Below are 57,671 nucleotides of genomic sequence, written 5' to 3'. Positions count from 1 at the left end.
CACCAGCAGCAGCGGCCAGACGAACAGCTTGCGGTTCTGGGTTTTGTCTGACGCCCAGGAGACCACCACCATCGCGATAGTCGCGGCCAGATAAGGCACCGCTGAGAGCCAGCCCGCTTCCACCATGCCCATCTGCGTACCATTACGCAGAATCGACGGCAGCCACAGTACAAAGCCATAGACGCCGATGCTCCAGGCAAAATATTGCACGCAGAGGATAATGACGTTGCGGTTACGGAACGCTTCGCCGTAGTTGCGCACCGCTTTAATATTTTCCTGCTCTTTCTGCAGTTCAGCCTGCAAGGCCGCTTTCTCAGCATCGCTCATCCAGCGCGCCTGTGCCGGTTTATCCTGGACCATGAACCACCAGGCAATGGCCCAGATCACCGCCGGAAAACCTTCGATGATGAACATCTCACGCCAGCCAAAAGATTCAATCAGATAGCCCGACACCACCGACATCCACAGCACCGTGACCGGATTTCCCAGAATCAGGAAGGTGTTGGCGCGAGAGCGTTCCGATTTGGTAAACCAGTTGCTGATGTAAATCAGCATCGCGGGCATTACCGCGGCTTCCACTACGCCCAGCACAAAACGAATGGCCGCCAGCATCGGAATGTTGCTGACAACACCGGTCAGCGAGGCGCAGCCGCCCCACAGAATCAGGCACACGAAAATCAGTTTTTTAACGCTGCGGCGTTCGGCGTAAATCGCTCCCGGGATCTGGAAGAAGAAATATCCCAGGAAGAACAGCGCCCCCAGCAGCGAGGACATCCCTTTGGTGATGCCGAGGTCGTCATTAATTCCGGCCGCCGAAGCGAAGCTAAAGTTTGCACGATCGAGATAGGCCAGGCTGTAGGTGATAAACACGATGGGCATGATGAACCACCAGCGTTTTGGCGCGATTGTCTGCTTTTTCATCGGAAACTCCTGTGTCTGTAGAGGGGCGCGGACTACACGTCGCCCAGTTGCTGACGCGTCGGCAGACCTTCGCTGTCACCAATAACCTGTATCGCCATCGAACCAATTTTGTTGCCGCGACGAATCGCCTGCGGCAGCGACTGACCTTCCAGCAGGGCACTGATCACCCCTACAGCAAAGCCATCACCCGCCCCGACGGTATCCACCACGTTCTCCACCCTGACCGCCGCCACCTGACCCTGTTCACCCTGGGCCGTTTTATACCAGGCGCCGTCACATCCGGTTTTTATCACGACGGCTTTCACGCCCTTGTCGAGATAGAAATCCGCGATCGCTTCCGGCTGACGATAGCCGGTCAGGATCAGTCCCTCTTTTTCGCCTGGCAGCACCCAGTCGGCGTACTCTGCCAGCAGATTGAGCTGCTTACGCATCTCCTCTTCGCTGCGCCACAGCACCGGCCGCAGGTTAGGATCAAACGAGATGGTTTTGCCACGCGCGCGCATCTCTTTCGCGGTGTGCTTCAGCAGCGCCAGCGAACTTTCTGACAGCGCCGCCGCGACGCCGCTCAGGTGCAGATGTCGCGCCGCGCCAAAATAATCGGCGTCGAAATCCTCAACCGACAGATGGCTGGCGGCCGAGCCTTTACGGAAATATTCCACCAGCGGATCAGAGCCATCATCAACTTTGGATTTGAGCTGGAAACCGGTGGGATAGCGCTGATCCACCGTCACCCGGCCATGATCAATCCCCTCTTTTTCCAGCTGCTGGCAGATAAACCGGCCAAAGGCGTCATCGCCGATGCGGCTGACCCAGCCCACTTTCAGGCCAAGACGGGCCAGGCCGGTTGCGACATTCAGCTCCGCGCCTGCGGCACGTTTCACAAAGGTCTCTGCTGCGGCCAGGTCGCCGGTTTCGCGGGCGACGAACATCGCCATCGCTTCACCGATCGTGACAACATCAAGCGGGCCGTTGTGATGCATAGTGTGATGCGTCGTCATCTTCACTCCTTACACGTTACGCAGCAGCGACACGTAGTGGCGTGTCACCGCAATCAGATCGTCGCCTTCAAGCGGAAACTCGATGCCGCGCGGTGCGGTCGCCGGTAACTGTTGCAACAGGGCACGCCAGTGATCGCCAGCCTCATCCAGCGCAATCGCCCGGAAGCTCTCCTGATGCGGCACCGCGGCTTTAACATGCACATAGCCCACCTGCGCGGCCAGCAATGCCGCTGCCTGGCCGGCATCCTCGCCGGTCCAGCACCAGTTCCCCATATCGAAGGTCATGTTAATGGCCAGCCCGGCCTCCCTGACCGCCGTAAAAAATGCCACCGTCGGGGCCAGCCGGCCCTGTTCGGTCTGATCGTTTTCTATCGTCAGCTGACACGGCAGCGAGGCCAGCAGTGCCTGCAGGGTGTCGCGCGGCAGCGCACCGGTGAAGTCGCCCAGCGCCAGTTTCAGGCGTTGCGCCTTTAACTGGCGTGCTTCTTCAACGTAGTGAGTTATGCGCGGATTGATCTCGCCGCCGTCACAAAACAGGGTATCGGGTACTGAATAGCTGGTGTGCAGCTGATGCTCAGCTATCGCGCCAGCCAGCGAGGGCAGTGTCGACAGTGCCGCGTCATCCAGCAGCTCGCGGCGAATTTCAACGCCATCAGCGCCCGCCTGGCGGATAATCGGCAGCAGCGCACGCTGGCCGCCGAGCGCAGCAATCTGCGCGTGGCCATAAGCGGCGGTGACCACGATGATGTCAGGTTTCATGTTCTGCTCCATGGCAGGTTTCTGCCCATAACGAATAGAAAAACCCTAAATGGAACCGGTTCCAAAGCAAAGGAGCAAAGGGTGAATTTATGATCGTGCTCACGAAGCGAGCATGTAAAAGGGGGATAAAGCACGATCATGCAAAATCCCAGGCTATATGCATTTTTCAGCGCTGTGCGGGCAGGTAAACAGGATGAGGATTCTGGTTATTTTTGTGTTTAAGGGAACAGGGCGCCGCGCTGCTGACCGGGTTGCGCCTGGCAGGCTTCCCGTTGTTGCAGCAGACGCCGGGCCGTTCGGCAGCTTTACGCTACCTGTCAGCCCAGCGGCTGGCTGGAACCGCGAACAACCAGCTCGCCAGAGAAAACCTGTTCGCCAACCGGTAAATCGCTGCCCTCTATGCGCGCAATCAGCCGTTCCAGTGCGCTGAAGCCAATCTGCCAGGTTGGCTGCTTCAGCGTGGTAATCCCGACACCTGCCAGTGCCGCCCACTCCAGTTCGTCAAACCCAAGCAGACCGATATCGTGGCCCCAGTGCAGATTGAGGCGTTGCAGCGAGCGCGCCACCTGCAGCGTCAGTGCGCCGTTAGCGACCATCACCGCACAGCGTTTGCCGGCATGACGCTGCCGGAATGTCAGCAGCGCATCGTCCAGCGCAGCGGGCTGATGCAGCGGAACTTCCGCATTTTCATGTGCAACCTGCGGATGCGATCCCAGCAGCTGGCGAAAAGCCTGCAGGCGCTCGCGGCGGGTGTTGACGCTGCCCAGCGGCTCACTGAGAAACAGCAGCGCCTCATAACCATTATCCACCAGATGCCGCGTGGCAGTTTCGGCAGCTTCGGCGTTATTCAGGCCCACCACATCGCAGGGAAAATCGGGGATTTTTCGGTCAATCAGGACCATCGGCAGCAGAGACTGTTGAAGATGGTTCAGCACCTCTTCGCGCATCCCGACCGCGTTAACCACAATGCCTTCAACCTGATAGCTGCTCAGCAGTTGCAGATAGTGCTGTTCCAGATCCACTTCATTGTTGGTGTTACACATCAGCAGCGTAAAGCCCTGCTCGCGGCAGGCGGCTTCAATGCCGCTCATCACATCCACCGAATAGGGGTTGGTGATATCGGCGATAATCAGTCCAATCAGCCGGGTGCGACCGCGCTTCAGACCGCGTGCCATCTGGCTCGGGCGATAGCTGAGATCGGCAATGGCCTGTTCGATTCGCGCTTTTAAATCCGCTGACAACAGATGCAGTTCACCATTGAGATAGCGTGAAACGCTGGTTTTTCCGGTTCGTGCCGCGTGAGCAACATCGCTGATGGTGGCGCGAGGCGGCCTGATTTTCATGAGATATCCTGCGAAAGAAGAAACCAGGCAGAGACTAGCACAAGCCAGGCGCGGCGCAAAAAGTGCTGCATCGGAAATAACAGTCAGGAACATTCTCCTTTTCGGCACTACGCAGGCCAACAGCCGGATAACATTTTCCGACAACTGTCCAGCCGGACAGCGGAACAGGAGAGAAGCTGGTATTGCCCCGGCCGGCGATTTCCGGAGAGTGGAAGTGGCGAAGAGCAGAAAAGCAGAGAAACAGGTGAGGTAGTTCAGAGCCCTTCAGACTCCTGTTTAAGCTGGCCCTGCTGACAGCGACGCGACGACCTGACGGCAGACTCAGCAGAACAGCGAGCGCCCCCGGCCGGGGGCGACCGCGATTAGCTCAGCGGGCTGAGGGTGATCTCAACGCGACGGTTTTGCGCTTTACCGGCTTCGGTGCTGTTGGTCGCAACCGGGTTATCCGGGCCTGCACCCTGAGTGCGCAGGCGATCGCTGGCCACGCCCTGCGTAATCAGTGCGCTGGCCACGCTTTCAGCACGCTGTTGAGACAGGCGCATGTTCAGTGCCCGGCTGCCCGTGCTGTCGGTATAACCCACAACGTTTACCGCCGTTTTTGAATACTCTTTCAGCACTAAGGCCACACCGGTCAGCGTGTTTGCGCCGGCCGGTTTCAGGTTGCTGCTGCTGGAGTCGAACGTCACATTATTTGGCATATTCAGAACGATGTTATCGCCGTTACGGGTCACGCTGACGCCCGTACCACGCATTTTGTCGCGCAGTTTGGCTTCCTGCACATCCATGTAGTAACCGACGCCACCGCCCAGCGCGGCGCCCCCTGCGGCACCAATCAGCGCTCCTTTTTTACGATCTTTCTTCGAGGAGGAGAGTACGCCGACACCCGCCCCCACTAACGCGCCCAGACCTGCGCCCATGCCTGACTTACCCGCCTGAGATTCGCCAGTATAAGGATTGGTGGTACAGCCTGGCAGGGCCAGACTGCCGCTTAATAACAAGGTGATGGCGATTAATTTCTTCTGCATTTTTGTTCCCTTACATTCGAGACACACAGGAAAACCTTTCCCATAAGTGGCACGATTATGCCGCCTGCAGACAGGCAATGTAGTGCGGAAAATTCCTGATTTATCCGAAATCAGCCCCTCTGGTTGTCCGGATGGCAGAAACAGTTGCTTTGATGATCGTTTACCAGGCCACAGGCCTGCATAAAGGCGTAGCAAATTGTCGGGCCGATGAATTTGAAACCACGCTGCTTCAGGGCCTTCGAAAGCGCAATCGCCTGCTCTGACATCGTGGGCGCCAGCTGGTAGTCCGGATGATGATGAACGATTTGCACGTTATCGACAAATTGCCATACGAAGTGGCTGAAATCCTCGCCTTTGGCTTCCATCTCAAGAAAAGCCCGGGCATTGGCAATAATGGCCGCAATTTTACCCGGATGACGGATAATGCCGCTGTTTTGCATCAGCGTATCGATCGCGGCCGCATCCATCTGCGCGATAGCCTGCGGATCGAACTGATGGAACGCCATCCGGTAGTTTTCGCGCTTTTTCAGCACGGTGATCCAGGATAATCCTGCCTGCTGACCTTCCAGACAGAGCATCTCAAACAGTGCACGTTTGTCTCTCTGCGCCACGCCCCACTCCCTGTCGTGATAAGCCAGATAGAGGGGATCCTGCGTTACCCAACCACATCGTTGCATCGCTTTGTTCCTTTATAACGAGAATATTTTAGCGGTCCGCTTGATCTTAAAATTAATCGGTTGATAGTTAAACGAACACCGGGTAAATAACAGAGATGGCTCGGATTTTAATCAGAACGTTGGGTAATCACTTCAGCTCTGCCTGGAGAAAAGAGGGTGCCAGTAAACGGTGGAAAAGGTCTGTGGACCTGCTGTGCTGTAGGGCTATTAATCTTATCGCAACCGACGTTTGGCCGCGAAGGCACGTCTGCGCCCCGGCATACCGATCCGCTGCCCGACTACGATACCATCCTGGCAGAGAAAATCGCCCTGACGCCCCCTGCTTTCAGCGATGACAGCCGCGCCCTGTTTGAGGCTGCGATCAACTCCCCCACCGCGTCCCCGATCGTGCTGCACAGTGAAACCGGCAGCGCAGGCAGCATGCCGCTGGGAAAACGCTATCGGGCTGGCATTGACCTGCCCCTTTCCGCCTCTGTCACCACCGGGCCGGTGGCGCAGTATGCAGTTGATCCGCAGCAGACGACCTGTCTGCAGTGTGACTACAGTGACCCGCAGAGCCGTGAGCAGAGCGCCAGTGTCGGCTGGCGCATCGATTCGCAGCAGGGGTGGATAGCGCCCTGGGCGCAGCTGAGTTATCACTATTTCCTGGCGGATGCGTCGCAGAGCGTGGCGCGTAATAACGCCCCCGGATCCGATCAGGCTAATGGTCTTGACCTGAGCCTCGGTGCGCAGCTGCCTTTAAATGATAATCTGGCGGCTTTTGCCGCCTTTTCACAGAGCGAAGCGCTGAATAATGAGGAGCAGCAACTTTACAGCGTTGGTTTCAGCGCCAGCTTCTGACCGGGGCATGAAAAGAGAAAGACGACTGGTCGTTTAAAATATAATGAGGCCGCTAATCATTATACCGGTAACATTATGCGCAACGATTTGACAATTATTGGCCGCGAAATCGTGGTCTTTCTGCTGGCCGCTCTGGTTCTCGCTCTCACCATCGTTCCTGTCTACATTGATGTAGCCTGGATGAACGACGCCCTGCACGAAACCTCTTTTACGGAAACCACTCAGGAACTGATGCTGGCAATCATCGCCGCGCTGTTTTTCATTGCGGCCCGTCGCCGCGCCGATCAGCGTGGCGCGCTGAACTTAGTCGCCGGCTTTTACAGCTGCATGCTGATCCGCGAGCTCGATTTTGTTTTTGACGCTATTCAGCACGGCAGCTGGGTCTGGTTTGCGCTGGCCGTGACGGCAGGCTCACTGGCTGTGGCGCTGCGCACGCCGGGACAGACCGTAAAGGGACTGGCGGCGCTGGTGCAGCATCGCAGCTGGCCGGTGATGGCCTCCGGCTTCTTAGTGGTGCTGATCTTCTCACGGCTGTTTGGTATTCATGCGCTGTGGCAGCATCTGATGCTGGGCGATTACAACCGCGTGGTGAAAAACATGGCCGAAGAGGGCACCGAATTGCTGGGATACAGCCTCTGCTGGCTCGCTTCGGTTCGCTATTTATGGCAAACCCGTCCGGCTGCCAACGCCGTCAGCCTGCGCGCCGCTGAATCCGCACCGGCCCGCCACGCCGCGTCTCCGCTCACCTCGCACTAATCGCGGTCCTTTTTAAGCGATCCCCCTCGTTAAAAAAGGTACAATAACGCCTTCTGCGCTGGCGACCGTTTCCCGGCGCAAGGTGTTTGTTAACCTCAGGTCTTTTCATGTCAGCTAAAATCTTAACTTCAACGCTCATTGGCTTGGATGCCTTCCGACAGGATCCGCTGACTGCCCTGCAGCAGGCGGAAAAGGGCACGCTGGCGGTGTTAGATAACTACGCGCCGGTGATGTATGCCATCACCCCGGCGCGTCTGGCCGAGCTGCTGGCGCTGGAAGCGGCGGCCCGGCAGCCGAATGATGTGGCGCTGGATGACAGCCTGTATGACGATACGCCCGCCCCGATTCACACACCGGCCGGGAAGTTCGCCATGTATCCGGGCTGGCAGCCGGATGCCGACTTTACGCGTCAGGCCGCCATCTGGGGTGTGGCGCTGAGTGAACCGGTAACGCCCGGCGAGCTGGCGGCCTTCGTTGCCTACTGGCAGGCGGAAGGCCGGATGTTCCACCATGTGCAGTGGCAGCAGAAACTGGCGCGCAGCATCCAGATGAATCGCGTCGCCAGCGGCGGGCAGCCGAAACGCGATATTACGCAGCTACCCGATCCTGACCGTACCATTCCCGATGGTTTCCGAGGTGAATAATGAAAACGCCCGACGATCTCTTTAACCGTCTGAAAAAAATGATGCCCGCCGGTACCCGGCCTAAATTCGCCAATGGTGAAGAGCTGCTGGCGTGGAACCAGGAGCAGGGTCGCCTGCGATCCGAGGCAATTGTGCGTGAGAACCGCGCAATGAAAATGCAGCGCGTAATGGGCCGTTCCGGCATTCGCGAACTGCATATCAACTGCTCGTTTGATAATTACCGGGTCGAAAACGAAGGGCAGCGTAAAGCACTGGAGCTGGCGCGTCAGTACGCCGCTGAATTCGATGGCAGCATCGCCAGCTTCGTCTTCTCAGGCCGTCCCGGCACCGGTAAAAATCATCTGGCCGCCGCGATCGGCAATGACCTGATCCTGCGCGGTAAAAGCGTCCTGATCGTGACCGTCGCCGATCTGATGTCGAGCATGAAGGGCACCTTCAGCGGCAGCAGCGGCATCACTGAAGAGCGGCTGATTCAGGACCTCAGCAGTGTTGACCTGCTGGTGATCGATGAAATTGGTATGCAGAGCGAATCGCGCTACGAGAAGGTGATTATCAACCAGATCGTCGACCGCCGCTCCTCGTCGAAACGCCCGACCGGCATGCTCTCCAACCTCGATCATGCGGGCATGAATGCCCTGCTGGGTGAACGCGTGATGGACCGTATGCGTCTGGGCAATAGCCTGTGGGTCCGCTTTGACTGGGAAAGCTATCGCAGCCGGGTGCGCGGCGACGAATATTAATTCCAGCCGGGGTTAGGGCGCGTATTGGCTGGGCATAGCGCGTTGCGGGCCAGGCCTTCCGCGCGCGCTTCGCTTCGCCGGATAACGCAGAGGGATCGCGGTGACCGCACGCCGGGTCTGCCGGAACAACAGGCTGACCGGCGATCCGATCGCGGTCACGGCCCCGGCCAGGGGTGATCCTGTTGTGTGAAACAGCCCGCAAAAGTGAGGGTGAAGAACGCGCAGGGGCTGATAAACTCAATGTTTACTCCTCTGTTGGGTGAATCCCTGATGAAAACGAACGGCAAAGGCCCTGCACTGCTGCGACTGAATAATCAGAAACGCGTGATGGCCCGATTGCGTAAACAGCGAGTCACGTCGCGTCAGGAGCTGGCGGAGGCGCTGGCGCTCAGTAAGAATACCGTTTCGTTAATCATCGATGATCTGCTGGAGCAGGCGCTGATAGAGGAGCTGGGGCCGGTCAGCGTGGCGGCTGCCGGACGGCCCAAGATCGGCATCAGGCTGCGGCCGGAAAAGCTGCAGAGCGCAGGTGTGATGGTGGAACGCAACGTCATCCACTGGCGGGTCTGTGACTACTTTTCTCAGGTGCTGGCTGAACAGACGCTGCGAACCGATACCAGCAATCCGACCCGACTGCTGGCCGAGCTGGCCACGCTCTGCCGCCAGCTTACCGAACGTTATCCCCACCTGCTCGGCATTGGCCTGGGCTTTCCCGGCATCGTCGATCCCCGGCGCGGCTGGATGCATATCTCTTTGCCGCTGGAATGGCAGGATGTTGACCTGCTGACCACGCTGCGCAGGCAGATTCAGCTACCCATTCGCATTATGAATAATGTCAAAGCGGCGGCGCTGCTGGCGGTGGAGCAGTGTGGCTTACCCACAGAGAACGGCCACTTTTATCTGCGCGTCTCTGAGGGGATTGGCGGCGCACTGATCCAGCAGGGTGACGTCTTTACCGGGCATAGCTGGACGGCGGGAGAGGCGGGGCATCTGATCGTCCAGCCCGGCGGGCCGCGTTGCAGCTGCGGCCGCCGCGGCTGTCTTGAAGCGCTGATCAGCAAGCCTGCCGTTAATCAGCAGCTGGCGCAGCGCCAGCCTGGCCTGAGCTGGCAGAGCCGCGACAGTGCGGCGCGCGTGGTGGATGAGGTAATGACGCAGGCAGGTGGCTTTCTGGGTGCCGCGCTGAGTCAGATCATGCTGCTGCTCAACCCGGCAACCATCATCATCGATTGCCCGTGGAACGTCAGTGAAACGTTCTGTAAGACAGTGCGTAAAACGGCCCAGAGCAATACGCTGGCTTTTACCGCAGCACACACACAGCTGCACTTTCCCGAGAACCGGATTGATCCGGCCAATGGCCTGGCGCTGGCGGTGATTGAGGCGAGCGAGCAGCGGCTGATCTGAGGCCACTCAGATTCATCCGGCCTCGCCTCACGCCCCGCTTCCCTACAGCACATTCTCCCCGTAATGCTGGCGATACTCTTTTGGCGTGGAGTCGTAGCTTTTGCGAAATACCGAGTAGAAGTACTGCAGCGAAGGATAGCCACACATCTGCGAGATCTCATTGATGTTGAGCGAGGAAGAAGCCAGCAGCTCACGCGCTTTTTCCAGTTTTTCGCGGTGGATCATCGCATGGATGGTGTCACCGGTTTCATCCCGGAAACGCTTCTCCAGATTGGAACGCGACAGTCCGACAGCATCCAGCACCTGCTCCACCTTGATCCCCTTGCAGGCGTTGAAGCGGATGTAGTGCATTGCCTGAATCACAGCCGGATCGCGCAGCGAGCGGAAATCGGTTGAGCGCCGGGCGATGACCTTCACCGGCGGCACCAGAATGCGCTGAAGCGGCAGCGGCTGCTTATCCAGCAACCGGTGCAGCAGTTTGGCCGCCTGATAGCCCATTTGCCGCGAGCCCTGGGCCACCGAAGAGAGCGCCACCCGCGACAGATAGCGGGTCAGCTCCTCATTATCAATCCCGATCACCGTAAGCTTCTCCGGCACCGGAATCTTCAGATGCTCGCACGCCTGCAGCAGGTGGCGCGCCCGCGCATCCGTGACGGCGATGATGCCGGTCTGTGGAGGCAGCGTCTGCAGCCAGTCCGCCAGCCGGTTCTGGGCGTGCTGCCAGTTATCCGGCGCGGTTTCCATCCCCTGATAAACCACGCCCTGATAACGCTCGCGTCCCACCAACTGACGGAACGCCTGTTCCCGCTCCTGCGCCCATCGCTTGCCGCTGGAGATCGGCAAGCCATAAAAGGCGAAGCGATTAATGCCCTTCTCTTTCAGATGCAGAAAGGCTTTCTCGACCAGCGCGGCATTGTCTGTGGCGATGTAGTGCACCGGCGGATAATCTTCCTGCCGATGGTAAGATCCGCCGACGCCAACAATGGGAACAGAGACGCTGGACAGCAGGGTTTCGATAGAGCGGTCGTCATAATCGGCAATCACTCCATCGCCCAGCCATTCCCGGATATTGTCGATGCGGCAGCGAAAATCTTCTTCGATGAAGATGTCCCAGTCAGTCTGGGACGCCTGCAGATACTCCCCGACGCCCTCGACAACCTGACGGTCATACACCTTGTTGGCATTAAACAGCAGCGTAATGCGGTAACGTTTATCATGCATGGTGGCGCGTTCCCTTAAATCCTCAGCGCATTGCATAACACGCCTGAAAGGGGCACAAAAATTGTTTGCGCCACAATGTGATCGCCCGCGCGATTACACCCGACGCCGCGTTGCGGTATCCATCCACACCGCCAGCAGCAGGATCGCCCCTTTGACGATGTACTGCCAGAAAGTCGGCACATCCATCATGCTCATGCCGTTGTCGAGCGAAGCCATGATAAAAGCGCCCATGACGGCGCCCGCCACCGATCCGACTCCGCCCGCCAGGCTGGTGCCGCCGATGACGCAGGCGGCGATAGCATCCAGTTCGGCAATGTTACCCGCAGACGGTGAGCCTGCGCCCAGACGTGAACTGAGGATCAGCCCGGCGATCGCCACCATCACCCCATTGATGGCAAATACCGCCAGTTTGGTGCGGGCGACATTAATGCCTGACAGCCGTGCGGCGTCGATGTTGCCGCCGATGGCGTAGATGCGACGGCCAAATGCGGTGCGGGTTGCCATAAACATGCCCGCCAGCAGCAGCACGGCCAGCAGCAACACCGGCGTAGGGACGCCGCGATAGTCATTGAGCAGCCAGATGGCACCCAGCACCAGAATAGCGGTGATCGCCTGACGCCCCACGGTGCCGCTGGCTGCGCCCTGTGGCAGCCCGAGCTGCTGACGACGCAGCCGCAGCCGCCACTGCCAGAGCATAAACAGCGCCAGTCCGGCGATGCCAAAGCCGAAACCGACACCGTCCGGCAGGTAACTCTGCCCAATCTGCGACATGCCTGGCGTGATGGGCGCAACGGTCGTGCCATTGGTGATGCCGACCAGCACGCCACGGAAGGCCAGCATCCCCGCCAGCGTCACGATAAACGAGGGCACCTTGCGGTAGGCTACCCACCAGCCATTCCAGGTACCCAGCAGCAGCCCCATTACCAGCGTCACCACAATGGTCAGTGGCAGCGGCCAGCCGAGCCAGACGTCAAAAATGGCGGCCGCCCCGCCCAGCAGCCCCATCATCGACCCCACGGAGAGGTCGATTTCGGCCGAAATAATCACAAAGACCATGCCAACCGCCAGAATGCCGGTAATGGCAGTCTGGCGCAGCAGGTTAGAGACGTTACGCGCACTGAGCCAGGCACCGTCGGTGGTCCAGGTAAAGAACAGCGCAATCAGCACAATCGCGCCCAGCATCACCAGAACCTGCAGATTGGGCAGCGTGACTCTGCCCGGTGACGGTTTGCCCGGCGTGCCGGAGAGGCGACCCGGGGTACTTTCACTTTTAAGCATAATGTTCACTCCGCAGGGCAGCTTCCATCACCTGCTCCTGAGTCAGATTGTCGTTAATCAGATCGGCTTTGATCTGCCCTTCATGCATGACCAGAATCCGGTCGCTCAGACCCAGCACTTCCGGCAGCTCAGAGGAAATCACGATCACCGCAATCCCCTGCTGAACCAGCGCATTGATCAGCAGATAGATCTCCTGGCGCGCGCCCACGTCAATGCCGCGTGTGGGTTCATCGAGGATCAGGATTTGCGGATTCAGCAGCAGGCACTTCGCCAGAATCGCTTTCTGCTGATTGCCTCCGCTTAACCGGCCTATCGGCAGTTCTGAGGAAGAGGTTTTTACCCGTAACCGGCTGATGGCATCATTAATCGCCTGCTGTTCCTGCGCTTCATCCAGGGTAGAGAGCCGGTGGCTGAACTGGTCCAGCGCCGCCAGGGTGATGTTTTTGCCCACCGCCATCAGCGGCACGATGCCATCTTTTTTGCGGTCTTCCGGCACCATTGCGATGCCGTGCGCAATGGCGGCGCGACAATCGGTGATGCGCACCTGACGGCCATTGATCCAGATATCGCCCTGCCAGCGCCCTGGCCAGACGCCCGACAGACACTGCACCGTTTCGGTCCTGCCTGCGCCCATCAGCCCTGCAATGCCAAGGATTTCACCGCGCCTGAGCGTGAACGAGACATTACTGACGCGTCGGATATGGCGATTGATCGGATGCCAGGCGGTGAGGTTTTCGACCTTCAGTATCTCTTCGCCAATCTGATGCGGCGCATGGGGATAGAGTGCGGTCAGCTCACGGCCGACCATCATGGTGATGATGTCATCTTCGCTCAGGCCCGCTGCCGGTCGGGTGGCAATATGCTGGCCGTCGCGGATGACGCAGATAACGTCGGAGATCGCCCGTACCTCATTCAGCTTGTGCGAGATGTAGATGCAGGCGATGCCGTGTTCACGCAGGTTACGGATAATGCCGAGCAGCACCCCGGTTTCCTGCTCCGTCAGGGACGAGGTCGGCTCATCCAGAATCAGCAGCCGGACCTGCTTGTTCAGCGCGCGGGCGATTTCCACCAACTGCTGCTGACCCAGGCCTAACTCACCGACCCGGGTAGCGGGCGAGACGTTCAGTCCGACCCGCGCCAGAAGCTGCTGGCAGCGCAGGGTCATGGTTTCATCATCCACCATGCCGAAACGACTGAGTTCGGCACCGAGAAAGATGTTCTCCATCACCGTCAGCTGCCGCACCAGCGCCAGCTCCTGATGAATAATCACGATGCCTTTACGCTCGGTATCGCGAATGGTCTGCGCCTGAATGTCGTCGCCAGAGAAGTGGATCTGCCCCTCAAAATCGCCGTGCGGATAGAGTCCGCACAGGATCTTCATCAGCGTCGATTTCCCGGAACCATTCTCTCCGCACAGCGACATCACTTCACCTGCGTCCAGCTGCAGGCTGACATCATTCAGTGCCTTCACGGCACCGAAACGCTTGGTGATGTTTTTCATTTCCAGCAGCATAGATGGTCCTCCCTCACGCTTTGCGCGGTCAGAGTTCGCTCTGTTTGTGGAAACCGTCTTTCACCACGGTGCTTTCAATGTTCTCTTTATTAACCGGAATCGGCTTCAGCAGCCGTGACGGCACCTCTTTGAGCCCATTATTCAGCTTGCTGTTGCTGGCGGGTGTTTTACCGTCGCCCAGCTCGACCGCGATTTTCGCTGCTTCCGTCGCCAGCTCGGTGATTGGTTTGTAAACCGTCATGGTCTGGGTGCCCGCTTTGATGCGCTTAATCGCAGCCAGATCCGCATCCTGGCCGGAAATCGCGACTTTTCCTGCCAGCCCCTGCGAACTCAGCGCCTGAATCGCACCGCCTGCGGTGGCATCATTAGAGGCCACGACCGCATCGATATGATTACTGTTCGCCGTCAGGGCGTTTTCCATAATTTTCAGGGCATTTTCCGGCAGCCAGGCATCGACCCACTGATCGCCAACAATTTTAATCGCACCGTTATCGATATAAGGTTTTAACACTTTCATCTGCCCGGCACGGAACAGATGGGCGTTATTATCCACTGGAGAGCCGCCCATTAAAAAATAGTTGCCCTTAGGCACCTGTTTCACAATGCTTTCGGCCTGCAGCTCGCCCACTTTTTCATTATCAAACGAGATATAGAAATCGATATCGGCGTTATTTATCATCCGATCATAGGCCAGCACTTTAATGCCTTCCCGTTTCGCTTCGGCGACAACATTACTCAACACCTGACCGTTATAGGGAATAATGACCAGCACATCGACACCGCGGTTGATCATATTTTCAATCTGCGACATCTGCGTTTCTTCATTGCCATTGGCTGACTGAACAAACACTTTAGCGCCCAGCGTTTCAGCCTGTTTCACGAAAATATCGCGGTCCTTCTGCCACCGCTCCAGTCGTAAATCATCAATCGCCATACCGATTTTTACTTCTTTTGCCACGCTGGTCTGGCTGAACAGCGCCAGCGCCGCACAGGCGGCGAACAGTGCATGTTTCATCTTCATTATGATTATCCTGTAGGTTGAGGCTATTGTGGTTTCAGGCCGATAAACCAGGCGGATGAATTGTTGCCCTTCTTTTCCGGTTCCAGCAATTACTGATTTTTATCCGGCTATTACGTTTTTTGGTTTATTTCTTTTTTTATGAGCGCGATCGAGGTTTCATCTTTTTCGGACAACAGAAAACCCCTGCCGTAATAAGTTTTATTTTGCGACTCAGCGCACAAATAATAATTATCTGAAGGCCGGAGTGAAATATCGTAATTGAGCCAGCGCAGCCGCCTCTGTCAAATAGGGCTTCAACGCAGACCATTCGGGTACTGATGCTAAGGAGCAAACCATGCACGCTTATTTCGATCAGATCGATCGGGTTCGTTATGAAGGCACCCAGTCGACGCATCCTCTTGCGTTCCGCCACTACAATCCCGACGAGATGATCCTCGGCAAAACCATGGCGGAGCACCTGCGCTTTGCCGCCTGTTACTGGCACACCTTCTGCTGGAACGGCGCGGATATGTTTGGTGTCGGCGCCTTTGACCGCCCCTGGCAGAAAAGCGGCGATGCACTGCAGCAGGCAAAACTCAAAGCCGATGTCGCCTTTGAGTTTTTTTATAAGCTGAATGTCCCCTGGTACTGCTTCCACGATGTCGACGTGTCGCCGGAAGGCGATTCGCTGCGCAGCTACAAAGAAAATTTTGCCGCCATGACGGATAAGCTGCTGGAAAAACAGCAGGAGACGGGGGTGAAACTGCTGTGGGGCACGGCGAACTGCTTTACCCATCCGCGCTACGGCGCCGGCGCCGCCACCAATCCCGATCCGGAAGTCTTTGCCTGGGCCGCGACGCAGGTCTGCAGCGCCATGCAGGCCACCAAAACGCTGGGCGGCGAAAACTATGTGTTGTGGGGCGGTCGTGAAGGGTATGAAACCCTGCTGAATACCGATCTGCGTCAGGAGCGTGAGCAGATTGGCCGCTTTATGCAGATGGTGGTGGAGCATAAACATAAAATCGGATTCCAGGGCACGCTGCTGATTGAGCCAAAACCGCAGGAGCCGACCAAACATCAGTATGACTATGATGTCGCCACCGTTTATGGCTTCCTGAAGCAGTTCGGGCTGGAGAAAGAGATCAAGGTTAACGTGGAGGCGAACCACGCTACCCTGGCCGGTCACTCGTTCCATCACGAAATTGCCACCGCGATTGCGCTGGGCATTTTTGGTTCGGTGGATGCAAACCGTGGCGATCCGCAGTGTGGCTGGGACACCGACCAGTTCCCGGTCAGCGTGGAAGAGAATGCGCTGGTGATGTATGAAATCCTGAAGGCAGGCGGCTTTACCACTGGCGGCTTAAACTTTGACGCCAAAGTGCGTCGTCAGAGCACCGACAAATATGACCTCTTCCACGGTCATATTGGCGCAATGGATACCATGGCGCTGGCGCTGAAGGTGGCGGCCCGCATGATCAGCGACGGCGAGCTGGACAAGCGTGTGGCACAGCGCTACAGCGGCTGGAATGGTGAGTTCGGCCAGCAAATTCTGAAAGGGGAGTTTTCCCTGGCGGCGCTGGCGGCGCATGCTCAGCAGCAGCAGCTTAATCCGCAGCATCAGAGTGGACGCCAGGAGCAGCTGGAAAATCTGGTGAATCACTACCTTTTTAATTTTTAACGCTTCAGGAGCAGAGCATGTTTATCGGGATCGATTTAGGCACCTCCGGCGTCAAAGTGGTGCTGATGGATGCACAGGGCAACGTGGTGGCCACGGAAACGGCGTCACTGCAGGTTTCGCGACCACAGCCCTTATGGAGCGAACAGGATCCCGAAAGCTGGTGGCAGGCGCTGGATGTGGCTATGCAGGCGCTGAGTGCGCAGCAGGATCTGCAGGCCGTGCAGGCCATCGGGCTGAGCGGGCAGATGCACGGGGCGACGCTGCTCGATGGCGCTGACCGGGTTTTGCGTCCCGCCATGCTCTGGAATGATGGACGCAGCGAGGCGCAGTGCCGTGAGCTGGAGCAGAAGGTGCCGGATTCGCGGGCGATTACCGGTAATCTGATGATGCCCGGCTTTACGGCGCCCAAGCTGCTGTGGGTACAGCAGAACGAACCGGCGATCTTCAGTCAGGTCGCGCATGTCCTGCTGCCTAAGGATTATCTGCGCTGGCGGATGAGCGGTGACTTCGCCACCGATATGTCTGATGCTGCAGGCACGATGTGGCTGGATGTGGCACAGCGGGACTGGAGCGACGTGATGCTGCGCGCCTGTGGCCTCAGCCGCGATCAGATGCCGACACTTTATGAAGGCAACGAACAGACCGGTACGCTGCACGCCGGACTGGCGACCCGCTGGAAGATGAAGGCGGTGCCGCTGGCGGCTGGCGGCGGCGACAATGCGGCGGGTGCAGTAGGTGTTGGCATGACGGAGCCGGGTCAGGCGATGCTGTCGCTGGGCACCTCGGGCGTCTATTTCGTAGTAAGTGACGGCTATCTGAGTAACCCGCAGCGCGCGGTCCACAGCTTCTGTCATGCCTTACCGCAGCGCTGGCATCTGATGTCGGTGATGCTCAGTGCGGCGTCCTGCCTCGACTGGGCAGCCACGCTGACCGGCTGCCGGGATGTGCCTGAGCTGCTGGCTGAAGCTGAGCGCGCACGCGATGACGTGCCCGCGCTGTGGTTTCTGCCCTATCTTTCCGGCGAACGCACGCCGCACAACAATCCTCATGCCAGGGGCGCTTTCTTCGGTTTCACCCACCAGCATAGGCGTCCGGAACTGGCGCGATCGGTACTGGAAGGGGTCGGGTTTGCGCTGGCGCAGGGGATTGACGTGGTGCACGAGTGCGGCATTAAGCCCGAGAGCATTATGCTGATCGGCGGCGGCGCGCGCAGTGCGCTGTGGCGTCAGATGCTGGCGGATATCAGCGGTCAGACGCTGGATTACTGCCACGGCGGGGATGTCGGCCCTGCACTGGGTGCGGCACGGCTGGCGCAGCAGGCGCTGGATCCTGGTGTGACTGTGCCGACACCGGCGCGGGTGCAGCGCCATCAGCCGGATCCGGCCAGGATGGCCGATTACGCATCGCGCCGGGCAACCTTTGCCACCCTCTATCAGCAGCTCCTGCCACTTATGCATTAACCTTACAGGGCGGCCAGATCCACCTATTGTGTGGCCTGGCGGCCTGCTCTCTCTGTAAACGTTCCGACTGAATCGACCGCGCCAGAATGCTGTTTTCCGGCGCGGTCTCATGACAGCATCAGCCAATGGCGCCCAGCGTATCGTCCTGCCCCTGCTTCTTCGGCAACAGGAACAGCGTCGCCACAATATCCAGCAGGTAGATCAGTGCCAGCAGGGTGATTGCCGCCGTGAATGAGAACTGACTCGCCAGCAGACCGATCACCACCGGGCCAAAACCGCCGACGCCACGTCCCAGATTAAACAGCACGTTCTGCGCGGTCGCACGCACCTGAGGCGGGAAAGTATCGGAAATCAGCGCACCGTAGCCGCCAATCATGCCGTTAACAAACATCCCCATGATGGCGCCCGTAAACAGCATCACGTTCGGGTCGCGGAGCTGTGCATAAATCACCACCATCGCCACCGCACCGAACTGATAGAGCAGAAAAATTTTCCAGCGTGCAAAGCGATCGGCAAGCACGCCAAACAGCCAGATGCCGAAGGTCATGCCGACAACGGTCACGGCGGTCCAGAGGCCCGACTTTGTCAGGCTGAAGCCAAAGCTGGAAGAGAGGTAGCTCGGCATCCAGATCATCAGCCCGTAGTAGCCAAAGTTCTGCACGGAACAGAGGATAAAAATGCCGAGGCTCGCTTTGGCGGTGGTGCGGTCGCGCACCAGCAGCCTCAGGCGCGCCGGAAACGAGAGCGACGGCACCTGCTTAACCTGCTTCTGATACGCCTCCGGTTCACCCATGCCACGGCGGATGGCAAACGACACCAGCGCAGGCAAAACGCCAACCAGGAACATGCCGCGCCAGCCGATCATCGCCAGCAGCGGCGGCGTGATAAAGGCGGCCATCAGTACTCCCAGCTGCCAGCCTATGCCGACCCAGGCGGAGGCGCGATTGCGTTTCTCCACAGGCCAGGCTTCGGCAATCAGCGCCATGCCGATACCAAACTCGCCGCCCAGACCGACACCCGCCAGCGTCCGCCAGGCAAGCAGATCCCAGTAGCCCTGTGCGAATGCGCACAGACCGGTAAAGATCGAGAAGACCAGGATGGTGACGGTAAGCATACGGATGCGACCAAAACGATCGCTGAGATGACCAAAGACGATGCCACCGATAACCGCGCCAATCAGCGTCCAGGTCATCAGCGATCCCGCCTGTGATGGATTGAGCGCCAGCGAAACGCTGATCGCCGGCAGCATAAAGCCGAGTATCAGCAGGTCAAATCCATCCATGGCATAACCACTGACCGCAGCCAGCATCGCTTTGCCGGGGGACACGCCCGGCGCAGATTGGGAAGAAGGGGAGTTCATTGCGCACCTCTGAAAGAAAAGTGCCGCAATTATAAAGAGAGTTCAGGATGTGACCAATTGAAAAGGCTTATCCCTGCGCCGTGCAGGCGCAGGGATCGCTGTTATCAGGACGGTCGGTTGCTGCCATCGTCACCTGAGAGCAACTCGTCGAGACGGTCGCCGCCGACATGCCGGAAATCCTGACCTTTAACAAAATAGAAGATGATTTCGCAGATGTTCTGACAGCGATCGCCGATACGCTCAATGGCGCGGGCACAGAACAGGGCCGTCAGCACGCTGGGAATGGTACGCGGATCTTCCATCATGTAGGTCATCAGCTGGCGCACAATGCCTTCATACTCTTTATCCACCTTCTTATCTTCGCGGTAGATGGTAATAGCTTCGTTGAGATCCATGCGCGCAAAAGCATCCAGCACATCGTGCAGCATCTGCACGGTGTGACGCCCCAGCGACTCCAGACTCACCAGCAGCGGCAGGTGCTGCTGACCAAATTTTTCCAGCGCCGTGCGGCTGATCTTTTCCGCCACATCACCGATGCGCTCCAGCTCGGAGATGGTTTTGATGATCGCCATCACCAGACGCAAATCAATTGCGGTAGGCTGACGCTTGGCGATGATGCGCACGCACGCCTCATCAATCTCGACCTCCATCATATTGACCTTCTGGTCGCCGTCGATCACCCGCTGCGCCAGTTCGCCGTCAAGGTTATGCATCGCGGTAATGGCATCCGTCAGCTGCTGCTCGACCATGCCGCCCATGATCATCACCTGGGTACGGATATGCTCCAGCTCGGCATTAAACTGACCGGAGATGTGTTTGTTCAGATTCAGATTATCCATGTCGATCTCCTGTCAGATCAGCCGTAGCGGCCGGTAATATAATCTTCGGTTTGCTTCTGTGCGGGCTTGGTAAACAGCGTGTCGGTGTCGCTGAACTCGATCAGTTCGCCCAGATACATGAAAGCGGTATGGTCGGAGCAGCGCGCCGCCTGCTGCATGTTGTGGGTCACGATTACCACGGTGTAATCCTGTTTCAGCTCGGTGATCAGCTCCTCGATACGGCCTGTGGAGATGGGATCCAGCGCAGAGCAGGGCTCATCCAGCAGCAACACTTCCGGACGAATCGCGATGCCGCGGGCAATACAGAGACGCTGCTGCTGACCGCCGGAAAGACTGTAACCGCTCTGATGCAGCTTGTCTTTGGTTTCATTCCACAGGGCTGCCTTGGTCAGCGCCCACTGCACGCGCTCATCCATATCGGCACGCGAGAGTTTTTCAAACAGGCGGACGCCAAAGGCGATGTTGTCATAGATCGACATCGGGAACGGCGTGGGTTTCTGGAAGACCATGCCGACGCGGGCGCGCAGCAGCGCGATATCCTGCTGGGTGGCCAGGATATTTTCGCCATCCAGCAGAATGTCCCCTTCCGCCCGCTGCTCCGGATAGAGTGAGTACATTTTATTGAAGGTACGCAGCAGGGTCGACTTACCGCAGCCCGATGGCCCGATAAAGGCGGTCACCTGATTCTTAGCGATATCCAGATTGATGTTTTTCAGCGCATGGAACTTGCCGTAATAGAAGTTCAGATTACGCACCTGGATCTTACCGGCTGATGCTGTCGCGATACTCATAATTCATCTCTCTTATACGGCGCCGCACAGGGCCGCGCCGGAAATTAACCGTGTTTACCTTTGGCGAAAATGACCCGCGCCAGAATATTCAGCAGCAGCACGCAGAAGGTAATAATCAGCACGCCCGCCCAGGCCAGGCTCTGCCATTCGGCAAAGGGGCTCATGGCGAACTTAAAGATGGTGACCGGCAGGTTCGCCAGCGGCTGCATCATGTCGGTGCTCCAGAACTGGTTCGACAGCGCCGTGAACAGCAGCGGGGCGGTTTCGCCCGCAATGCGGGCGATGGCCAGCAGCACGCCAGTGATAATGCCGGAGACCGACGCTTTCAGGGTGATGGCTGAAATCATCTTCCACTTCGGCGTACCGAGCGCATAGGCCGCTTCACGCATGCTGTCCGGCACCAGACGCAGCATGTTTTCGGTGGTGCGGATCACAATCGGCACCTGCAGCAGCGCCAGCGCAATGACCCCAGCCCAGCCGGAGAAGTGCTGCATCTGCGACACCACCAGGGTGTAGACGAACAGGCCGACCACAATGGAAGGCGCTGACAGCAGAATGTCGTTAATAAAGCGGATAACCTCTGACAGGGCGGATTTGCGCCCATACTCTGCCAGATAGATCCCGGCCATGATGCCCAGCGGCGTACCGAAAAAGGTCGACCAGAAAATCAGTAAGCCACTGCCCGCCAGGGCATTCGCCAGACCGCCGCCTGCCGTGTTCGGCGGTGGGGTCGATTCGGTGAACAGCGACCAGGAGAGGCCATCCACGCCGCGCGTCACGGTGGTAAACAGGATCCAGACCAGCCAGAACAGCCCGAATGCCATCGTCAGCATCGACAGCGTCAGAGCGATTTTATTTTTGGTGCTGCGCCAGGCCTGCATTTTGCGGCGCGACGCGTCCAGTTCGGCACGCGCCTGAATTTCAATGGTGGTCATGAGCGCGCTCCTTCACTTTTCGCCAGTCGCATAATCATCAGTTTTGAAATCGCCAGCACGATAAAGGTAATCACAAACAGGATCAGGCCCAGCTCCATCAGCGCCGCGACGTGGACGCCCGACTCCGCTTCCGCGAACTCGTTGGCCAGCGCCGAGGTGATGCTGTTGCCCGGCATAAACAGCGACGGGCTGTCGAGCTGGTAGGTGTTACCGATGATAAAGGTCACCGCCATCGTCTCACCCAGCGCACGCCCCAGGCCCAGCATCACCCCGCCAATGACGCCGTTTTTGGTAAACGGCAGAACGATACGCCAGATCACCTCCCAGGTGGTGCAGCCAATGCCGTAGGCGGACTCTTTCATCATTACCGGGGTCTGTTCGAAGACGTCGCGCATCACCGAGGCGATGTAAGGAATGATCATGATCGCCAGTATGACGCCTGCGGCGAGGATACCGATGCCGAACGCAGGGCCTGAGAAAAGCTCGCCGACAATCGGAATGCCCGACATCACGTCGTTGACCGGCGTCTGAAAATATTCGGCAAACAGCGGGGCAAAGACAAACAGGCCCCACATGCCATAAACAATACTCGGAATCGCCGCCAGCAGTTCAATGGCGGTGCCCAGCGGGCGACGCAGCCAGCCTGGCGCGAGTTCAGTCAGGAACAGCGCGATACCAAAACTCACCGGTACGGCGATGATCAGCGCGATAATGGAGGTCACAAGGGTGCCGTAAATCGGTACCAGTGCGCCGAACTGTTCGTTGGGCGCATCCCAGGTTTTGGTCCACAAAAAGGCGAAACCAAATTTCTGGATGCTGGGCCACGAGGAGATGATCAGGGAGACGATAATGCCGCCCATCAGTAACAGAACAATCAGCGCCGCCAGCCTGACCAGCGCGCCAAAAATTCTGTCACCCTGTTTGCCTGGGGCTTTGAATGCCGGCTTCGTTGCAGCCATAAAAGTCTCGGTCTTCAGAAGTTATCAGGGCGGCATTACGCCGCCCGCAGGATTGACCGATGCATTATCCGGTCAGGGTCGGTCCATTACTGATAAAGCGCTTTACCAGAACTGTCTTTGATGTTGGCTTTCCAGGCGGCACGAATCTGTTCGATCACGCTATCCGGCAGGGCAGCATAATCCAGCGCAGTGGCCGTTTTGCCGCCGCTTTTGTACGCCCAGTCAAAGAACTTCAGCACTTCTGCGCCCTTGGCCGCATTCGCCTGGTCTTTGTAGATCAGGATGAAGGTGGTTGAGGAGATCGGCCAGGCATCCGCACCCTTCTGGAAGGTCAGATCCTGGGCAAACGATTTGCTCCAGTCCGCGCCTTTCGCGGCATTGCTGAAGCTGGTTTCGCTTGGTGCGACCGCTTTACCATCAGCATCAACCAGTTTGGTGTAGGTCAGGTTGTTCTGTTTGGCGTAGGCGTATTCCACATAGCCGATTGAGCCCGGCAGACGCTGAACGAAAGCGGCGACGCCGTCATTGCCTTTACCGCCCAGACCTACCGGCCAGTTAACGGTGTTACCTTTACCAATTTTGCTGTTCCACTCTTCGTTCACTTTCGCCAGATAGCTGGTAAAGACGAAGGAGGTGCCTGAACCGTCAGCGCGGCGAACCACGTTGATATTGGTTTCCGGCAGTTTCACGCCCGGGTTGAGTTTCGCGATTGCCGGGTCGTTCCACTTTTTGATGGTGCCGAGGTAGATGTCACCCACGGTTTTGCCATCCAGCGTCAGCTGGCCTGACTTGATGCCTGGCAGATTAACCGCCAGCACCACGCCACCGATTACGGTCGGGAACTGGAACAGGCCGTTTTTCTGCAGGTCTTCCTCTTTCATCGGCGCATCTGACGCACCGAAATCCACGGTTTTGGCGATGATCTGTTTCACGCCGCCAGATGAACCGATACCCTGGTAGTTAATTTTGCTACCGGTGGCTTGCTGATATTCTGCTGCCCACTTGGCATAAACCGGCGCCGGGAACGTCCCGCCTGCGCCAGTGAGGTCGGTTGCCGCAAAAGCAGAGACCGCGCTTACAGCGAAAGTGGTGGCGAGGAGTCGGGCTACGGTGCTACGCATCAGTGTCATGTTCCCTCCAGGGGAGAAAAGTCAGGCTCGGGGCCGTTTTAGTAAGAGTCAGTGATTGCTGCAGGAGGGAAAATAGGACAGTTTGATGACAGTGAAATGTACGAAATATGACAGTTATATGACAGTGCGCTGAAATGAAGCGGGCCCGCGACGGGGCCCACTTTTTTATTCCACGGTAACCGATTTTGCCAGGTTACGTGGCTGGTCGACGTCGGTGCCTTTGATCAGGGCGACGTGATAGGAGAGTAACTGCAACGGCACGGTGTAGAAGATCGGGGCAATCACCTCTTCCACATGCGGCAGCGGGATAATCTTCATCCCGTCGCTGTCGCTGAAGCCCGCATCCTGGTCGGCAAAGACGTAGAGCAGGCCGCCACGCGCGCGCACCTCTTCGATGTTGGACTTGAGCTTCTCCAGCAGTTCGTTGTTAGGCGCCACCACGATGACCGGCATATCGGCATCGATCAGCGCCAGCGGGCCATGTTTCAGCTCGCCGGCCGCGTAGGCTTCCGCATGAATGTAGGAGATCTCCTTGAGCTTCAGCGCGCCTTCCATCGCGATCGGATATTGATCGCCACGGCCCAGGAACAGCGCATGATGCTTGTCGGAGAAGCCTTCGGCCAGATTCTCGATCAGCTTATCCTGCGCCAGCATCTGCTCGATGCGGCTCGGCAGCGCCTGCAGCGCATGCACGATCTCATGCTCGGTGTCGGCAGACATCCCTTTCAGACGGCCCAGTTTTGCCACCAGCATCAGCAGCACCGCGAGCTGCGTGGTAAAGGCTTTGGTGGAGGCGACGCCGATTTCGGTGCCCGCTTTGGTCATCAGCGCCAGGTCCGATTCCCGCACCAGTGATGAACCGGCCACGTTGCAGACCGCCAGCGACCCCAGGTAGCCCAGCTCTTTTGAGAGGCGCAGCGCCGCCAGCGTATCGGCCGTTTCGCCCGATTGCGACAGGGTAATCAGCAGGCTGTTTTTGCGCACCGCGGATTTCCGGTAGCGGAACTCCGAGGCGATCTCAACATCACAGGGGATGTTGGCCAGCGACTCAAACCAGTAGCGTGACACCATGCCGGAGTTATAGGAGGTGCCGCAGGCGATAATCTGGATATGCTCGACCTGGCTCAGCAGCGCCTCTGCGCCCGCGCCCAGTTCGCTCAGGTCAACCTGACCCTGGCTAAACCGGCCGCTCAGGGTGCTTTTCAGCGCCATTGGCTGTTCGTAGATCTCTTTCTGCATATAGTGGCGGTAAATGCCCTTGTCGCCAGCGTCATACTGCAGATTTGATTCGATCTCCGCGCGCGTCATGGTGTTGCCTTCACTATCAACGATCGTGACATCACGACGGCTGATCTCGGCAATATCACCCTCTTCCAGATAGATAAACCGGCGGGTGACCGGCAGCAGAGCGAGCTGATCCGAGGCAATGAAGTTTTCGCCGACGCCGCGACCGATAACCAGCGGACTGCCGGAGCGGGCAGCCACCAGCCGTGACGGATCGCGGCTGTCCATGATCACCATGCCATAGGCACCGCGCAGTTGCGGGATCACGCGCAGCACCACCTCACGCAGCGAACCGCCCTGCTTCTGCTCCCAGTGAACCAGATGTGCCACCACTTCGGTGTCGGTTTCAGAAGCAAAGACGTAGCCACGTTCGATGAGCTCCGCACGCAGCGGCTCATGGTTTTCAATGATGCCGTTGTGCACGATGATAATGTGTTCTGAAATGTGCGGATGCGCATTCGCTTCCGACGGCTCACCATGGGTTGCCCAGCGCGTATGCGCGATACCCGTGCCCCCAATCAGCGGCTGCTGTTCGGCCGCTTCTGCCAGTTTCTGCACTTTTCCCAAACGACGCAGGCGCGTAACGTGCCCCTGACGATCGACTACGGCCAGACCGGCCGAATCATATCCGCGATATTCAAGACGACGCAGACCTTCCAGCAGGATCTCTGCGATATCGCGCTGTGCTACTGCACCAACAATTCCACACATAATGATGTTTTCCTGACTACATGGCTTTTCGCCACTTCTGTTGTCATGCGACCTGATATCCGGCGTTGCCGGTTCCCCGAGCCTTGTAGAGAGTGGGGATTATAGTTATGACACTGCACTGCATCGGCCCGCATAAAGCGGGCCGCTAAAATTTTATTTTTTCTTTACCGGGCGCTGCCAGCCCGCTTTGTGATTCTGCTCTTTGCGGTTGTAGACCAGACCCGCCTCCGTCACATCCTTCATGATGGTGGTGCCTGCTGCAATGGTAGTGCCTGCCGCAACGCTGACCGGCGCCACCAGCTGGGTGTCCGATCCCACAAAGACATCATCGCCAATCACGGTTTTCGATTTATTGGCGCCATCATAGTTACAGGTAATGGTGCCCGCGCCGATGTTCACGTTATCGCCTATCTCAGCGTCACCGAGATAGGAGAGGTGACCGGCTTTTGATCCCCTGCCCAGGCGTGCTTTTTTCATTTCAACGAAGTTGCCTACATGGGCGGCGTCGGCCAGCTGGCTGCCTGGACGCAGACGGGCAAAAGGCCCGACGGTACAGGCGGTCGCGAGATTTGCATCCTCGATCACCGTATAGGGGCTGATTTCACAGTCATCACCGATTACGCTGTTTCTGATAACGCAGCCTGTGCCGATTTTCACGCGCGCGCCCAGCGTGACATCACCTTCAATAATGACGTTGGTGTCGATTTCCACATCCCGGCCATGCGTCAGCGTGCCGCGCAGGTCGAATCGCGCCGGATCGCGCAGCATCACACCCGCCAGCAGCAGTTTTTCTGCCTGTTCAGCCTGGAAGGTGCGCTCTAAGGTTGCCAGCTGCAGCCGGTTATTCACGCCATCGGTTTCACTGATGCGTGTCGGATGGACCGCATTAATCACCCGGTCCTCCTGATGCGCCAGCGCGATGATGTCGGTGATGTAATATTCACCCTGCGCGTTGTTATTGGTGAGCTGCGCCAGCCAGCGTTTCAGATCGCCGCCGTTGGCAATCAGGATGCCGGTATTGACCTCATTAATGCGGAGTTGCGCCGGGCTGGCATCTTTCTGCTCGATAATGCCGGTGATGGTGCCGTTTTCGCGCACAATGCGGCCGTAGCCGGTGGGATCGTCCAGCACGACGGTAAGTAAACCGATGCCGCCCTCGGGTTTTGCATCACGCAGACGCTGCAGCGTGGCCCCGGCGATCAGCGGTACGTCGCCGTAGAGCATCATAATATCTTCATCGTCAGCAAATGCCGGTGCCGCCTGCTGCATGGCATGGCCGGTGCCGAGCTGCTCCGCCTGCAGCACCCAGTTAAGTGTGCTGTCGGTCAGCGTCGCTTTGAGACGGTCGCCACCGTGGCCATAAACCAGATGCACCTGCTGCGCACCCAGCCCTTTAGCGGCATCAATCACATGCTGAACCATCGGTTTGCCTGCCAGCGTGTGCAGCACTTTAGGCAGATCGGAATACATACGGGTGCCCTTGCCAGCGGCCAGGATCACCACACTCATTGCACTGTTAGACATAACCATCCTGAGTGAATTTTTACGGGTGAAAGTAAAGCGGTTTGAGGTTGAGATTACTACATTTTTCTCAGGCCGAAATTAGGCGAACAGGCCGATCGGGCTCGTCAGACAAAAAAAATGCCAGCCCGAGGGCTGGCATTTCGTGACGCATAAAGCTGGATTACATCGCTTTTTTGGTCAGTTCGATCACGCGCAGTTTAGCAATGGCTTTCGCCAGCTCGGCAGAGGCCTGAGCATAGTCCACGTCGCCGTGGCTGCTGTTCATGTGCTCTTCTGCTTTGCGTTTTGCTTCCAGAGCGCGCGCTTCGTCCAGATCGGTACCGCGAATCGCGGTATCGGCCAGAACGGTGCTGCTGCCTGGTTGCACTTCCAGCACGCCGCCAGAGAGGTAAATATACTCCTCTTCGCCGTGCTGTTTCACGATACGGATCATTCCAGGCTTAATGGCAGTCAGCAGCGGCGCATGGCCAGGGAAAATCCCCAGTTCACCTTCGCTACCTGACACCTGAATTTTCTGTACCAGACCAGAGAACAGCTGTTCTTCTGCGCTGACCACATCCAGGTGATAAGTCATAGCCATAATCTTCCTCCCGGGAAACCGTTATTACAGTTTCTTCGCTTTTTCCACGGCTTCTTCGATGGCACCAACCATGTAGAAGGCCTGCTCTGGCAGGTGGTCAAACTCACCTTCCATGATGCCTTTAAAGCCACGGATAGTGTCTTTCAGCGTAACGTATTTGCCCGGTGAACCGGTGAATACTTCCGCAACGAAGAACGGCTGAGACAGGAAGCGCTGAATCTTACGCGCACGTGCCACCAGCAGTTTGTCTTCTTCAGACAGCTCATCCATACCGAGGATGGCGATGATGTCTTTCAGCTCCTGATAACGCTGCAGCAGTGACTGAACGCCACGCGCAACATCATAGTGCTCCTGACCCACAACCAGCGGATCCAGCTGACGGCTGGTGGAATCCAGCGGGTCAACGGCCGGGTAGATACCCAGAGAGGCGATCTGACGGCTCAGCGTTACTGTTGAGTCTAAGTGCGCAAAGGTGGTCGCTGGTGACGGGTCAGTCAGGTCATCCGCAGGGACGTAAACGGCCTGTACGGAGGTGATTGAACCGGTCTTGGTGGAGGTAATACGCTCCTGCAACACACCCATCTCTTCGGCCAGCGTTGGCTGGTAACCTACTGCAGATGGCATACGACCCAGCAGTGCAGAGACTTCTGTACCGGCCAGGGTGTAACGGTAGATGTTATCGATGAACAGCAGAACGTCGCGGCCTTCGTCACGGAATTTTTCCGCCATGGTCAGACCGGTCAGTGCCACGCGCAGACGGTTACCCGGCGGCTCGTTCATCTGGCCATAGACCAGGGCAACTTTATCGATAACGTTTGAGTCAGTCATTTCGTGGTAGAAGTCGTTACCCTCACGAGTACGCTCACCCACACCGGCAAACACAGAGTAACCTGAGTGCTCAGCCGCGATGTTACGGATCAGTTCCATCATGTTGACGGTTTTACCTACACCCGCACCACCGAACAGACCCACTTTACCGCCTTTGGCAAACGGACACATCAGGTCGATAACCTTGATGCCGGTTTCCAGCAGTTCCTGCGAGTTAGACTGTTCTTCATAAGAAGGCGCTGCGCGGTGAATAGAGGCGATCTCTACTGCGCTGCCATCTTCTTCTTTCAGGTCGCCTTTCATATCGATTGGCTCGCCGAGAACGTTCATGATACGACCCAGGGTCGCTTTACCGACCGGTACCTGAATCGGTTTCTGCAGGTCGTTGACGCTCAGACCACGCTTCAGGCCGTCAGACGTACCCATTGCAATGGTACGTACTACGCCGCCGCCCAGCTGCTGCTGGACTTCCAGCACCAGACGCGCATCACCATTCATCACCTCCAGGGCGCTGTACACTTGCGGTACCGCGTCCTGAGGGAATTCGACGTCAACAACGGCGCCGATAATCTGGACAATCTTTCCAGTTGCCATCTTGAATCCTCTACCTAATTCCAAACCTGGTTAAACCGCGGAGGCCCCCGAGACGATCTCGGTAAGTTCCTGGGTGATGCTGGCCTGACGAGCTTTGTTGTAAATCAACTGCAGCTCTTTGATCAGATTTCCGCCGTTGTCGGTTGCAGCTTTCATTGCCACCATACGTGCGGCCTGCTCACTGGCCAGATTTTCCACCACACCCTGATAAACCTGCGATTCGACATAACGACGCAGCAGGGTATCCAGCAGCGCTTTCGGATCGGGTTCGTACAGGTAATCCCAGGTCTTCGCCTTCATCTCTTCTTCACCTTCCGCTGGCGCTAACGGCAGCAGTTGGGTGATGGTCGGAGTCTGAGACATGGTGTTATTGAACTTGTTACTGACGATCATCAGCTTGTCGATGCGGCCTTCATCATAAGCCTGCAACATGACTTTTACCGGGCCGATCAGATCGGACAGGGCAGGTTTATCGCCCATGCCGCTAACCTGCGCCACAATGTTGCCACCCACAGCACTGAAGAATGACGCCCCTTTAGAACCGATAATCGACAGATCGCTCTGCACGCCTTTATCGGACCAGGACTTCATATCCGCCAGTAATTTTTTGAACAGGTTAATGTTCAAACCACCACAAAGCCCGCGGTCTGTTGAAACGACCAGGTAGCCGACGCGCTTCACGTCGCGCTCTTCCAGGTAAGGGTGCTTGTATTCCAGATTACCTAACGCAAGGTGACCAATCACTTTGCGCATGGTGTCTGCATACGGACGGCTGGCCGCCATGCGTTCCTGCGTTTTACGCATTTTGGAGGCGGCGACCATTTCCATCGCTTTGGTGATCTTCTGCGTGTTTTTCACGCTTCCGATCTTGCTTCGTATCTCTTTTGCGCCGGCCATTAGCTTCTCCTCAAAGCCTTGCGGCCTGCCTTTTCAGACAAGCCGCCAGACATTACCAGGACTGGGTTGCTTTAAACGTATCGATCAGGCCTTTCAGCTTCGCTTCGATATCGTTGTTAAAGTTGCCAGACTGGTTGATTTCAGCCATCAGCTCAGCGTGGTCGCGATCGGCGAAGGCCAGCAGCGCAGCTTCGAAGCTGCCAATTTTTGCCAGTTCAACGTCGTTCAGGTAGCCACGCTCTGCAGCAAACAGAACCAGACCCTGCTGCGCGACAGACATCGGCGCATACTGTTTCTGCTTCAGCAGCTCGGTCACTTTCTGACCGTGGCTCAGCTGTTTGCGGGTTGCATCATCCAGATCGGAAGCGAACTGCGAGAACGCCGCCAGTTCACGGTACTGTGCCAGTGCGGTACGAATACCACCGGACAGTTTTTTGATGATCTTGGTCTGAGCAGCACCACCTACACGGGATACCGAAATACCTGGGTTAACTGCCGGACGAATACCGGAGTTGAACAGGTTCGATTCCAGGAAGATCTGACCATCCGTAATCGAGATTACGTTGGTCGGAACGAACGCAGAAACGTCGCCCGCCTGGGTTTCGATGATCGGCAGCGCGGTCAGTGAACCGGTTTTACCTGTCACAGCGCCATTGGTGAAACGTTCAACATAATCAGCGCTTACGCGTGATGCACGTTCCAGCAGACGGGAGTGGAGATAGAACACGTCGCCAGGGAACGCTTCACGACCTGGTGGACGACGCAGCAGCAGCGAGATCTGACGGTAAGCGATAGCCTGCTTGGAGAGGTCATCATAAACAATCAGTGCATCTTCACCGCGGTCACGGAAGTATTCACCCATCGCACAGCCTGCGTATGGAGAGAGATACTGCAGCGCAGCAGATTCAGACGCAGACGCCACAACAACGATGGTGTTCTGCAGTGCGCCATGCTCTTCCAGCTTACGAACCACGTTAGAGATGGTTGAGGCTTTCTGACCAATCGCCACGTAGACACACTTGATGCCTGAGTCGCGCTGGTTGATGATCGCATCGATCGCCATCGCGGTTTTACCGGTCTGACGGTCACCGATGATCAGCTCACGCTGGCCACGGCCGATTGGAATCATCGCATCGACAGACTTATAACCGGTCTGAACCGGCTGGTCGACTGACTGACGATCGATAACACCAGGTGCAATCACTTCGACCGGTGAGAAACCGTCGTTGTCGATAGCACCTTTACCGTCGATAGGCGCACCCAGGGTGTTCACGACGCGGCCCAGCAGGCCACGGCCTACCGGTACTTCAAGAATACGGCCAGTACACTTAACCTTCATGCCTTCGGCGAGGTCAGCGTAAGGACCCATCACCACTGCACCAACCGAGTCACGCTCGAGGTTCAGGGCGATAGCGTAACGGTTACCCGGCAGGGCAATCATCTCACCCTGCATCACATCGGCCAGGCCGTGTACGCGGATGATACCGTCACTTACAGAAACAATCGTACCTTCGTTGTGAGCTTCACTCACGACATTGAACTGAGCAATGCGCTGCTTGATCAGTTCGCTGATTTCGGTGGAATTCAGTTGCATATGCTCCAGTCCCCTTAAGACTGCAAGACGTCAGCCAGACGGTCAAGACGGCCGCGTACGCTGCCATCAATAACCAGATCACCCGCACGGATGATCACGCCTGCCATCACAGACTTATCAATTTTGCAATTCAGCTTAACTTTGCGTGACAGACGTTTTTCCATCGCGGCGCTGATTTTATTCAGCTGGTCGTCACTCAGCGTACTGGCAGAGATAACATCGACTTCAGCGGTAGCTTCGTGAGCGTCACGCAGTTCGATGTAAAGTGCCAGTACAGCCGGAAGCGCTGTCAAACGTCCGTTTTCCGCCATCACCTTAATCAGGTTCTGCGCGGGTTCATCCAGTTGATCACCACAGACTGCGTTAAACGACGCTGCCAACGCTTCGGGTGCTAAGGCACCTGAAAGAAGATCAGCCATCTGTTCATTGCGAGCCACTTCTGCGGCAAACGCCAGCATCTGTTGCCAGCGTTCTATACTTTGATGCTCAACAGCAAAGTCAAAAGCTGCTTTGGCGTAGGGGCGAGCTACAGTAATCAGATCAGACATCAGCCCCTCCCTCCTTACAGTTCAGCGACCAGTTTATCAACGATGTCGCTGTTAGCAGCTTCATCCACGGAACGTTCGATGATCTTCTCGGCACCAGCCATAGCCAGCAACGCAACCTGCTTACGCAGCTCTTCACGCGCACGTTTGCGTTCGGCGTCAATTTCAGCCTGCGCTTGTGTCACGATGCGATTACGTTCGTTTTCAGCTTCGGTTTTGGCTTCGTCCAGAATCTGCGCGCGACGCTTGTTCGCTTGCTCGATAATGACCTGAGCGTCTTCTTTGGCTTTTTTCAGCTGGTCGGTCGCATTAGCCTGCGCGAGATCCAAATCTTTCTTTGCACGTTCAGCAGAAGCAAGGCCTTCAGCAATTTCTTTCTGGCGCTTTTCGATGGCAGCCATAATCGGCGGCCATACGTACTTCATGCAGAACGCGACAAACAGGATGAACGCGATAGCCTGGCCGAGGATTGTTGCATTAATGTTCACAGCACAATGCCTCTAGATTGAGTATTTAACTTTTCTGCCGTTATCGTTGAGATAAGCGGCAGAATCCGTTCACCCCTGCACATTGTGCGCTGAGTGAACACAAGGGCTTTAGGCGACAGCAAACATCACATACAGACCCAGACCAACAGCGATCATCGGGATTGCATCCACCAGACCCATTACAACAAAGAACTGCGTACGCAGCAGAGGAATCAGGTCAGGCTGACGAGCAGCGCCTTCCAGGAATTTTCCTCCGAGGATGCCGATACCGATCGCAGCACCGATTGCCGCCAGGCCCATCATCACAGCGGCAGCCATGTACAGCAGATCCATATTCAGGTTTTCCATGACAGTCTCCAGTTTGTTTCAGTTAAATGCTCCCTTCATCTTCCGGGCTTCAGCGACGTGCGCTGCCGCCCGAAATCAAGAGGGAAAGTAGTGTTGAGAAAAAAATCAATGTTCTTCAGATGCCATCGACAGATAGACAATCGTGAGGACCATGAAAATGAAAGCCTGTAGCGAAATGATCAGGATGTGGAAAATGGCCCACGGCACATTCAGCACCCACTGCGACCACCACGGCAACAGACCGGCAATAAGGATAAAGATCAGTTCACCCGCATACATGTTACCGAACAGTCGCAAACCCAGTGATACAGGCTTAGACAGCAGGCTGACCCCTTCCAGAATCAGGTTGATCGGGATGAAGATCGGGTGGTTAAAAGGCTGCAGCGTCAGCTCTTTCGTGAAGCCGCCAATGCCTTTCATTTTGATGCTGTAGAACAGAATCAAAATAAATACGCCCAACGCCATAGAGAGCGTGATGTTCACGTCTGCAGACGGTACGACGCGCAGCGCCGGTAACCCCAACAGATGCTCACCAATATAAGGCAGCAGGTCGATTGGCAGCAGATCCATGAAGTTCATCAGGAAGACCCAGACAAAAATTGTCAGAGCCAGCGGGGCGATAAGTTTGCTCTTACCGTGATACATGTCGCGCACGTTACTATCAACGAAACCGACAACCAGTTCGATAGCCGCCTGCATTTTCCCTGGCACACCGCTGGTGACAGACTTCGCCACGCTACGGAACAACACCAGGAAGATAACTCCCAGCACCAGAGAGAAAAACATGGAATCGATATTTAATACCCAGAACGTCGCGGGAGCGTCGTGCGGATTCACTAACTCGAAGGTACGCAGGTCCAACTGAAGATGTGTCAGGTGGTGACCAATGTACTCTTGCGGAGTAGAGATTTCTCCTGCAGCCATGATGCCTCTTACCCTTTGTTGTTAATTACCGCCGGTGCCAGCATTTGTACCACCAGCACCGATAACCAGGTTACTCCGACCGGCCAGAAAGCCGCTCCGAATAGACCCAACGCCACAATGAGCAAAATGATGGTCGCAAACACTTTGGCTATTTCACCCAAAGCGAAGCTCCACGCGACTCGCCCCGAAGCGGGGGGTTGCCCCTGCAGGCGCCAGGCTAAAAACAAAAACAATACGTTTGGCAGCCAGGCTGCCGCACCGCCAGCCAGAGCAGAGACACCCCAGATGACATCTTTCACAGCAAAGAGTGCACCGATGATGACTATCGTCACCAGCTGAATCATCAGCACCTTTCGGGCGAATTTTACACTGTAAAGAGACACTGACATGACGCTGATACTCTCCTGCCCCGTTAGGGGTATGTCGCGTGTCGTATAAGACTGCCTTTGCGCAGTTGAGTCAAGCAGCAAAAGCCGTGCAAATTATACGGGCCGCACCTGCGATTTCAATCGGTAAGTAGCGAAAAGGTGAACAATTATTTAAATTTCTTTCCGGAAGGCTATTTTTCCAAAGATCACCCTGCGGAGATTCACCCTAATCTGAGCAAAAAATCTCGAGCCTCGGGCTTTTAAAGCGTGCTTTAGATCACATAATAAGCACCCCTGCCAGCCTGATTTTTATCTTCGCGCTATTTAAGAACAATCCGTAACAACATTTAGCCATTTAAAATCATGAAGTTAAGATTTTATGATGACCTTTCCAAAACTATTTTTATCGAAAACACGCTATTGACAGCGAACAGTGTCCGATAAACGTGAAATTGATATTACGTACGCAAAGTTATTACCACGATATATTTTCAGCCGTAACTACTTCTATTCCTTTACTCCGCTATACAGGTGATATTTCTGATAACTAAATGTGAATTAATCGTTAAATGTAACAGAGCTTTTCGGATAATTTCCGTCACCCTTTTTAACCTTCACATCGTTAAGGCTTAATCAAAAACTTTTTTCGTTTCTGCATCGACTGCACGTTTTTCCGGCACGCCCATCGCCATGAGGTCTGAAAAATGTGCCGTTGCTGCCCGGTATGCACCTACTGGCGACGAAGGATCACCAGATGACGATCGCCTTCCAGCTGCGGAACCTGCAGCTTAATGACCGCCTCAGAGAGGTAGCCAGCCGGTAATTCAGCGATTTCATCATCCGGACGCACACCTTTAAGCGCAAAAAAGCGCCCTTCCCTGCCCGGCAGATGATGACACCAGTTCACCATGTCGGTGAGCGATGCAAAGGCCCGGCTGATGACGCCATCAAAAGGTGGCTCAGCCGGGAACGCTTCAACCCGGCTCTGGACCGGAGTGATGTTAGTGAGTCCTAACTCATGCTGAACCTGACGCAGGAAACGGACCCGTTTGCCCAGACTGTCGAGCAGCGTAAAGTGAGCATCCGGCATCACGATAGCCAGCGGAATCCCCGGCAGACCGGGACCGGTGCCAACATCGATAAAGCGTGAACCGCTGAGATGCGGCGCCACGACAATGCTGTCGAGGATATGACGAACCAGCATCTGCTGCGGGTCGCGCACCGAGGTCAGGTTGTAAGCTTTGTTCCACTTGTCCAGCAGGCCGACATAGGCAACCAGCTGCTGTTTTTGTTGATCGGAGAGGGAAATACCGGCTGCTTTCAGCAGCGATGTGAGTGTGTTGATCACAGCATAAGTCCATTCAGCGGGGGCGAGTCGCCTCGCCCCGTTTCAGATCAGGCGCTTTTGCGCAGCAGACCCTGTTTTTTCAGATAGATCAGCAGAATCGAGATGGCTGCCGGGGTAATGCCCGAAATGCGGGTCGCCTGACCAATCGACGTCGGCTTGTGATCGTTCAGCTTGGCGATCACCTCGTTAGAGAGACCACTGACCTGACGGTAATCGAGTTCCACCGGCAGCAGCGTATTCTCGTTCCGCAGCTGGCGATCGATCTCCTCCTGCTGCCGCGCGATATAGCCTTCATATTTGACCTGGATCTCAACCTGCTCTGCGGCCTGCTCGTCCGCCAGTGCCGGGCCATAGCTCTCCAGCGACATCAGCTTCAGATAGGTCATCTCAGGACGGCGCAGCAGATCTTCACCGCTGGCCTCTTTGGTCAGCGGCGCGCTGAGCACTGTGTTCACTTCCGTCACATGTCCGGACTTCGGATGCACCCAGATATCGCGCAGACGCTGACGCTCCTGTTCGATTGCTTCCAGCTTCTGATTGAAACGCGCCCAGCGCGCATCATCGACCAGGCCCAGCTCACGACCCGTTTCGGTCAGACGCAGGTCAGCATTATCTTCGCGCAGCATCAGACGATATTCAGCACGCGAGGTAAACATGCGGTACGGCTCTTTGGTACCGAGTGTGCACAGGTCATCAACCAGCACGCCCAGATAAGCCTGGTCACGCCGCGGTGCCCAGCCCTCTTTATCCGCAGACTGACGGGCCGCGTTCAGACCAGCCAGCATGCCCTGCGCAGCCGCTTCTTCATAACCGGTGGTGCCGTTAATCTGGCCGGCAAAGAACAGGCCGTGAATAAATTTGCTCTCAAGTGTCGGTTTCAGATCGCGCGGATCGAAGAAGTCATACTCGATGGCATAGCCAGGGCGTACGATCTTCGCGTTCGCCATGCCCTGCATCGAACGAACGATCTCAATCTGCACGTCAAACGGCAGACTGGTTGAGATACCGTTCGGGTAGATCTCGTTGCTGGTCAGCCCTTCCGGCTCCAGGAAGATCTGATGCGAGTTGCGATCGGCAAAGCGCATCACCTTGTCTTCGATCGATGGGCAATAGCGCGGGCCGATCCCTTCGATGATCCCGGCATACATCGGGCTGCGATCCAGGTTACTGCGGATCACGTCATGGGTTTTCTCGTTGGTATGGGTGATCCAGCACGGCACCTGTTGCGGATGCTCAGCAACATTGCCCATGAACGAGAAGACCGGCATCGGGTTGTCACCGTGCTGCGGCGTCAGTGCCGAAAAATTGATGGAGCGCGCATCAATGCGCGGCGGCGTGCCCGTCTTGAGGCGGTTCACCCGCAGCGGCAGTGCACGCAGACGTTTTGCCAGTGGAATAGACGGCGGATCACCCGCACGACCGCCACTGTAGTTGTCCAGACCGATATGAATTTTGCCGTCAAGGAAGGTGCCGACGGTCAGAACCACGGTTTTTGCACGGAACTTCAGGCCCATCTGGGTGACCGCGCCCACGACACGATCGTTTTCCACGATAAGATCGTCGACCGCCTGCTGGAAGATCATCAGGTTGGGCTGGTTTTCCAGTGCCGTTCGCACAGCCTGGCGATAGAGCACGCGATCGGCCTGGGCGCGGGTCGCCCGCACGGCTGGCCCTTTGCTCGCGTTTAGTATCCTGAACTGGATACCCGCCTGGTCGATTGCACGGGCCATCAGGCCCCCTAAGGCATCCACTTCCTTAACCAGATGTCCTTTGCCAATGCCACCGATCGCCGGGTTACAGGACATTTGTCCAAGCGTATCAATGTTATGGGTGAGTAACAGGGTTTGCTGACCCATTCGGGCGGCCGCCATTGCGGCTTCGGTGCCCGCATGACCACCACCAATTACGATGACGTCAAAAGGATCCTGATAAAACATGAAGTGGTACCTCGGTTAATTAACGTGCAGGATCGTCGTCCTGGGGCGTGGATTCTACTTAAATTCCGGCTGGGGTGAAAGTCGCGGGATCCTCAGGTTTTAAAAGAAAGGATCTTAGATCTGTATATGATCTTTCTGTTAGATCTCTTATTAGGATCCCGCTCTCCTGTGGATATCTGCCAGAAGCGCAGCATAAACAACAGGATAAATAGGATCGTTAGCTGTGAATGATCGGTGATCCTGATCCGTATAAGCTGGGATCAAAAAGCCCGCTTATCCACAGCTCAAAAAACGCTCTCGGGTTGTTCTTTGGATAACTACCGGTTATACGCATGATTAAGGGGTAGTTATCCACAAAACAAAAGAGCGTAAAAGGATAAAATCAGCATCTTCTACTGGGGATCGTGACTATTTCGCGATCCCCGACCGCCTTCAGATCGCGGTTTTCCAGCTTTCCAGCCAGGCCTCAGCCGGATCTTCGGGGATTTCATGCTCCAGCACGTCAATCTCCAGACGATCGCCGATCCGTTGTGCACCCCGGGCAACCAACAGCGCGTCAATCTGACGGATCGCGCCACAAAAGAGATCGTATTCATGATTGCCGAGCCCGACAGCACCGAACCGCACCTGAGAGAGGTCGGGCTGCGTGTCACGGATGGTTTCAAAGAGCGGCAGCAGATTGTCGGGAATATCGCCCGCGCCGTGGGTAGAGCTGACCACCAGCCAGATCCCCTCGGACGGCAGCTCATCCAGCGCCGGGCCGTGCAGCATCTGCGTTGAGAAGCCTGCATCCTGTAATTTTTCTTCCAGATGTTCAGCCACGTACTCTGCACTACCCAGGGTACTGCCACTGATTAAGGTAATATCGGCCATCTTGCTCTCCCGGACATTAAGGCGAGCATTGTACGCTGTGATCAAGCAGTGATCCACCTGTGGACAACAGGGTTAATCGATCAGAAGAAGCGAACGTAGCCGCTGTCAGCCGCCACATTCGTCAGGGATAAGATTATGCACAGGCGAGCGGGATCAGGGCCTGATGGTACGCATGATCGGGTTTTGCAGTGAGATCAGGGTCTCAGTGGACTGGATTTCATCGATGGTCTGGATCTTGTTGATCAACACCTGTTGCAGGGCATCGATCGAGCGGCACATTACTTTAATAAAGATGCTGTAGTGGCCGGTGGTGTACCAGGCTTCAACCACCTCATCCAGCGCGTTCAGTTTGCTCAGCGCCGCCGGATAGTCGCGGGCGCTTTTCAGGATGATGCCAATAAAGCAGCAGACATCGAACCCCAGCTGACGGGGGTCGATATCCACGCGGGTACCCAGAATGATGCCCGCCTGTTTCATTTTCTCCACGCGCACATGTATGGTGCCAGGGCTGACATTAAACTGTTTTGCCAGCTCGGCGTAAGCGGTGCGCGCATTCTCCAGCAGGGCATTCAGAATGCCGCGATCCAGATTATCGAGCTGCAGGTGTTCGGCCATGGCCATCCTCGTTATAGGTCTGCTTGAGTCAACAGGGATGAATGTGCAGCAAAACAGCGGTTCAGGCAACTCCCGGCAGCAGCGGGCGCCGCTGCCGGTTCACTTAACGTTTACGCCAGAGCGTGACCTGCGCCAGCGTGTGCTGGAACTTGCGGGCCGTCTCGCGGATCACAAAGGGGACATCCTGCGGTTCGCCAATCTGCTCGAAGTCGTCCGCCAGCAGACGCTGTAGCGCCTGCAGCGTCGTCAGTGCTTCTCCGTTTTCACGCACGCCGCCCAGCCAGTTCTCCTTCGGCGTGAAATCCTCCAGCCAGGTATAAGGCGATGAAAGCAGCAGGATGCCGCCCTGACGCAGCATCGGCGTGACATCCTGCAGGAAACGCGCAGGCTGTCGCAGACGATCGATCAGGTTAGAGGCGAGCACCAGATCGTAACGTCCGGGCTGCGGTTTAAGATTGCAGGCGTCGCCCTGCACGAACTGGATCCGCTGTGCCAGTTCGCTCTCCGGTGCGAAATCTTTCAGGCGAACCTGACGATACTCGACCAGATCGCCCTCCTGGGGCAGCAGATAACGGAAGTCTTCGCCGCTGGCCAGCTGCATCGCCACATCAATAAAGCGTGCCGAATAGTCCATGCCGGTTACCCGATCAAAATGGCGCGCCAGTTCGAAGCTGGCGCGTCCGGTGGCGCAACCAATATCCAGCGCCTCGCCACGTGCGCGGGTGTGCTCCAGCGCCAGTCGGACCAGGCTTTCGGCGTAGTTATCAACGCCGAAATAGCGCGGGCCATACTGGAAGTCGAGATACTGCGACACCATGGCATCCGATTCATAGGGGTTCAGCGCCATGGTTTCCTGATGGGTGGAGACCACATAGCGGAAACCGGCATGCTGGAAGAAGTGGCGGCGGAACGCATAGCGGGCCGATTTCAGCGCTTCGTTGCCGGTCGAGATCCAGCTGCCGCCTTTAATAAGCGAATGTTTGCCATCAAAGGTCGGGGTGGAGAAATCGTCGTAAAGTGGATGGACTTTAAAGCCTTCGAAACCGTTGGTGGGTGTGGTGGTCCACTGCCAGACGTTACCGACGATATCGAAGAAGCTGCCCTGGGCAAACAGATCGACCGGGGATGAGGAAGCCCAGTACGCCAGGTTAATGTTGCCCGGCGCCCGCTCCCACTCCGGCTGATCGCCAGCCACCTGTTCACGCAGCTGTGCCCACTCCGCTTCGCAGGGCAGCTGGATGGCCATGCCGGTCTGCGCCGCTTTCCAGCGGCAGAATGCGGCCGCCTCCAGCTGATTGACCTCGGCAGGCCAGTCCCACGGCATGGCGACCTCTTCGCACATCAGGCGCAGTTTTAGCTGATCGGGCATCGCAGGCGTGCCCACCCAGAAGGTCGGCATCGCGGCGTTGGCAAACTGACACCAGCCCCAGCCTTCATCATCCCACCAGCGACGATCCTGATAGCCGCCGGCCTCGACGAACGCAAAATACTCCGCGTTGCTGACCAGCATTTTGCTCGCCTGGAACGGCTGCAGCGTAATCTGCTGACGGCCATATTCGTTATCCCAGCCGTAAGTATCGTCGGTTTTTCCCAGGGTGACCGTGCCGCCGGGCATCGGCAGCAGGCTATTGGCAGGCACGGTCTCACGCTGGTGGCGCGCCATCGGGCAGACCGGCCAGGCGGCCTGCGGTCTGACCCACTCAAGCGGTAACTGGCGTATCAGTACGCTGGAGGTTTCCAGGTGAATACGTTCATGCTCAATACCCATCAGGATCACCCAGGCCGGGCTCTCCCAGGTGATCGGCAGCGTAATGGGCATGGTCTGGATCAGGTCGCTGACCAGCGCCTTCACGCGCCCGCGGTATTCACGGACTTCATCAATGGTCGGCCAGTCATAGTGACTGTCGTTGAGATCGTCCCAGCTCATCTCATCTACCCCGATCGCCATCATCGCTTCGATGCGATCGTCCAGACGGGTGTCAATCAGGCGTCCGACCATCAGCTTATTAATGTAGAAGGTCGCGGTATGACCAAAATAGAAGATCAATGGATGGCGTAACGGAATGGCTTTGTTGAACCAGGCCCTGGAATCGGCCAGACAGGTGAACAGGCTTTCATACTGTTCCCAGGTCTGAAGAAAATAGGCCAGCAACTCGGCACGTTTTTGTTCAATGTTCTGGCCGGAGAGCAATAACGTCCGCGTCGGGGCTGGCAAATCGCGGTGGGGTTGAGCAAGCGTCACAGGAAGCTCCAGATTGCTGAGTAAGTGAAACGGTAATTTACTATAGCAAAGAAGCTTTTCTGCCAGATGACTCAGAGCCTGCCCGTCAGGCTATTTTATTTGCCACTCTGAACCTGGGCAGTGCTCACACAGGCTGCTTTAGCAACCTGAACGCCCGTCAGGGCGGCCCTGAAGGGGCGAGCACAGCGAGTAATCCTCACGTACTCCGTGTACGCTCCGGTTGTTCCGCGCTGTCCGTGTCCAGACTGTCTGCAACCATTACGCCTGTCGGGACAGGCTCTTAACGGCGCCAGTGGCGCAGCAGACGGCTTTTCATACCGGTATCGAAGCGCCAGATATGGTCGAAGATGCGCAGAATGCCGGGTTTTCCATGGGCCGACATCGCCACGGCATGAAAACGTTGCTGATTATGTCGCTGGCGTTGTTTAATTGCGCCGATCACCTCTTCCGGCAGGCGCTGAGCGATAAAATCGGAGACGATCACCGCGTCGGCCTCCTGCCACGCGCTGCCCTCCATCCGGGTCACTACTGAGGCGAGGCAGGCGGCCAGATCGGTGCCGCCGCGAAAACGCTGGCTCAGGAAGCGGATCGCCTGTTCCAGCCCATCATCGCCGGTCAGCTCATAGCCAATCACCTCATGCGCGAACAGCATAATGTAGCAGCGACGACGATCGGCCAGCGCGACCTTCAGCAGCGCCAGACAAAAGGCTTTGGCGCAGCGCTCGTTAAAGCCCCCCATCGAACCGGAGGTATCCACGCAGACAATAAAAGGGCCACGCGGCTGCTCCTCATGCTGTTGATGGCTGGCCGGACGCATCGTCACCTTCTCATGCCAGGCGTCGCCCTGCAGCCTGTAGGTCAGCAGCCGTTTCTCGACCAGTCGCCGGTAAAACTCCAGCTCCAGTTCGCTGATGCTCAGCGCCGCGAGTTCCGGCGGCAGCAGACGCAGCACATCGTCGCTCTGATGAATACCGCTCACCTCTTCCGGCACGGCATCTGGCTCCTGTACCAGCTGGTGGAACGCTTCCATGGGCGCCTCCTGCGACGGCACCGATTTGGCCTCACGGCTGCGCCCCAGCTGCTGAGCCAGCGTCATCAGTTCCGGTTGCTGCGCCAGAAAATCGCCATACTGCAGCATCAGCTGATAGTCGCCGGGCTGCAGGGACGCTTTGCTCATGTCCCACAGCCGGCCAGCGGCTGCTTCATCATCGTCACCGAGAACCGGTGCCAGCTGACCGCTCAGCGCCATGCGCTGCTGCAGTTCCGCCATCAGACGTTCGCGCTGCTGCTCCAGCAGATCCTGATTCAGCGTCAGGGTTTGCAGGGTCAGGCTCAGCCGCCAGCGCTGCAGAAAAAGCTGGTGCTGTGCGCTGCTGAGCTGGCGGGCCTCCGTGTGCTGCAGCAGCCGGTGTGCTTCATCAAGAAAGGGGGATGGCAGGCTTTCGAGCGCCCTGAGGGTGGTGTCCAGCTGGTGGCAGAATTCACGATCGCTGAGGAGCTGAACCCGCTGGAAGAGCTGAAACTCCTCTGCCAGCGTGGCCGGAACCGGCGTAGCTTTGAGTTCCGCATTAATCTCGGCCCGCCAGCGCGGCACATCGCGCAGCAGCGCTTTTTTCAGGCCGGGAAACTTTTCAAAAAACAGTGCCAGCTGGGGAGACGCCAGCAGAGCAATAATCAGCTCTTCAATCAGTTCGGTCTCACCCACCGAGAGCAGGGTGCTGAGCGTCTCAACAGAGATCATTTACGCGCCTGTTTCAGCTGCTCTGCCACATCCTGCAGGCTGGTTTCGACCCGCGCCAGCCAGTCGTCGCTGATGAACAGACAGCGCTGATGCTGACTGAAGAGATGCCGCTGGGAACGCAGTTCACTCTCCAGCGCATCCAGCGCCTCGGTAATTTCTCCGGGCAGCGGTTCGCTGTTGCTGACGCCAGGCAGGGTCAGGCGCGACGACTGCAGGCTGACATCGCGGATCGCCAGACAGTGCTGCGCATCCACCTGCAAATCCAGACTCTGGGCAAAGCCGATGCCATTAAGCTTACCGCGTACCTCGCCCCCTTTCTGCAGCCACTGATTCAGCGCATCACGGGCGATCACCAGATGGGTGACCTGCATATCATGCAGCGTCAGCGGTTTCTGCAGCATCAGCGTCAGCTGCTCATCGGTGAGGTTTTCCGGCATATCGTAATGGGGTTTACGGCTGAACATGCCGCTGTGCTTTTCCAGGGTGATCGCCTGAGCGATGCTCTGCTGTTGCTGCAGCGCCAGGCGGCGCGCCTTGATCTGCTGCAGTTTAAGCAGCATCGGTTGCTGCTGCCAGGCGTGCAGCGTCATCAGCTGATCGATTTCACGCTCCAGCAGCTGCATGGAGGCGACGTCGTGCCAGAGACAATCTTTCAGCAGAATCAGATCGATAGGCGCAATGGCGCTCCGCCCGCTGTAAAAGGCACTCGCCTGCAGCAGGTGAATGGCTTTTTTCCAGCGACGGTCGGAAATATAGGGCGCGGCAGGCTGGCTCTCCAGCTGCTGGCGCAGCTGATAAATCAGCTCAAACACCGCATCAGGCAGCGTGACCTGGCTGATGCTGCGCTGCCACTGCGCATACTCCTCATCGCTGATGCGCAGCGATTCCGCGACCGGATTGGTATGCTCATCCTGCTGATGAGTCAGCATGCTGCGGAAGTTCTGCTTCTCATGCACATTATCCAGCCACAGGCGGATCAGCATCCGGTCATAGAGCGCCTCAAGGCCGCTGTCGGCTTCAGGCAGCTCGTTGGAGGCGGTGACCAGCAGCCGCATCGGGATTTTCTCTTCGCAGTCGCCGTTGCGGAAGCGGCGTTCATTAATGGCGGTCAGCAGGGTATTCAGGATTGCCGGTCCGGCTTTCCAGATCTCATCCAGAAAAACAATCTCTGCGTCGGGCAGGTAGCCTTTGGTGAGACGCTGATAGCGTCCTTCATCCTTAAGCGCCTGAATGGAAAGCGGGCCAAACACCTCTTCCGGCGTCGAAAAACGGGTCATCAGATATTCAAAGGCACGGGCGTGCTGAAAAGCATATTTAAGGCGGCGGGCAATCAGGCTCTTGGCGATACCGGGCGGTCCCAGCAGGAACACGCTCTCACCGCTCAGCGCCGCCAGCAGGCAGAGGCGAATGGCATGATGCCGCTCATATAATCCTTTTTCTAACGCATTGCTAAGGCGAGAAATTCTTTCTGCCAAAAGGTGGGGTTGAGCCATAATCACATCAATATCCTTACGAACGTCGGGCCGCCGCGCTTAAGCAAGCGCCTTACTCTATAGATCATCATGCGTGAAAGCGTTGATAGCTGTCAGCTTTTTTGTTTCAGAAGGTTTGCCTGGTTAAACGTCGCGTTAAAAGGAGACGTTTACGCCTGAAACGGCCTCGTGATCCGGGCCGGGCGGCGAAGCGGGTATAGGAATTTTTGGTAAACCGTGCATACTGTGCGCTTTTTGATGGCCTGAGCGAGGGGGATTGCGCCTCTTTGACTCCAACAAAAGATAACTCTATGAGCTCGGATAATAAGCAGTCACTTCGTGGATTGACGCTGGCCGCGATTGGTGTTGTTTACGGGGATATCGGCACCAGTCCGCTATATACCCTGCGTGAATGCCTCTCCGGACAGTTTGGCTTCGGTGTTGAACGGGAAGCGGTATTTGGCTTTCTGTCGCTGATTTTCTGGCTGCTGGTGCTGGTGGTCTCACTGAAATATATCAGTTATGTGATGCGCGCCGACAACGCAGGTGAGGGCGGTATTCTGACGCTGATGTCGCTGGCGGGCCGGCATACCGGGGGGCGTGCCACGGCAATACTGGTGATCATGGGCCTGATTGGCGGCAGCTTCTTCTATGGCGAGGTGGTGATCACCCCGGCTATTTCGGTGATGTCAGCCATCGAAGGGCTGGAAATTGCCGCGCCGTCGCTGGATCCCTTCATTGTGCCGATGTCGATTGCGGTCCTGACGCTGCTGTTTGTGATTCAGAAACATGGTACCGGCATGGTGGGAAAACTCTTCGCCCCGGTGATGCTGCTGTGGTTCCTGGTGCTGGCCGTGCTTGGCGGCCTCGGCATTATGAAGAACCCGGAGGTGCTGCATGCGCTGAATCCCGCCTACGCCGTTGAGTTCTTCCTGCACTATAAATCGGTCTCCTTTTTCGCTCTGGGCGCGGTGGTGCTGGCGATTACCGGGGTTGAAGCGCTCTATGCCGATATGGGGCACTTCGGCAAAGTGCCAATCCGGCTGGCATGGTTCTCGGTGGTGCTGCCTTCGCTGGTGCTGAACTATTTTGGTCAGGGGGCGCTGTTACTCAGCGATCCTAAAGCGATTAAAAATCCCTTCTTTCTGCTGGCGCCGGACTGGGCGCTGATCCCGATGCTGATTCTGGCGACGCTGGCGACGGTGATTGCGTCACAGGCGGTTATCTCCGGAGTTTTCTCGCTGACCCGTCAGGCGGTGCGCCTGGGCTATCTGCCCGGGATGCGTATCATTCATACCTCCGAGCGCGAATCAGGCCAGATTTATATTCCGGTTATCAACTGGGTACTCTATTTCGCGGTGCTGATTGTGATTATCAGCTTCGAGCACTCCAGCAACCTGGCGGCAGCCTATGGTATCGCCGTGACCGGCACCATGGTGCTGACATCCATCCTCTCCTGTACCGTAGCGATTAAAAACTGGCACTGGCACAAGCTGGCGGTCGGCCTTATCCTGGTGCTGCTGCTCTGCATCGACGTGCCGCTGTTTACGGCAAACCTGGTGAAAATCTTTTCGGGTGGCTGGCTGCCGCTCTGCCTTGGCCTGGTGATGTTTATCATCATGACAACGTGGAAAAGCGAACGTTTCCGTCTGCTGCGTCGCCTGCATGAGCACGGCAACTCTCTGGAGGCAATGATCGCCTCACTGGAGAAAGCGCCGCCGGTTCGTGTGCCTGGCACGGCGGTCTATATGTCGCGCGCCCTGAATGTCATCCCGTTTGCGATGCTGCATAACCTCAAGCACAACAAGGTGCTGCATGAGCGGGTTGTGCTGCTGACGTTGCGGACAGAAGATGCCCCTTACGTTCATAACGTTCGGCGCGTCACCATTGAGCAGCTTTCACCCACTTTCTGGCGGGTTGTGGCGAGCTACGGCTGGCGCGAAACGCCTAACGTTGAGGAGATTTTCCACCGGTGCGGGCTGGAAGGGCTGAACTGTCGCATGATGGAGACCTCCTTCTTTATGTCGCACGAGTCGCTGATCATCGGCAAACGTCCGTGGTATCTGCGCCTGCGCGGCAAACTCTTCCTGGCACTGCAGCGCAATGCGCTCCGTGCGCCGGACCAGTTTGAGATCCCGCCAAACCGGGTGATCGAGCTGGGAACCCAGGTCGAGATTTGATCGGCCGCGCCCGCCTTTCGGGGTGGGCGCTCACCAGCGCAGCGTGACGCAGAGTCCGCTGTCGGGTCGCTGGCTGAAGGCGACATGCATCCCATGCAGCTGGGCAATCTGGCGGACGATCGATAATCCCAGTCCGCTGCCACTCTTCTCCTGACCCGGCGGTCGCCAGAAACGCTCACCGAGCCGTTGCCGATCGGCGTCGCTCAGACCCTCGCCATTATCCTCCACCGACAGGCTGTTCGCCCCTAACCGCACATCGACTTCACTGCCCGCGGGCGTATAACGAATGGCGTTATCCAGCAGATTGCGCACCAGCAGCGACAGCAGCAGCGGATTGCCCTGAAGCTGCGGATCGGCCTCCGCATGCAGCCGCAGGGTAACACCCGCCTTATCCGCCAGCGGCAGCTGGGCAGCCAGCGTCTCCTGCACCGTGCGTTTCAGCGTCACCGGTTCAAAGGCGCTGCGGGCGTCCTCTGCTTCCACCCGCGAGAGCGTCAGCAGCTGATCCACCAGCCGGGTCGCGCGGCTGATGCCGTTATCCAGCTGCTGCAGCGCATGGGTGCGCATCCCTTCATCATCCGCCGTCAGCTGGATCACCTCGCTTTGCACCTGCAGCGCCGCCAGCGGACTGCGTAACTCATGCGCGGCATCGGAGGTAAAGCGCCGTTCACGCTGCACCATTGCGCTGATGCGACTGAACAGCCCGTTAAGGGCGACCATCAGCGGCTGAACCTCTTTCGGCACGCGGTCAGCCTGCAGCGGCGTGTCGTCATCCGGCGCACGCTGCGCCAGCTGCCGCGCCAGCGTTTTCAGTGGCCGCAGTTCAGACCAGACCAGCGCGATCAGCAACAGCAGCATAAAAGGCAGGGCGATCAGCCAAGGCAGAACGCTGGCGCGCATCAGATCCCGTATCATGTCGTCGCGGTATTCTGACTCCTGACCGACGACAACCCGGAACTGCTGATCGGACGTGGTCAGCCAGACAAAACGCCAGCGGTCGTCATCGTTGGTAAGCTGCCCCTCATGAAATCCCTGATACTCCGCCTCAAACGGCAGGTAACGGCCATTGTCACCATCGTTTAGCACCTGCCTGCCGTCACGTGTGAAGACCGCAAACGCCAGAGCGTCGTCATCCTGGTCGCCGCGATGGTGGCGCAGTATTGCTTTGGTTCTGGGCAGCGTGGCGTTGTCCAGCGAAGAAAAATCCAGCGTCAGCAGGCGTTTGGCCAGCAGCATCTGCTGAGTATCGAAGAGCTCATCCAGCGTTTCGCGAGTCTGATGCCAGGCGCTGAGGCTGGCACTGACCCAGCAGATGCCCAGCAGCAGCACAAAGCCGAAGCCGAGCCGCAGAAACAGGCTCATTGATCGCATCCGGCGTCTCCCAGGGTATAACCGACGCCATGCAGCGTACGGATAAAGTGGCTGCCCAGCTTCTTACGCAGATGATGGATATGCACTTCCACCGCGTTGCTGGAGACATCGGCATCCCAGCTGTAAAGCTTCTCTTCCAGCTGGCTGCGCGTCAGCACCCGGCCGGGGTTGCGCATAAAGAGTTCCAGCAGCGCCAGTTCACGACTTTTCAGCGCAACCGACTCACCATCGCATATCACACTGTGGCTGCCCGGGATCAGCACCACGTTGCCGTGACGGAGTTCAGGCTGTAGCTGGCCGTGACGACGGCGGATCAGCGCCTGCAAGCGAGCGGCCACTTCAGTCAGGGCGAAGGGTTTGCAAAGATAGTCGTCGGCGCCCTGCTGCAGCCCTTCGATCCGCTGGTCGAGTGCATCGCGGGCGGTCAGGATCAGCACGGGCACATCGTTGCCCTGCTGTCGCCACTGCCGCAGGATATCGAGTCCATCACGCTCAGGCAGTGAGAGATCCAGAATCACCGCATCCCAGGGCGCCGCCGCCAGGGCATTGAAGCCCGCCTCACCCGAGGTAAACCAGTCCACGCTGAAGCCCAGCTTACTCAGCCCCGCCTTAATGCCGTCGCCAATCAGGCGATCGTCCTCAACCAGTAAAATACGCATCCCGTCTCCCTTTGCTGTTAGCGTTTTATACGAAGCCCCTTACGGCTTGTACAGCGGATTCCGGCGTAATGCGCTTATTTTTAACGCTTAAGAAGCTGTTAAGAACCCCATGGTCTACTAGGCTGATTCACATCGGCAACATGACTCAAAAAGGAGTACACCATGAAAAAGCACGCTGCAATTCTGGCCGTCGTAATGCTGACTTCCGCGCCGGTTTTTGCTGCCCAGCAGGGCGGATTTGTTGATCCCAGCGCACCCGCTGCTCAGACGCAGGCCAAAGATGCGCAGGGCGGATTCAAAGCTGACCACACCAGCGTCGTGACCGTAAAGCAGGCGGAAGAGATGAAGGATGACAGCTGGATCACCGTACGCGGTAAGCTGGAAAAGCAGATCGGACATGAAGATTATCTGTTCCGTGACCAGACCGGCACGATGAAGGTGGAGATCGACCATAAGCACTGGAACGGTCAGACCGTTTCACCGCAGGACAACGTTGAGCTGACGGGTGAACTGGATAAAGATTTCAACAGCATTGAGTTGGATGTAAAACAGGTTAAGAAACTGCCTTAACCCTCCCGGTGCAGGTTCATTTCAGGAACCGCACCTGGCCTTCTCTGCCCTGCCGGGCCGCCTCTGCGGCCCCGCTTTCCGGCCTTAACGCAAATTTCCCTCCGCATAAGCGAAACGTTTCGATAACGATCACAGATTTCTAATCTGCCGATTGAGTTGCTGACGGCTTTTCATACACTCCTGAAAGCGAAACGTTTCGCTGTGGAGTGAAAAGATGAAAAAAGGTCGCCTGTTAAACGCTGAACTCTCCTATGTGATTGCCCGCCTGGGACACACGGATACGCTGACGATTGCCGATGCTGGCTTGCCGATCCCGGCAGGGCCGCAGCGCATTGATTTAGCCCTTACGCCGGGAACGCCCGATTTTATGCAGGTGGTGAATGCCGTTGCACTGGAGATGCAGGTTGAGGGCGCTCTGATCGCCGAGGAGATTAAGCAACACAATCCGTCACTTCATGGCGCGCTGATCGCCGTGCTCGAAGCCTTGCAACAGCACCAGGGAAATACCATCACCATCCGCTACATCAGTCATGAGACATTCAAACAACAAACGCAGCGTAGTCAGGCGGTCATTCGCAGCGGAGAGTGTTCTCCGTTTGCGAATGTCATCCTCAGCGCCGGTGTGACCTTCTGAGGCGGCTATGCAACCTTTACTGCAACTCGACGGCATTGAAAAATCTTTTCCGGGTGTGAAAGCCCTGAAAGGCGCGTCGCTGAATGTCCGGGCCGGACGCGTCATGGCGCTGGTGGGCGAGAACGGCGCAGGCAAGTCCACCATGATGAAAGTGCTGACCGGGATCTATCAGTATGATGCCGGTACGCTGCGCTGGCTGGGCAAAGAGACCCGCTTCAGTGGGCCAAAAGCCTCACAGGAAGCGGGCATTGGCATTATCCATCAGGAACTGAACCTGATCCCGCAGTTAACCGTGGCGGAGAATATTTTCCTCGGCCGCGAATATGTCACGGCCTTTGGCCGTATCCAGTGGTCACGGATGTATGCCGAAGCTGATGCACTGCTGAAACGCCTCAATCTGCGCTTCAGCAGCCATAAGCTGGTGGGCGATTTGTCGATTGGCGATCAGCAAATGGTCGAGATCGCCAAAGTACTGAGCTTCGAGTCAAAAGTGATCATTATGGATGAGCCGACCGATGCGCTCACCGACACCGAAACGCTGTCGCTTTTTCGGGTGATCAACGAGCTGAAAGCGCAGGGCTGCGGCATCGTTTACATCTCGCATCGCATGAAAGAGATTTTTGAGATCTGCGATGACGTCACGGTGTTCCGCGATGGTCAGTTTATTGCTGAACGTCCGGTCAGTGCGCTGACCGAAGAGAGCCTGATTGAGATGATGGTTGGCCGCAAGCTGGAAGATCAATATCCCCATATCGACCAGGCTCCTGGCGAGGTGCGGCTCAGGGTAGAGAACGTCAGCGGGCCGGGCGTGGATGATGTCAGTTTCAGCCTGCGCAAAGGTGAAATCCTGGGGATCTCCGGGCTGATGGGCGCGGGCCGGACTGAGCTGATGAAGGTCCTCTATGGCGCGCTGCCGCGTCGGGCCGGATCCCTGTGGCTCAATGGCCGGGAAGTGGTGACGCGTTCACCGCAGGATGGGCTGGCTAATGGTATCGTCTACATCTCTGAAGATCGTAAGCGCGATGGCCTGGTGCTGGGCATGTCGGTAAAAGAGAACATGTCGCTGACGGCGCTTCGCTACTTCAGTCACGGCGGCGGCACTCTGAAACATGCAGCGGAGCAGCTGGCGGTAGGAGACTTCATCCGGCTGTTCAACGTCAAAACTCCCTCCATGGAGCAGCCGATTGGTCTGCTTTCAGGGGGAAACCAGCAGAAAGTGGCGATCGCCCGTGGCCTGATGACCCGTCCGGACGTCCTGATTCTCGATGAGCCGACGCGCGGTGTGGATGTCGGCGCGAAGAAAGAGATCTATCAACTGATTAACCAGTTTAAAGCCGAAGGGCTGAGCATCATTCTGGTCTCCTCGGAGATGCCGGAGGTGCTGGGCATGAGCGATCGAATACTGGTAATGCATGAAGGCCGTATCAGCGGCGAATTTACCCGGGAAGAGGCCACTCAGGAGAGTCTGATGGCCGCCGCCGTAGGCAAGCAACACAGCGAGGATTTAGTGGTATGACGACCCAAACTTTACCTGCCAGCCGTCGCTGGTTTAGCAAAAGCTGGCTGCTGGAACAGAAGTCGCTGATTGCGCTGCTGGTGCTGATCGCCGTGGTGGCCAGCCAGAGCCCGAACTTCTTTACCGTGGCGAACCTGTTCAACATCCTGCAGCAGACCTCGGTTAACGCCATTATGGCGGTGGGCATGACGCTGGTGATCCTGACCTCCGGTATCGACCTTTCTGTTGGATCGCTGCTGGCCCTGACCGGTGCGGTGGGCGCCTCGCTGGTTGGCATGGAAGTGAATGCCCTCGTCGCTGTGGCGGCTTCGCTGGCGCTGGGGGCGGCTATCGGCGGCGTGACCGGCACGATTGTGGCGCGTGGCAAGGTACAGGCGTTTATCGCCACGCTGGTGATGATGCTGCTGCTGCGCGGTGTCACCATGGTCTACACCGACGGCAGCCCGATTAACACCGGCTTCAGCGCCAATGCCGATCTGCTGGGCTGGTTTGGTATCGGTCGTCCGCTGGGCGTTCCTGCGCCGGTCTGGCTGATGGCGGTGGTCTTCATCGCCGCCTGGTACATGCTGCAGCACACCCGTCTGGGTCGCTACATCTATGCCCTGGGCGGAAACGAGGCGGCAACGCGTCTTTCCGGCATTAACGTCAATCGCGTCAAAATCATCGTCTATTCACTGAGCGGCATGCTGGCGGCGCTGGCGGGCACGATTGAAGTGGCGCGTCTCTCCTCGGCTCAGCCGACGGCGGGCACCGGCTATGAGCTGGATGCGATTGCGGCAGTGGTGCTGGGCGGTACCAGTCTGGCGGGCGGTAAAGGGCGTATTTTTGGCACCCTGATTGGCGCGCTGATCCTCGGCTTCCTGAATAACGGCCTGAACCTGATGGGCGTTTCTTCGTACTACCAGATGATCGTTAAAGCGGTAGTCATCCTGCTGGCGGTGCTGGTGGATAATAAAAGCAGTAAATAACTCTGACCTTACACAGGATAATAAGATGAAAAAGTTAACCATACTGGCTGCGATCCTTGGCGCAACGCTCAGCACCGGTGCGATGGCAAAAGATACCATCGCGCTGGTCGTCTCAACCCTGAACAACCCGTTCTTTGTTTCGCTGAAAGAGGGCGCGCAGAAAGAGGCGGACAAGCTGGGCTACAACCTGGTGGTGCTGGACTCTCAGAACAACCCGGCGAAAGAGCTGGCGAATGTGCAGGATCTGACGGTTCGCGGTACCAAACTGCTGCTGATCAACCCGACCGATTCTGACGCCGTGGGCAACGCTGTGAAGATGGCGAACCAGGCGAAGATTCCGGTGATTACGCTGGACCGCGTGGCCGCACAGGGCACCGTTGTCAGCCATGTCGCCTCAGATAACCGTTTCGGCGGTAAAATGGCGGGTGACTACATCGCGAAGAAAGTGGGCGAAAACGCCAAAATTATTGAGCTGCAGGGCATTGCCGGCACGTCTGCCGCCCGTGAACGTGGCGAAGGTTTCAAACAGGCCGCAGAGGCACACAAATTCCAGATCCTCGCCAGCCAGCCTGCTGATTTTGATCGTACCAAGGGCCTGAACGTCATGCAGAACCTGCTGCAGGCTCATCCGGATGTGCAGGCCGTCTTCGCTCAGAACGATGAAATGGCGCTGGGTGCACTGCGTGCGCTGCAGACCGCCGGTAAAACCGGTGTGATCGTGGTAGGTTTTGACGGTACCGCAGATGGCGTTAAAGCTGTTGAAAGTGGCAAACTGTCTGCGACTGTGGCACAGATGCCAGACAAAATTGGCATGATCGGCGTGGATACCGCTGATAAAGTGCTGAAGGGTGAAAAAGTGAAGGCGATCAACCCGGTCGACCTGAAGCTGGTCACTCAATAACTCAAAGAAAAGCAGGGCACCGCGCCACCCTTCCGGTGGCGCACTTATTCCGGACTCCCCTATGAGCAAAAACGCAAAACTGGCCGTTCTTGGCAGCATTAACGCTGACCACATCCTTAATCTGGCGCACTTCCCTCGTCCCGGTGAAACGGTGATCGGGCAGGCTTATCAGATTGCGTTTGGTGGTAAAGGTGCCAATCAGGCCGTCGCAGCTGGCCGTGCGGGTGCCGATATCGCCTTTATCGCCTGTGTGGGCGCTGACGACACTGGCGAACGTATCCGCTTGCAGCTGGCGCAGGACAACATTGATACCGCTCCGGTCGGCGTCGTCGAGGGTGAGTCAACAGGCGTGGCGATGATCTTCGTCAATGGCGAAGGTGAGAACACTATCGGCATCTACGCTGGCGCGAATGCGGCGCTGACGCCTGCGTATGTGACGCGCCATCAGCAGGTGATCGCCGGGGCCGATGCGCTATTGATGCAGCTGGAGTCTCCGCTGGAGAGCGTCCTGGCGGCTGCCCGGCTCGCCCGACAGCATCAGACCCAGGTGATCCTGAATCCGGCACCCGCCACTCCGCTCTCCGATGAGCTGCTGGGGTTAGTCGATATCATCACCCCCAATGAAACTGAAGCGGAGAGTCTGACCGGCATTGCGGTCAGCAGCGACGACGACGCGGCTCGCGCGGCAGCCGTGCTGCACGCCAAAGGCATCGGTACGGTACTGATTACTTTGGGACGCCGCGGCGTCTGGCTGAGCGAACAGGGCGAAGGTCAGCGTATTGCCGGCTTTAGCGTGAAGGCCATCGACACCATCGCAGCGGGCGATACCTTTAACGGTGCCTTTATTACCGCACGGCTGGAGCAGAAACCGATCAATGACGCAGTGCGATTTGCTCATGCCGCCGCCGCGATCGCCGTTACCCGACCGGGTGCGCAGCCCTCCGTGCCGTGGCGCGCGGAGATCGATGAATTTTTGCAGCAGCAGGGCTAAGCGCTTGAGCACTATGAAAGATGTCGCCCGGCTGGCGGGCGTCTCCACCTCCACCGTTTCGCACGTTATCAACAACAATCGCTTTGTGAGCGACGGCGTGCGGGAAAAGGTTGAGCAGGCGATACGTCATCTCAATTACGCGCCCTCTGCCCTGGCGCGCAGTCTGAAAATCAATCAGACGCACACGATCGGTATGCTGCTGACGACCAGCAGCAACCCGTTTTACGCTGAAGTAGTAAGGGGCGTGGAGGAGAGCTGCTACCAGCGTGGCTACAGCCTGATCCTCTGCAATACGGCGGGTGACGAGGAGCGGATGAACCGCAGCCTGGAAACGCTGATGCAGAAACGCGTCGATGGCTTACTGATCATGTGTACCGAAAGTCATCTGCCTTCGGCCGACATCCTGAACCGCTATCCCGCGATTCCGGCGGTCATGATGGACTGGGCGCCCTTTGAAGGGCGGGGTGACATCATTCAGGATAACGCGCTGCTGGGTGGCGAGCTGGCGACGCAGCATCTTATCGACAGCGGCTACACCCGCATCGCCTGTATCGCGGGTCCGCAGGATAAAACGCCAGCGCGGATGCGGCTGGAAGGCTATCGCAATGCCATGACAAAGAGTGGCCTGGAGATTTTACCTGGCTATGTGGTGAGCGGAGACTTTGAGTTTCAGGGCGGCTATAACGGCATGGTCGAGCTGCTGTCGCTGGAAACGCCGCCGCAGGCGGTATTCACCAGTAACGATGCGATGGCAGTCGGCGTTTATCACGCACTCTATCAGGCTGGCATGCAGGTTCCGCAGCAGATGGCGGTCATGGGCTATGACGATATCGAACTGGCCCGTTATCTCACTCCGCCACTCAGCACCATTCATCAGCCTAAAGATGCATTGGGCGAACTGGCCATCGATACTCTGCTCCATCGGCTCAGCGATCCCGACGCCAGCCAGCAGACGCTGGTGCTGACGCCAGAACTGGTTATGCGGGGCTCCGTTTAGCGTTTTCTCTTTTTATCGCGATCGCTGATCAGATTCCGCCCATCCCCGTTTTTCAGCAGCATAAAGGTCAGCGCCGACAGCACCGTCACCACCCCCATCGTCAGGAACGTGGCGTGAAACTGGGAAATGGTGCTCGTTTCAAACTCCTGATAGAAGCGGAGTACGGCCGCACTGACCGCCACACCAAAACTGATAGCGAGCTGCTGCGTCACGGCCAGCACGCTGTTGCCGCCACTGGCATTATCATCATCAAGGTCGGCCAGCGTAATGGTATTCATGGCGGTGAACTGCGTTGACATGGCCATGCCGAGAATAAACAGCGGAAGTAGCAGCACAATGATGCTCTCTGCCGGAGACTGCAGAGAGAAGCTGGCAATCAGAATACCGATAATCGTTGTAATGCCGACCAGCAGGCGACGATAGCCCAGCCAGCGCAGCAGCTGAGTCACCGTCGATTTCGCCAGTATGGAGCCGATAGCGATAGGCGCCATCATGCAGCCGGCAATAATCGCAGAGTAGCCAAAACCCACCTGCAACATAAGCGGCATTAAAAAGGGCACACAGCCGGTTCCGAGACGTGACGCAATGTTGCCGCCAATGCCGACTGAGAAGGTGCGGGTTTTAAACATCGGCAGATTGATCAGCGGTGAAGGGTGACGCCGGGCATGCACGATATAAAGAAGCAACAGTACAATCCCGCTGAGTAATATCCCGCCAGCCAGCCAGGCCGAAACCACACGTTCGCCAAACAGCTCAATCCCGATGGAGATCATCACCAGCCCGGCCCCGAACAGCAGGAAGCCGATAAAGTCGAAGCGGCGTTTTGGCGTGGTGAAGTCCGGCATATATTTGCGGGCATAGACAATACCCAGAATGCCGATCGGAATATTAATCAGGAAGATCCAGTGCCACGTTGCATAGGTCACCAGCACGCCGCCCAGCAGCGGGCCCAGTATCGGGCCGACTAATCCCGGCATTGTCACAAAGTTGAGCACCGGCAGCAGTTCACTGCGCGGGTAGGCGCGCAACAGCGCGAGTCGCGCGACCGGCATCATCATGGCACCCCCAATGCCCTGCACGACGCGTGAGATGACCAGCACCTGAAGCGTCGGCGACAGCGCACAGGCCAGCGAACCGAGGGTAAAAAGGGAAACCGCAATAATAAATACCCGGCGGGTGCCGAAGCGATCGGCAAGCCAGCCGCTGACCGGGATCAGCATCGCGACGGTCAGGGTGTAGCTGATAACAGCAGATTGCATGGCAAGGGGAGAACGGTCGAGGCTGGTGGCGATAGCGGGCAGGGCAGTATTGAGTATGGTGGCGTCGAGCGACTGCATGAAAAAGGCCATCGCCGCTATCCATGGCAAACCGGCCATGCTGCGCGCAGATCTAATCATTGGGTATCCTTCCTGGGGTTTCCTGCGAGAAGAAGCAAAATAATAGCACCAGCCTTCAGCCACATCAGGTCTCTTTACAACGTTTCATGGCGATATTTGTGCGCTAATCAGTCATTAAACGTCGGTTTTTAAGCCGTTCGTTTAAAAAAGAGACGCTCAGTAAATTAATTCAAAGAAACACTTGTCAGCCCGGCGAAACTCCCTATAATGCGCCTCCATCAACACGGCACACCGGCAACGGGAAACGTGCTGAGAGGTTCAGGAAACTGACCCGCCGGAGAAAAACTTCTGAAAAAGAGGTTG

52 protein-coding genes (1 of these 52 running past the window's edge) are annotated in these 57,671 nt (G+C 57.2%); 15 read left to right on the top strand and 37 right to left on the bottom strand.

Features of this window, described 5'->3' with window-relative positions:
- From RT657_RS18080 to RT657_RS18055, 6 genes are all read right to left on the bottom strand, one after another.
- Positions 1 to 921, bottom strand: partial view of an MFS transporter gene (locus RT657_RS18080; protein WP_313656112.1) — the 5' portion only. 360 nt of this gene lie to the left of the window's left edge; only the first 921 of its 1,281 coding nucleotides appear in the window; its start codon is at positions 919 to 921; its stop codon lies off the left edge, out of view.
- A gap of 32 nt (positions 922 to 953) precedes the next feature.
- On the bottom strand, positions 954 to 1,919 hold the full coding sequence (locus RT657_RS18075; RefSeq protein WP_313656111.1) for a sugar kinase: 966 nt from the start codon (positions 1,917 to 1,919) through the stop codon (positions 954 to 956).
- A 9-nt stretch (positions 1,920 to 1,928) separates the two neighbouring features.
- The gene (locus RT657_RS18070; RefSeq protein ID WP_313656110.1) at positions 1,929 to 2,678 is read right to left on the bottom strand and encodes a sugar phosphate isomerase/epimerase; all 750 of its coding nucleotides are present in this window, start codon (positions 2,676 to 2,678) and stop codon (positions 1,929 to 1,931) included.
- Between the two features lie 317 nt (positions 2,679 to 2,995).
- Positions 2,996 to 4,021, bottom strand: a complete 1,026-nt coding sequence (locus RT657_RS18065) for a LacI family DNA-binding transcriptional regulator (RefSeq protein ID WP_313656108.1) — start codon at positions 4,019 to 4,021, stop codon at positions 2,996 to 2,998.
- A gap of 362 nt (positions 4,022 to 4,383) precedes the next feature.
- The gene (locus RT657_RS18060) at positions 4,384 to 5,046 is read right to left on the bottom strand and encodes an OmpA family lipoprotein (RefSeq protein ID WP_313656106.1); all 663 of its coding nucleotides are present in this window, start codon (positions 5,044 to 5,046) and stop codon (positions 4,384 to 4,386) included.
- 110 nt (positions 5,047 to 5,156) lie between these two features.
- The gene (locus RT657_RS18055) at positions 5,157 to 5,723 is read right to left on the bottom strand and encodes a DNA-3-methyladenine glycosylase I (protein ID WP_313656105.1); all 567 of its coding nucleotides are present in this window, start codon (positions 5,721 to 5,723) and stop codon (positions 5,157 to 5,159) included.
- Between the two features lie 156 nt (positions 5,724 to 5,879).
- Between RT657_RS18055 and RT657_RS18050 the strand changes: the two genes are divergently transcribed.
- The 5 genes from RT657_RS18050 to RT657_RS18030 all read left to right on the top strand — a co-directional run bounded on the left by RT657_RS18050 (position 5,880) and on the right by RT657_RS18030 (position 10,107).
- Entirely contained in the window at positions 5,880 to 6,563 is a 684-nt protein-coding gene (locus RT657_RS18050; RefSeq protein ID WP_313656104.1) for an autotransporter, read from the top strand.
- Between the two features lie 75 nt (positions 6,564 to 6,638).
- On the top strand, positions 6,639 to 7,319 hold the full coding sequence (locus RT657_RS18045) for a hypothetical protein (RefSeq protein WP_313656103.1): 681 nt from the start codon (positions 6,639 to 6,641) through the stop codon (positions 7,317 to 7,319).
- Between the two features lie 107 nt (positions 7,320 to 7,426).
- Positions 7,427 to 7,963, top strand: coding sequence for a primosomal protein DnaT (gene dnaT, locus RT657_RS18040; protein ID WP_313656102.1), 537 nt, complete (start codon positions 7,427 to 7,429; stop codon positions 7,961 to 7,963).
- Complete coding sequence (dnaC, locus tag RT657_RS18035; RefSeq protein ID WP_111141084.1) at positions 7,963 to 8,703, top strand: DNA replication protein DnaC; 741 nt, start codon at positions 7,963 to 7,965, stop codon at positions 8,701 to 8,703. The genes dnaT and dnaC overlap by 1 nt, the downstream gene beginning before the upstream one ends.
- Before the next feature lie 270 nt (positions 8,704 to 8,973).
- Positions 8,974 to 10,107 carry an ROK family transcriptional regulator gene (locus RT657_RS18030; protein ID WP_313656146.1) on the top strand — a complete coding sequence of 378 codons (1,134 nt, stop codon included), beginning with the start codon at positions 8,974 to 8,976 and terminating at the stop codon, positions 10,105 to 10,107.
- A 42-nt stretch (positions 10,108 to 10,149) separates the two neighbouring features.
- Here RT657_RS18030 and xylR read toward each other — a convergent pair whose 3' ends face one another.
- The 4 genes from xylR to xylF all read right to left on the bottom strand — a co-directional run bounded on the left by xylR (position 10,150) and on the right by xylF (position 15,140).
- Positions 10,150 to 11,328: a D-xylose utilization transcriptional activator XylR gene (gene xylR / locus RT657_RS18025; protein WP_313656100.1), complete on the bottom strand. Its 1,179-nt coding sequence runs from the start codon at positions 11,326 to 11,328 to the stop codon at positions 10,150 to 10,152.
- 93 nt (positions 11,329 to 11,421) lie between these two features.
- A complete protein-coding gene (gene xylH / locus RT657_RS18020) occupies positions 11,422 to 12,606 on the bottom strand; it encodes a xylose ABC transporter permease XylH (RefSeq protein ID WP_313656099.1) in 1,185 nt (394 codons plus the stop codon).
- Positions 12,599 to 14,119, bottom strand: coding sequence for a xylose ABC transporter ATP-binding protein (locus tag RT657_RS18015; protein WP_313656098.1), 1,521 nt, complete (start codon positions 14,117 to 14,119; stop codon positions 12,599 to 12,601). The genes xylH and RT657_RS18015 overlap by 8 nt, the downstream gene beginning before the upstream one ends.
- A 28-nt stretch (positions 14,120 to 14,147) precedes the next feature.
- The gene (xylF, locus tag RT657_RS18010; RefSeq protein ID WP_313656096.1) at positions 14,148 to 15,140 is read right to left on the bottom strand and encodes a D-xylose ABC transporter substrate-binding protein; all 993 of its coding nucleotides are present in this window, start codon (positions 15,138 to 15,140) and stop codon (positions 14,148 to 14,150) included.
- 334 nt (positions 15,141 to 15,474) lie between these two features.
- Between xylF and xylA the strand changes: the two genes are divergently transcribed.
- Positions 15,475 to 16,797: a xylose isomerase gene (gene xylA / locus RT657_RS18005; RefSeq protein WP_313656095.1), complete on the top strand. Its 1,323-nt coding sequence runs from the start codon at positions 15,475 to 15,477 to the stop codon at positions 16,795 to 16,797.
- Positions 16,798 to 16,814: 17 nt separating this feature from the next.
- Positions 16,815 to 18,257 (top strand): xylulokinase, encoded by a 1,443-nt coding sequence (gene xylB, locus RT657_RS18000; RefSeq protein WP_313656094.1) that lies wholly within the window; start codon positions 16,815 to 16,817, stop codon positions 18,255 to 18,257.
- 118 nt (positions 18,258 to 18,375) lie between these two features.
- Here xylB and RT657_RS17995 read toward each other — a convergent pair whose 3' ends face one another.
- From RT657_RS17995 to ravA, 24 genes are all read right to left on the bottom strand, one after another.
- The gene (locus RT657_RS17995; protein ID WP_313656092.1) at positions 18,376 to 19,617 is read right to left on the bottom strand and encodes an MFS transporter; all 1,242 of its coding nucleotides are present in this window, start codon (positions 19,615 to 19,617) and stop codon (positions 18,376 to 18,378) included.
- A gap of 104 nt (positions 19,618 to 19,721) precedes the next feature.
- Positions 19,722 to 20,456 (bottom strand): phosphate signaling complex protein PhoU, encoded by a 735-nt coding sequence (gene phoU, locus RT657_RS17990; RefSeq protein ID WP_009088225.1) that lies wholly within the window; start codon positions 20,454 to 20,456, stop codon positions 19,722 to 19,724.
- Positions 20,457 to 20,473: 17 nt separating this feature from the next.
- Entirely contained in the window at positions 20,474 to 21,247 is a 774-nt protein-coding gene (gene pstB, locus RT657_RS17985) for a phosphate ABC transporter ATP-binding protein PstB (RefSeq protein ID WP_313656090.1), read from the bottom strand.
- 44 nt (positions 21,248 to 21,291) lie between these two features.
- On the bottom strand, positions 21,292 to 22,182 hold the full coding sequence (pstA, locus tag RT657_RS17980) for a phosphate ABC transporter permease PstA (RefSeq protein WP_313656089.1): 891 nt from the start codon (positions 22,180 to 22,182) through the stop codon (positions 21,292 to 21,294).
- Positions 22,179 to 23,141 carry a phosphate ABC transporter permease PstC gene (pstC, locus tag RT657_RS17975; protein WP_013359566.1) on the bottom strand — a complete coding sequence of 321 codons (963 nt, stop codon included), beginning with the start codon at positions 23,139 to 23,141 and terminating at the stop codon, positions 22,179 to 22,181. The genes pstA and pstC overlap by 4 nt, the downstream gene beginning before the upstream one ends.
- 86 nt (positions 23,142 to 23,227) lie before the next feature.
- Entirely contained in the window at positions 23,228 to 24,271 is a 1,044-nt protein-coding gene (gene pstS, locus RT657_RS17970; protein WP_313656088.1) for a phosphate ABC transporter substrate-binding protein PstS, read from the bottom strand.
- 165 nt (positions 24,272 to 24,436) lie between these two features.
- Positions 24,437 to 26,266, bottom strand: coding sequence for a glutamine--fructose-6-phosphate transaminase (isomerizing) (gene glmS, locus RT657_RS17965; RefSeq protein ID WP_313656087.1), 1,830 nt, complete (start codon positions 26,264 to 26,266; stop codon positions 24,437 to 24,439).
- Positions 26,267 to 26,419: 153 nt separating this feature from the next.
- Positions 26,420 to 27,790, bottom strand: coding sequence for a bifunctional UDP-N-acetylglucosamine diphosphorylase/glucosamine-1-phosphate N-acetyltransferase GlmU (gene glmU / locus RT657_RS17960; RefSeq protein ID WP_313656086.1), 1,371 nt, complete (start codon positions 27,788 to 27,790; stop codon positions 26,420 to 26,422).
- A 160-nt stretch (positions 27,791 to 27,950) separates the two neighbouring features.
- Positions 27,951 to 28,370 carry a F0F1 ATP synthase subunit epsilon gene (locus RT657_RS17955; protein WP_008926374.1) on the bottom strand — a complete coding sequence of 140 codons (420 nt, stop codon included), beginning with the start codon at positions 28,368 to 28,370 and terminating at the stop codon, positions 27,951 to 27,953.
- Between the two features lie 24 nt (positions 28,371 to 28,394).
- A complete protein-coding gene (gene atpD / locus RT657_RS17950) occupies positions 28,395 to 29,792 on the bottom strand; it encodes a F0F1 ATP synthase subunit beta (protein WP_111141395.1) in 1,398 nt (465 codons plus the stop codon).
- Between the two features lie 30 nt (positions 29,793 to 29,822).
- On the bottom strand, positions 29,823 to 30,689 hold the full coding sequence (gene atpG, locus RT657_RS17945) for a F0F1 ATP synthase subunit gamma (RefSeq protein ID WP_128084224.1): 867 nt from the start codon (positions 30,687 to 30,689) through the stop codon (positions 29,823 to 29,825).
- Between the two features lie 52 nt (positions 30,690 to 30,741).
- Positions 30,742 to 32,283 carry a F0F1 ATP synthase subunit alpha gene (gene atpA / locus RT657_RS17940; protein ID WP_003849532.1) on the bottom strand — a complete coding sequence of 514 codons (1,542 nt, stop codon included), beginning with the start codon at positions 32,281 to 32,283 and terminating at the stop codon, positions 30,742 to 30,744.
- 14 nt (positions 32,284 to 32,297) lie between these two features.
- On the bottom strand, positions 32,298 to 32,831 hold the full coding sequence (gene atpH, locus RT657_RS17935; RefSeq protein ID WP_111140951.1) for a F0F1 ATP synthase subunit delta: 534 nt from the start codon (positions 32,829 to 32,831) through the stop codon (positions 32,298 to 32,300).
- Positions 32,832 to 32,845: 14 nt separating this feature from the next.
- Positions 32,846 to 33,316: a F0F1 ATP synthase subunit B gene (gene atpF, locus RT657_RS17930; protein WP_111140950.1), complete on the bottom strand. Its 471-nt coding sequence runs from the start codon at positions 33,314 to 33,316 to the stop codon at positions 32,846 to 32,848.
- A gap of 108 nt (positions 33,317 to 33,424) precedes the next feature.
- The gene (gene atpE / locus RT657_RS17925) at positions 33,425 to 33,664 is read right to left on the bottom strand and encodes a F0F1 ATP synthase subunit C (RefSeq protein ID WP_003849523.1); all 240 of its coding nucleotides are present in this window, start codon (positions 33,662 to 33,664) and stop codon (positions 33,425 to 33,427) included.
- 105 nt (positions 33,665 to 33,769) lie between these two features.
- Positions 33,770 to 34,588, bottom strand: coding sequence for a F0F1 ATP synthase subunit A (gene atpB / locus RT657_RS17920; protein ID WP_111140949.1), 819 nt, complete (start codon positions 34,586 to 34,588; stop codon positions 33,770 to 33,772).
- An 8-nt stretch (positions 34,589 to 34,596) separates the two neighbouring features.
- On the bottom strand, positions 34,597 to 34,977 hold the full coding sequence (atpI, locus tag RT657_RS17915; RefSeq protein ID WP_313656085.1) for a F0F1 ATP synthase subunit I: 381 nt from the start codon (positions 34,975 to 34,977) through the stop codon (positions 34,597 to 34,599).
- A 709-nt stretch (positions 34,978 to 35,686) separates the two neighbouring features.
- Entirely contained in the window at positions 35,687 to 36,304 is a 618-nt protein-coding gene (rsmG, locus tag RT657_RS17910) for a 16S rRNA (guanine(527)-N(7))-methyltransferase RsmG (RefSeq protein WP_313656084.1), read from the bottom strand.
- A gap of 47 nt (positions 36,305 to 36,351) precedes the next feature.
- Positions 36,352 to 38,241, bottom strand: coding sequence for a tRNA uridine-5-carboxymethylaminomethyl(34) synthesis enzyme MnmG (gene mnmG, locus RT657_RS17905; RefSeq protein ID WP_313656083.1), 1,890 nt, complete (start codon positions 38,239 to 38,241; stop codon positions 36,352 to 36,354).
- Positions 38,242 to 38,673: 432 nt separating this feature from the next.
- Entirely contained in the window at positions 38,674 to 39,114 is a 441-nt protein-coding gene (gene mioC, locus RT657_RS17900) for an FMN-binding protein MioC (protein ID WP_313656081.1), read from the bottom strand.
- Between the two features lie 153 nt (positions 39,115 to 39,267).
- On the bottom strand, positions 39,268 to 39,729 hold the full coding sequence (gene asnC / locus RT657_RS17895; RefSeq protein WP_313656080.1) for a transcriptional regulator AsnC: 462 nt from the start codon (positions 39,727 to 39,729) through the stop codon (positions 39,268 to 39,270).
- A 103-nt stretch (positions 39,730 to 39,832) separates the two neighbouring features.
- Positions 39,833 to 41,971 carry a 5-histidylcysteine sulfoxide synthase gene (ovoA, locus tag RT657_RS17890; protein WP_313656079.1) on the bottom strand — a complete coding sequence of 713 codons (2,139 nt, stop codon included), beginning with the start codon at positions 41,969 to 41,971 and terminating at the stop codon, positions 39,833 to 39,835.
- 280 nt (positions 41,972 to 42,251) lie between these two features.
- Positions 42,252 to 43,712 (bottom strand): ATPase RavA stimulator ViaA, encoded by a 1,461-nt coding sequence (viaA, locus tag RT657_RS17885; RefSeq protein WP_313656078.1) that lies wholly within the window; start codon positions 43,710 to 43,712, stop codon positions 42,252 to 42,254.
- Positions 43,709 to 45,205 carry an ATPase RavA gene (gene ravA, locus RT657_RS17880; protein ID WP_313656077.1) on the bottom strand — a complete coding sequence of 499 codons (1,497 nt, stop codon included), beginning with the start codon at positions 45,203 to 45,205 and terminating at the stop codon, positions 43,709 to 43,711. The genes viaA and ravA overlap by 4 nt, the downstream gene beginning before the upstream one ends.
- A 290-nt stretch (positions 45,206 to 45,495) precedes the next feature.
- Between ravA and kup the strand changes: the two genes are divergently transcribed.
- Positions 45,496 to 47,364 carry a low affinity potassium transporter Kup gene (gene kup / locus RT657_RS17875; RefSeq protein WP_313656076.1) on the top strand — a complete coding sequence of 623 codons (1,869 nt, stop codon included), beginning with the start codon at positions 45,496 to 45,498 and terminating at the stop codon, positions 47,362 to 47,364.
- Positions 47,365 to 47,394: 30 nt separating this feature from the next.
- On the opposite strand, the gene qseC is transcribed toward kup, so the two are convergent.
- On the bottom strand, positions 47,395 to 48,735 hold the full coding sequence (gene qseC / locus RT657_RS17870) for a quorum sensing histidine kinase QseC (protein ID WP_313656074.1): 1,341 nt from the start codon (positions 48,733 to 48,735) through the stop codon (positions 47,395 to 47,397).
- Positions 48,723 to 49,394, bottom strand: coding sequence for a quorum sensing response regulator transcription factor QseB (qseB, locus tag RT657_RS17865; RefSeq protein WP_313656073.1), 672 nt, complete (start codon positions 49,392 to 49,394; stop codon positions 48,723 to 48,725). The genes qseC and qseB overlap by 13 nt, the downstream gene beginning before the upstream one ends.
- A gap of 162 nt (positions 49,395 to 49,556) precedes the next feature.
- On the opposite strand from qseB, the gene RT657_RS17860 reads away from it, so the two are divergent.
- The 7 genes from RT657_RS17860 (at position 49,557) to rbsR (ending at position 55,971) form a co-directional block, all read left to right on the top strand.
- Entirely contained in the window at positions 49,557 to 49,964 is a 408-nt protein-coding gene (locus tag RT657_RS17860; RefSeq protein WP_313656072.1) for a YgiW/YdeI family stress tolerance OB fold protein, read from the top strand.
- Between the two features lie 214 nt (positions 49,965 to 50,178).
- Positions 50,179 to 50,598 (top strand): D-ribose pyranase, encoded by a 420-nt coding sequence (gene rbsD / locus RT657_RS17855; protein ID WP_313656070.1) that lies wholly within the window; start codon positions 50,179 to 50,181, stop codon positions 50,596 to 50,598.
- Between the two features lie 7 nt (positions 50,599 to 50,605).
- Positions 50,606 to 52,114 (top strand): ribose ABC transporter ATP-binding protein RbsA, encoded by a 1,509-nt coding sequence (rbsA, locus tag RT657_RS17850; protein WP_313656068.1) that lies wholly within the window; start codon positions 50,606 to 50,608, stop codon positions 52,112 to 52,114.
- Positions 52,111 to 53,082 (top strand): ribose ABC transporter permease, encoded by a 972-nt coding sequence (rbsC, locus tag RT657_RS17845; protein WP_128084213.1) that lies wholly within the window; start codon positions 52,111 to 52,113, stop codon positions 53,080 to 53,082. Before rbsA ends, rbsC begins: the two co-directional genes overlap by 4 nt.
- A gap of 25 nt (positions 53,083 to 53,107) precedes the next feature.
- Complete coding sequence (rbsB, locus tag RT657_RS17840) at positions 53,108 to 53,983, top strand: ribose ABC transporter substrate-binding protein RbsB (protein ID WP_313656066.1); 876 nt, start codon at positions 53,108 to 53,110, stop codon at positions 53,981 to 53,983.
- A gap of 61 nt (positions 53,984 to 54,044) precedes the next feature.
- Positions 54,045 to 54,974 (top strand): ribokinase, encoded by a 930-nt coding sequence (rbsK, locus tag RT657_RS17835; protein WP_313656064.1) that lies wholly within the window; start codon positions 54,045 to 54,047, stop codon positions 54,972 to 54,974.
- Between the two features lie 13 nt (positions 54,975 to 54,987).
- The gene (gene rbsR, locus RT657_RS17830; protein ID WP_313656145.1) at positions 54,988 to 55,971 is read left to right on the top strand and encodes a ribose operon transcriptional repressor RbsR; all 984 of its coding nucleotides are present in this window, start codon (positions 54,988 to 54,990) and stop codon (positions 55,969 to 55,971) included.
- Here rbsR and mdtD read toward each other — a convergent pair.
- Positions 55,968 to 57,368: a multidrug transporter subunit MdtD gene (gene mdtD, locus RT657_RS17825; protein ID WP_313656063.1), complete on the bottom strand. Its 1,401-nt coding sequence runs from the start codon at positions 57,366 to 57,368 to the stop codon at positions 55,968 to 55,970. The two genes, rbsR and mdtD, sit on opposite strands and share 4 nt — an antisense overlap.
- Positions 57,369 to 57,671 lie beyond the last annotated feature (303 nt).

Source organism: Pantoea sp. (assembly GCF_032114055.1).
Lineage (GTDB): Bacteria > Pseudomonadota > Gammaproteobacteria > Enterobacterales > Enterobacteriaceae > Pantoea.
The sequence above is the reverse complement of the archived record's forward strand: the minus strand, read 5'-3'. Positions and strand labels throughout refer to the sequence as shown.

What these genes read in the sequence shown, in the direction of transcription:
- RT657_RS18075 (WP_313656111.1), bottom strand. Translation starts at nt 1,919, where the DNA reads ATGACGACGCATCACACTATGCATCACAACGGCCCGCTTGATGTTGTC.
- RT657_RS18070 (WP_313656110.1), bottom strand. Translation starts at nt 2,678, where the DNA reads ATGAAACCTGACATCATCGTGGTCACCGCCGCTTATGGCCACGCGCAG.
- RT657_RS18065 (WP_313656108.1), bottom strand. Translation starts at nt 4,021, where the DNA reads ATGAAAATCAGGCCGCCTCGCGCCACCATCAGCGATGTTGCTCACGCG.
- RT657_RS18060 (WP_313656106.1), bottom strand. Translation starts at nt 5,046, where the DNA reads ATGCAGAAGAAATTAATCGCCATCACCTTGTTATTAAGCGGCAGTCTG.
- RT657_RS18055 (WP_313656105.1), bottom strand. Translation starts at nt 5,723, where the DNA reads ATGCAACGATGTGGTTGGGTAACGCAGGATCCCCTCTATCTGGCTTAT.
- RT657_RS18045 (WP_313656103.1), top strand. Translation starts at nt 6,639, where the DNA reads ATGCGCAACGATTTGACAATTATTGGCCGCGAAATCGTGGTCTTTCTG.
- dnaT (WP_313656102.1), top strand. Translation starts at nt 7,427, where the DNA reads ATGTCAGCTAAAATCTTAACTTCAACGCTCATTGGCTTGGATGCCTTC.
- dnaC (WP_111141084.1), top strand. Translation starts at nt 7,963, where the DNA reads ATGAAAACGCCCGACGATCTCTTTAACCGTCTGAAAAAAATGATGCCC.
- RT657_RS18030 (WP_313656146.1), top strand. Translation starts at nt 8,974, where the DNA reads ATGAAAACGAACGGCAAAGGCCCTGCACTGCTGCGACTGAATAATCAG.
- xylR (WP_313656100.1), bottom strand. Translation starts at nt 11,328, where the DNA reads ATGCATGATAAACGTTACCGCATTACGCTGCTGTTTAATGCCAACAAG.
- xylH (WP_313656099.1), bottom strand. Translation starts at nt 12,606, where the DNA reads ATGCTTAAAAGTGAAAGTACCCCGGGTCGCCTCTCCGGCACGCCGGGC.
- RT657_RS18015 (WP_313656098.1), bottom strand. Translation starts at nt 14,119, where the DNA reads ATGCTGCTGGAAATGAAAAACATCACCAAGCGTTTCGGTGCCGTGAAG.
- xylF (WP_313656096.1), bottom strand. Translation starts at nt 15,140, where the DNA reads ATGAAGATGAAACATGCACTGTTCGCCGCCTGTGCGGCGCTGGCGCTG.
- xylA (WP_313656095.1), top strand. Translation starts at nt 15,475, where the DNA reads ATGCACGCTTATTTCGATCAGATCGATCGGGTTCGTTATGAAGGCACC.
- xylB (WP_313656094.1), top strand. Translation starts at nt 16,815, where the DNA reads ATGTTTATCGGGATCGATTTAGGCACCTCCGGCGTCAAAGTGGTGCTG.
- RT657_RS17995 (WP_313656092.1), bottom strand. Translation starts at nt 19,617, where the DNA reads ATGAACTCCCCTTCTTCCCAATCTGCGCCGGGCGTGTCCCCCGGCAAA.
- phoU (WP_009088225.1), bottom strand. Translation starts at nt 20,456, where the DNA reads ATGGATAATCTGAATCTGAACAAACACATCTCCGGTCAGTTTAATGCC.
- pstB (WP_313656090.1), bottom strand. Translation starts at nt 21,247, where the DNA reads ATGAGTATCGCGACAGCATCAGCCGGTAAGATCCAGGTGCGTAATCTG.
- pstA (WP_313656089.1), bottom strand. Translation starts at nt 22,182, where the DNA reads ATGACCACCATTGAAATTCAGGCGCGTGCCGAACTGGACGCGTCGCGC.
- pstC (WP_013359566.1), bottom strand. Translation starts at nt 23,141, where the DNA reads ATGGCTGCAACGAAGCCGGCATTCAAAGCCCCAGGCAAACAGGGTGAC.
- pstS (WP_313656088.1), bottom strand. Translation starts at nt 24,271, where the DNA reads ATGACACTGATGCGTAGCACCGTAGCCCGACTCCTCGCCACCACTTTC.
- glmS (WP_313656087.1), bottom strand. Translation starts at nt 26,266, where the DNA reads ATGTGTGGAATTGTTGGTGCAGTAGCACAGCGCGATATCGCAGAGATC.
- glmU (WP_313656086.1), bottom strand. Translation starts at nt 27,790, where the DNA reads ATGTCTAACAGTGCAATGAGTGTGGTGATCCTGGCCGCTGGCAAGGGC.
- RT657_RS17955 (WP_008926374.1), bottom strand. Translation starts at nt 28,370, where the DNA reads ATGGCTATGACTTATCACCTGGATGTGGTCAGCGCAGAAGAACAGCTG.
- atpD (WP_111141395.1), bottom strand. Translation starts at nt 29,792, where the DNA reads ATGGCAACTGGAAAGATTGTCCAGATTATCGGCGCCGTTGTTGACGTC.
- atpG (WP_128084224.1), bottom strand. Translation starts at nt 30,689, where the DNA reads ATGGCCGGCGCAAAAGAGATACGAAGCAAGATCGGAAGCGTGAAAAAC.
- atpA (WP_003849532.1), bottom strand. Translation starts at nt 32,283, where the DNA reads ATGCAACTGAATTCCACCGAAATCAGCGAACTGATCAAGCAGCGCATT.
- atpH (WP_111140951.1), bottom strand. Translation starts at nt 32,831, where the DNA reads ATGTCTGATCTGATTACTGTAGCTCGCCCCTACGCCAAAGCAGCTTTT.
- atpE (WP_003849523.1), bottom strand. Translation starts at nt 33,664, where the DNA reads ATGGAAAACCTGAATATGGATCTGCTGTACATGGCTGCCGCTGTGATG.
- atpB (WP_111140949.1), bottom strand. Translation starts at nt 34,588, where the DNA reads ATGGCTGCAGGAGAAATCTCTACTCCGCAAGAGTACATTGGTCACCAC.
- atpI (WP_313656085.1), bottom strand. Translation starts at nt 34,977, where the DNA reads ATGTCAGTGTCTCTTTACAGTGTAAAATTCGCCCGAAAGGTGCTGATG.
- mnmG (WP_313656083.1), bottom strand. Translation starts at nt 38,241, where the DNA reads ATGTTTTATCAGGATCCTTTTGACGTCATCGTAATTGGTGGTGGTCAT.
- mioC (WP_313656081.1), bottom strand. Translation starts at nt 39,114, where the DNA reads ATGGCCGATATTACCTTAATCAGTGGCAGTACCCTGGGTAGTGCAGAG.
- asnC (WP_313656080.1), bottom strand. Translation starts at nt 39,729, where the DNA reads ATGGCCGAACACCTGCAGCTCGATAATCTGGATCGCGGCATTCTGAAT.
- viaA (WP_313656078.1), bottom strand. Translation starts at nt 43,712, where the DNA reads ATGATCTCTGTTGAGACGCTCAGCACCCTGCTCTCGGTGGGTGAGACC.
- ravA (WP_313656077.1), bottom strand. Translation starts at nt 45,205, where the DNA reads ATGGCTCAACCCCACCTTTTGGCAGAAAGAATTTCTCGCCTTAGCAAT.
- kup (WP_313656076.1), top strand. Translation starts at nt 45,496, where the DNA reads ATGAGCTCGGATAATAAGCAGTCACTTCGTGGATTGACGCTGGCCGCG.
- qseC (WP_313656074.1), bottom strand. Translation starts at nt 48,735, where the DNA reads ATGCGATCAATGAGCCTGTTTCTGCGGCTCGGCTTCGGCTTTGTGCTG.
- qseB (WP_313656073.1), bottom strand. Translation starts at nt 49,394, where the DNA reads ATGCGTATTTTACTGGTTGAGGACGATCGCCTGATTGGCGACGGCATT.
- RT657_RS17860 (WP_313656072.1), top strand. Translation starts at nt 49,557, where the DNA reads ATGAAAAAGCACGCTGCAATTCTGGCCGTCGTAATGCTGACTTCCGCG.
- rbsD (WP_313656070.1), top strand. Translation starts at nt 50,179, where the DNA reads ATGAAAAAAGGTCGCCTGTTAAACGCTGAACTCTCCTATGTGATTGCC.
- rbsA (WP_313656068.1), top strand. Translation starts at nt 50,606, where the DNA reads ATGCAACCTTTACTGCAACTCGACGGCATTGAAAAATCTTTTCCGGGT.
- rbsC (WP_128084213.1), top strand. Translation starts at nt 52,111, where the DNA reads ATGACGACCCAAACTTTACCTGCCAGCCGTCGCTGGTTTAGCAAAAGC.
- rbsB (WP_313656066.1), top strand. Translation starts at nt 53,108, where the DNA reads ATGAAAAAGTTAACCATACTGGCTGCGATCCTTGGCGCAACGCTCAGC.
- rbsK (WP_313656064.1), top strand. Translation starts at nt 54,045, where the DNA reads ATGAGCAAAAACGCAAAACTGGCCGTTCTTGGCAGCATTAACGCTGAC.
- rbsR (WP_313656145.1), top strand. Translation starts at nt 54,988, where the DNA reads ATGAAAGATGTCGCCCGGCTGGCGGGCGTCTCCACCTCCACCGTTTCG.
- mdtD (WP_313656063.1), bottom strand. Translation starts at nt 57,368, where the DNA reads ATGATTAGATCTGCGCGCAGCATGGCCGGTTTGCCATGGATAGCGGCG.